This window comes from Pseudoxanthomonas sp., from assembly GCF_035999195.1.
Taxonomy (GTDB): Bacteria; Pseudomonadota; Gammaproteobacteria; order Xanthomonadales; family Xanthomonadaceae; genus Pseudoxanthomonas_A.
In genome coordinates this window covers 111,385-167,699 of sequence record NZ_DASYGY010000007.1, presented here as the reverse complement: position 1 = coordinate 167,699, position 56,315 = coordinate 111,385, and the positions used below count along the sequence as shown (strand labels likewise).

50 protein-coding genes, 8 tRNA genes and 1 other RNA gene (2 of these 59 only partly in view) are annotated in these 56,315 nt (G+C 65.1%); 38 read left to right on the top strand and 21 right to left on the bottom strand.

Annotated features, from left to right (window positions below; translation table 11 throughout):
* The 6 genes from VGN58_RS05515 to VGN58_RS05490 form a co-directional block, all read right to left on the bottom strand.
* Positions 1-332, bottom strand: the 5' end (the start) of a protein-coding gene (locus VGN58_RS05515) for a sensor domain-containing phosphodiesterase (protein ID WP_327482305.1). Its footprint begins 925 nt before the window's first position; only the first 332 of its 1,257 coding nucleotides appear in the window; its start codon is at positions 330-332; the stop codon falls past the left edge of the window.
* A gap of 168 nt (positions 333-500) precedes the next feature.
* Positions 501-2,030: an exopolyphosphatase gene (gene ppx, locus VGN58_RS05510; RefSeq protein WP_327482304.1), complete on the bottom strand. Its 1,530-nt coding sequence runs from the start codon at positions 2,028-2,030 to the stop codon at positions 501-503.
* Between the two features lie 63 nt (positions 2,031-2,093).
* A complete protein-coding gene (gene ppk1, locus VGN58_RS05505) occupies positions 2,094-4,178 on the bottom strand; it encodes a polyphosphate kinase 1 (protein ID WP_327482303.1) in 2,085 nt (694 codons plus the stop codon).
* Entirely contained in the window at positions 4,175-5,515 is a 1,341-nt protein-coding gene (phoR, locus tag VGN58_RS05500; protein ID WP_327482302.1) for a phosphate regulon sensor histidine kinase PhoR, read from the bottom strand. Before phoR ends, ppk1 begins: the two co-directional genes overlap by 4 nt.
* 241 nt (positions 5,516-5,756) lie before the next feature.
* On the bottom strand, positions 5,757-6,446 hold the full coding sequence (gene phoB, locus VGN58_RS05495) for a phosphate regulon transcriptional regulator PhoB (protein WP_055941959.1): 690 nt from the start codon (positions 6,444-6,446) through the stop codon (positions 5,757-5,759).
* Between the two features lie 101 nt (positions 6,447-6,547).
* Positions 6,548-8,188, bottom strand: a complete 1,641-nt coding sequence (locus VGN58_RS05490; RefSeq protein WP_327482301.1) for a M48 family metalloprotease — start codon at positions 8,186-8,188, stop codon at positions 6,548-6,550.
* 187 nt (positions 8,189-8,375) lie between these two features.
* Here VGN58_RS05490 and grxC point away from each other — a divergent pair, with 187 nt between their 5' ends.
* From grxC to VGN58_RS05465, 5 genes are all read left to right on the top strand, one after another.
* The gene (gene grxC, locus VGN58_RS05485) at positions 8,376-8,666 is read left to right on the top strand and encodes a glutaredoxin 3 (protein WP_327482300.1); all 291 of its coding nucleotides are present in this window, start codon (positions 8,376-8,378) and stop codon (positions 8,664-8,666) included.
* On the top strand, positions 8,663-9,058 hold the full coding sequence (locus VGN58_RS05480) for a carboxymuconolactone decarboxylase family protein (protein ID WP_327482299.1): 396 nt from the start codon (positions 8,663-8,665) through the stop codon (positions 9,056-9,058). The genes grxC and VGN58_RS05480 overlap by 4 nt, the downstream gene beginning before the upstream one ends.
* A gap of 238 nt (positions 9,059-9,296) precedes the next feature.
* Complete coding sequence (locus VGN58_RS05475) at positions 9,297-10,304, top strand: isocitrate dehydrogenase (protein ID WP_327482298.1); 1,008 nt, start codon at positions 9,297-9,299, stop codon at positions 10,302-10,304.
* A gap of 96 nt (positions 10,305-10,400) precedes the next feature.
* Positions 10,401-12,239, top strand: coding sequence for a sodium:solute symporter family protein (locus VGN58_RS05470; RefSeq protein ID WP_327482297.1), 1,839 nt, complete (start codon positions 10,401-10,403; stop codon positions 12,237-12,239).
* A 112-nt stretch (positions 12,240-12,351) separates the two neighbouring features.
* Positions 12,352-13,665: a Na+/H+ antiporter NhaC family protein gene (locus VGN58_RS05465; RefSeq protein WP_327482296.1), complete on the top strand. Its 1,314-nt coding sequence runs from the start codon at positions 12,352-12,354 to the stop codon at positions 13,663-13,665.
* 51 nt (positions 13,666-13,716) lie between these two features.
* On the opposite strand, the gene VGN58_RS05460 is transcribed toward VGN58_RS05465, so the two are convergent.
* Positions 13,717-14,478 carry a Bax inhibitor-1/YccA family protein gene (locus VGN58_RS05460; protein WP_422662749.1) on the bottom strand — a complete coding sequence of 254 codons (762 nt, stop codon included), beginning with the start codon at positions 14,476-14,478 and terminating at the stop codon, positions 13,717-13,719.
* A 151-nt stretch (positions 14,479-14,629) separates the two neighbouring features.
* On the opposite strand from VGN58_RS05460, the gene VGN58_RS05455 reads away from it, so the two are divergent.
* The 13 genes from VGN58_RS05455 to VGN58_RS05395 all read left to right on the top strand — a co-directional run bounded on the left by VGN58_RS05455 (position 14,630) and on the right by VGN58_RS05395 (position 24,477).
* Positions 14,630-14,706: transfer RNA gene (locus tag VGN58_RS05455), tRNA-Pro, on the top strand.
* Positions 14,707-14,765: 59 nt separating this feature from the next.
* Positions 14,766-14,842: transfer RNA gene (locus VGN58_RS05450), tRNA-Arg, on the top strand.
* A gap of 35 nt (positions 14,843-14,877) precedes the next feature.
* A tRNA-His gene (locus tag VGN58_RS05445) sits at positions 14,878-14,954 on the top strand.
* 75 nt (positions 14,955-15,029) lie between these two features.
* Positions 15,030-15,105, top strand: a tRNA-Lys gene (locus VGN58_RS05440).
* An 80-nt stretch (positions 15,106-15,185) separates the two neighbouring features.
* Positions 15,186-15,271 (top strand) — tRNA-Leu (locus VGN58_RS05435).
* 276 nt (positions 15,272-15,547) lie between these two features.
* Positions 15,548-16,840 carry a trigger factor gene (gene tig / locus VGN58_RS05430; protein WP_327482294.1) on the top strand — a complete coding sequence of 431 codons (1,293 nt, stop codon included), beginning with the start codon at positions 15,548-15,550 and terminating at the stop codon, positions 16,838-16,840.
* A gap of 75 nt (positions 16,841-16,915) precedes the next feature.
* On the top strand, positions 16,916-17,542 hold the full coding sequence (gene clpP, locus VGN58_RS05425) for an ATP-dependent Clp endopeptidase proteolytic subunit ClpP (protein ID WP_327482293.1): 627 nt from the start codon (positions 16,916-16,918) through the stop codon (positions 17,540-17,542).
* A 126-nt stretch (positions 17,543-17,668) separates the two neighbouring features.
* The gene (gene clpX / locus VGN58_RS05420) at positions 17,669-18,952 is read left to right on the top strand and encodes an ATP-dependent Clp protease ATP-binding subunit ClpX (protein ID WP_327482292.1); all 1,284 of its coding nucleotides are present in this window, start codon (positions 17,669-17,671) and stop codon (positions 18,950-18,952) included.
* Between the two features lie 182 nt (positions 18,953-19,134).
* Entirely contained in the window at positions 19,135-21,585 is a 2,451-nt protein-coding gene (gene lon / locus VGN58_RS05415; protein ID WP_327482291.1) for an endopeptidase La, read from the top strand.
* 184 nt (positions 21,586-21,769) lie between these two features.
* Entirely contained in the window at positions 21,770-22,075 is a 306-nt protein-coding gene (locus VGN58_RS05410) for an HU family DNA-binding protein (protein ID WP_268793387.1), read from the top strand.
* Positions 22,076-22,109: 34 nt separating this feature from the next.
* A tRNA-Val gene (locus VGN58_RS05405) sits at positions 22,110-22,184 on the top strand.
* A gap of 84 nt (positions 22,185-22,268) precedes the next feature.
* Positions 22,269-22,345: transfer RNA gene (locus VGN58_RS05400), tRNA-Asp, on the top strand.
* A gap of 155 nt (positions 22,346-22,500) precedes the next feature.
* Positions 22,501-24,477, top strand: a complete 1,977-nt coding sequence (locus VGN58_RS05395; RefSeq protein ID WP_327482290.1) for a SurA N-terminal domain-containing protein — start codon at positions 22,501-22,503, stop codon at positions 24,475-24,477.
* Between the two features lie 65 nt (positions 24,478-24,542).
* On the opposite strand, the gene VGN58_RS05390 is transcribed toward VGN58_RS05395, so the two are convergent.
* Positions 24,543-25,727, bottom strand: coding sequence for a lytic transglycosylase domain-containing protein (locus tag VGN58_RS05390; protein WP_327482289.1), 1,185 nt, complete (start codon positions 25,725-25,727; stop codon positions 24,543-24,545).
* Positions 25,724-26,503, bottom strand: coding sequence for a hydroxyacylglutathione hydrolase (gene gloB, locus VGN58_RS05385; RefSeq protein WP_327482288.1), 780 nt, complete (start codon positions 26,501-26,503; stop codon positions 25,724-25,726). The genes VGN58_RS05390 and gloB overlap by 4 nt, the downstream gene beginning before the upstream one ends.
* Positions 26,504-26,564: 61 nt before the next feature.
* Here gloB and VGN58_RS05380 point away from each other — a divergent pair, with 61 nt between their 5' ends.
* From VGN58_RS05380 to dnaQ, 4 genes are read left to right on the top strand one after another with little or no spacing between them, the layout of a single operon-like run.
* Positions 26,565-27,224: a class I SAM-dependent methyltransferase gene (locus VGN58_RS05380; protein ID WP_327482287.1), complete on the top strand. Its 660-nt coding sequence runs from the start codon at positions 26,565-26,567 to the stop codon at positions 27,222-27,224.
* A gap of 18 nt (positions 27,225-27,242) precedes the next feature.
* Entirely contained in the window at positions 27,243-27,692 is a 450-nt protein-coding gene (gene rnhA / locus VGN58_RS05375) for a ribonuclease HI (RefSeq protein ID WP_327482286.1), read from the top strand.
* Positions 27,689-28,249, top strand: coding sequence for a GNAT family N-acetyltransferase (locus tag VGN58_RS05370; protein ID WP_327482285.1), 561 nt, complete (start codon positions 27,689-27,691; stop codon positions 28,247-28,249). Before rnhA ends, VGN58_RS05370 begins: the two co-directional genes overlap by 4 nt.
* A complete protein-coding gene (dnaQ, locus tag VGN58_RS05365) occupies positions 28,249-28,977 on the top strand; it encodes a DNA polymerase III subunit epsilon (protein WP_327482284.1) in 729 nt (242 codons plus the stop codon). Before VGN58_RS05370 ends, dnaQ begins: the two co-directional genes overlap by 1 nt.
* A gap of 217 nt (positions 28,978-29,194) precedes the next feature.
* Here the strand turns inward: dnaQ and VGN58_RS05360 are convergent, their stop codons facing one another.
* Positions 29,195-29,899, bottom strand: a complete 705-nt coding sequence (locus tag VGN58_RS05360; protein ID WP_327482283.1) for a PP2C family serine/threonine-protein phosphatase — start codon at positions 29,897-29,899, stop codon at positions 29,195-29,197.
* Positions 29,900-30,115: 216 nt separating this feature from the next.
* On the opposite strand from VGN58_RS05360, the gene VGN58_RS05355 reads away from it, so the two are divergent.
* Together VGN58_RS05355 and VGN58_RS05350 are read left to right on the top strand one after the other, a co-directional pair.
* A tRNA-Ser gene (locus VGN58_RS05355) sits at positions 30,116-30,206 on the top strand.
* Positions 30,207-30,315: 109 nt separating this feature from the next.
* Positions 30,316-30,723, top strand: a complete 408-nt coding sequence (locus VGN58_RS05350) for a DUF6165 family protein (protein WP_327482282.1) — start codon at positions 30,316-30,318, stop codon at positions 30,721-30,723.
* Here VGN58_RS05350 and VGN58_RS05345 read toward each other — a convergent pair.
* Together VGN58_RS05345 and VGN58_RS05340 are read right to left on the bottom strand one after the other, a co-directional pair.
* Positions 30,699-33,701 carry a spermine synthase gene (locus VGN58_RS05345; RefSeq protein WP_327482281.1) on the bottom strand — a complete coding sequence of 1,001 codons (3,003 nt, stop codon included), beginning with the start codon at positions 33,699-33,701 and terminating at the stop codon, positions 30,699-30,701. The two genes, VGN58_RS05350 and VGN58_RS05345, sit on opposite strands and share 25 nt — an antisense overlap.
* Complete coding sequence (locus VGN58_RS05340; RefSeq protein WP_327482280.1) at positions 33,698-34,744, bottom strand: glycosyltransferase family 9 protein; 1,047 nt, start codon at positions 34,742-34,744, stop codon at positions 33,698-33,700. The genes VGN58_RS05345 and VGN58_RS05340 overlap by 4 nt, the downstream gene beginning before the upstream one ends.
* Positions 34,745-34,763: 19 nt before the next feature.
* Here VGN58_RS05340 and VGN58_RS05335 point away from each other — a divergent pair, with 19 nt between their 5' ends.
* Genes VGN58_RS05335 through VGN58_RS05305 form a run of 7 tightly spaced genes read left to right on the top strand, consistent with a single transcriptional unit; the run spans position 34,764 to position 39,468 of the window.
* A complete protein-coding gene (locus VGN58_RS05335; RefSeq protein WP_327482279.1) occupies positions 34,764-35,513 on the top strand; it encodes a 3-deoxy-D-manno-octulosonic acid kinase in 750 nt (249 codons plus the stop codon).
* 1 nt (position 35,514) lies between these two features.
* Positions 35,515-36,267, top strand: coding sequence for an MBL fold metallo-hydrolase (locus VGN58_RS05330; protein ID WP_327482278.1), 753 nt, complete (start codon positions 35,515-35,517; stop codon positions 36,265-36,267).
* The gene (moaA, locus tag VGN58_RS05325) at positions 36,264-37,277 is read left to right on the top strand and encodes a GTP 3',8-cyclase MoaA (protein WP_327482277.1); all 1,014 of its coding nucleotides are present in this window, start codon (positions 36,264-36,266) and stop codon (positions 37,275-37,277) included. The genes VGN58_RS05330 and moaA overlap by 4 nt, the downstream gene beginning before the upstream one ends.
* A gap of 16 nt (positions 37,278-37,293) precedes the next feature.
* Positions 37,294-37,779, top strand: coding sequence for a cyclic pyranopterin monophosphate synthase MoaC (gene moaC, locus VGN58_RS05320; RefSeq protein ID WP_327482276.1), 486 nt, complete (start codon positions 37,294-37,296; stop codon positions 37,777-37,779).
* A complete protein-coding gene (locus tag VGN58_RS05315; protein WP_327482275.1) occupies positions 37,776-38,018 on the top strand; it encodes a MoaD/ThiS family protein in 243 nt (80 codons plus the stop codon). The genes moaC and VGN58_RS05315 overlap by 4 nt, the downstream gene beginning before the upstream one ends.
* A 2-nt stretch (positions 38,019-38,020) precedes the next feature.
* A complete protein-coding gene (locus VGN58_RS05310) occupies positions 38,021-38,455 on the top strand; it encodes a molybdenum cofactor biosynthesis protein MoaE (RefSeq protein WP_327482274.1) in 435 nt (144 codons plus the stop codon).
* Positions 38,452-39,468, top strand: coding sequence for a beta-propeller fold lactonase family protein (locus tag VGN58_RS05305; protein WP_327482273.1), 1,017 nt, complete (start codon positions 38,452-38,454; stop codon positions 39,466-39,468). The genes VGN58_RS05310 and VGN58_RS05305 overlap by 4 nt, the downstream gene beginning before the upstream one ends.
* A gap of 273 nt (positions 39,469-39,741) precedes the next feature.
* Here VGN58_RS05305 and ffs read toward each other — a convergent pair.
* An RNA gene (ffs, locus tag VGN58_RS05300) (signal recognition particle sRNA small type) lies at positions 39,742-39,838 on the bottom strand.
* Positions 39,839-40,118: 280 nt separating this feature from the next.
* Positions 40,119-41,072 carry a hypothetical protein gene (locus VGN58_RS05295; protein WP_327482272.1) on the bottom strand — a complete coding sequence of 318 codons (954 nt, stop codon included), beginning with the start codon at positions 41,070-41,072 and terminating at the stop codon, positions 40,119-40,121.
* 613 nt (positions 41,073-41,685) lie between these two features.
* On the opposite strand from VGN58_RS05295, the gene VGN58_RS05290 reads away from it, so the two are divergent.
* Complete coding sequence (locus tag VGN58_RS05290) at positions 41,686-42,081, top strand: H-NS histone family protein (protein ID WP_327482271.1); 396 nt, start codon at positions 41,686-41,688, stop codon at positions 42,079-42,081.
* Between the two features lie 74 nt (positions 42,082-42,155).
* Here the strand turns inward: VGN58_RS05290 and VGN58_RS05285 are convergent, their stop codons facing one another.
* From VGN58_RS05285 to VGN58_RS05275, 3 genes are read right to left on the bottom strand one after another with little or no spacing between them, the layout of a single operon-like run.
* A complete protein-coding gene (locus tag VGN58_RS05285; protein WP_327482270.1) occupies positions 42,156-42,476 on the bottom strand; it encodes a hypothetical protein in 321 nt (106 codons plus the stop codon).
* Between the two features lie 7 nt (positions 42,477-42,483).
* Positions 42,484-42,846: a hypothetical protein gene (locus VGN58_RS05280; RefSeq protein WP_327482269.1), complete on the bottom strand. Its 363-nt coding sequence runs from the start codon at positions 42,844-42,846 to the stop codon at positions 42,484-42,486.
* Positions 42,843-43,598: a hypothetical protein gene (locus VGN58_RS05275; RefSeq protein WP_414710752.1), complete on the bottom strand. Its 756-nt coding sequence runs from the start codon at positions 43,596-43,598 to the stop codon at positions 42,843-42,845. Before VGN58_RS05275 ends, VGN58_RS05280 begins: the two co-directional genes overlap by 4 nt.
* 130 nt (positions 43,599-43,728) lie before the next feature.
* Between VGN58_RS05275 and VGN58_RS05270 the strand changes: the two genes are divergently transcribed.
* The 5 genes from VGN58_RS05270 to VGN58_RS05250 all read left to right on the top strand — a co-directional run bounded on the left by VGN58_RS05270 (position 43,729) and on the right by VGN58_RS05250 (position 49,090).
* On the top strand, positions 43,729-44,025 hold the full coding sequence (locus VGN58_RS05270; RefSeq protein WP_327482614.1) for a transcriptional regulator: 297 nt from the start codon (positions 43,729-43,731) through the stop codon (positions 44,023-44,025).
* 70 nt (positions 44,026-44,095) lie between these two features.
* Positions 44,096-45,253 (top strand): DNA phosphorothioation system sulfurtransferase DndC, encoded by a 1,158-nt coding sequence (dndC, locus tag VGN58_RS05265; RefSeq protein WP_327482267.1) that lies wholly within the window; start codon positions 44,096-44,098, stop codon positions 45,251-45,253.
* 19 nt (positions 45,254-45,272) lie between these two features.
* Positions 45,273-45,488: a DNA modification system-associated small protein gene (locus VGN58_RS05260; protein WP_327482266.1), complete on the top strand. Its 216-nt coding sequence runs from the start codon at positions 45,273-45,275 to the stop codon at positions 45,486-45,488.
* Positions 45,478-47,556 (top strand): DNA sulfur modification protein DndD, encoded by a 2,079-nt coding sequence (gene dndD / locus VGN58_RS05255; protein WP_327482265.1) that lies wholly within the window; start codon positions 45,478-45,480, stop codon positions 47,554-47,556. The genes VGN58_RS05260 and dndD overlap by 11 nt, the downstream gene beginning before the upstream one ends.
* A 1-nt stretch (position 47,557) precedes the next feature.
* Positions 47,558-49,090: a DndE family protein gene (locus VGN58_RS05250; RefSeq protein WP_327482264.1), complete on the top strand. Its 1,533-nt coding sequence runs from the start codon at positions 47,558-47,560 to the stop codon at positions 49,088-49,090.
* Positions 49,091-49,111: 21 nt separating this feature from the next.
* Here the strand turns inward: VGN58_RS05250 and VGN58_RS05245 are convergent, their stop codons facing one another.
* The 3 genes from VGN58_RS05245 to VGN58_RS05235 all read right to left on the bottom strand — a co-directional run bounded on the left by VGN58_RS05245 (position 49,112) and on the right by VGN58_RS05235 (position 52,609).
* A complete protein-coding gene (locus tag VGN58_RS05245; protein ID WP_327482263.1) occupies positions 49,112-50,503 on the bottom strand; it encodes a site-specific integrase in 1,392 nt (463 codons plus the stop codon).
* A gap of 312 nt (positions 50,504-50,815) precedes the next feature.
* Positions 50,816-52,039 carry a DNA phosphorothioation-associated DGQHR protein 1 gene (locus tag VGN58_RS05240; protein WP_327482262.1) on the bottom strand — a complete coding sequence of 408 codons (1,224 nt, stop codon included), beginning with the start codon at positions 52,037-52,039 and terminating at the stop codon, positions 50,816-50,818.
* Entirely contained in the window at positions 52,040-52,609 is a 570-nt protein-coding gene (locus VGN58_RS05235; protein WP_327482261.1) for a hypothetical protein, read from the bottom strand.
* Positions 52,610-53,519: 910 nt separating this feature from the next.
* Here VGN58_RS05235 and VGN58_RS05225 point away from each other — a divergent pair.
* Positions 53,520-55,088: a MobA/MobL family protein gene (locus VGN58_RS05225; RefSeq protein ID WP_327482260.1), complete on the top strand. Its 1,569-nt coding sequence runs from the start codon at positions 53,520-53,522 to the stop codon at positions 55,086-55,088.
* Positions 55,089-55,572: 484 nt separating this feature from the next.
* Here the strand turns inward: VGN58_RS05225 and VGN58_RS05220 are convergent, their stop codons facing one another.
* Positions 55,573-56,315: the end of a site-specific integrase gene (locus VGN58_RS05220; protein ID WP_327482259.1), read on the bottom strand. The gene runs 766 nt beyond the window's last position; only the last 743 of its 1,509 coding nucleotides appear in the window; its start codon lies beyond the right edge, outside the window; it ends in the stop codon at positions 55,573-55,575.

Sequence of the window (56,315 nt, the reverse complement as noted above, 5' to 3'; positions counted from 1 at the left end):
GCCTGGGTCTCCGCGATGCGCTCCAGCACGGGAATGGCGGCGGTATCGGGAATCAGCTGCGGAATGCTGCCCTCGACCACGCGCATGCAATAGCCCTCGTCGAGCGGGCTGGAATCGCCGGGGCGGATCGGGGCGCGGTCGAGACGGGTGGCGACGTGCCGGAAGACGCGATGGCTGCCGTGGAATTCGCTGACGAAGGCCACGTCCATGTCGAGGTGGCGGCGCACGGCCTCGAGCAGACGGTCCACGTTGCGCGCGATGGCCGTGGCACCGGGGCCACCCTCCAGCCAGGCCTCGGTCAATGCATCGGCGGGATGCCTACTGTCGATCACGGGCTTCCTCCTGAAGGCAGGTACGCGACGAATAGTCAGCCGTCGGGTTCTGCCCCCACCGCAGGCACGGAGGGGAGGTGGCATGGGGCGAAGGGGGTGACCACGCCGCAGAGCCGGGGCGGCTGCGAGTGTAACCTCAAGTCACAATTGACGGGCGGAGTCGACGTGCTAGGCCACGAACGGCTTGAACGCGACGCCCAGTCCCTGCATGTCCTCGGGTTCGCCGACCAGGTCGGAGCGGAGCAGGGGGCGCGAGTCGATCCACTTCTTGCTGACCACCAGGTCCAGGCGGTCGCCGCTGGCGGTCGCATCCAGGCGCGGAATGGCCTCGGCGTCGTGGGAGCGATGCAGCAGCACGGCCAGCCGCAGCAGCGCGGCCTTGCGCTTGGCGCTCAGCAGCAGGCGGTCGGGCAGGGCATCGAACGCGGTTTTCGGCACGCCGCGCCGGTGCGTGCGCACCAGCGCCGAGAGCACCTGCTGTTCCTGCCGCGAGAAGCCTTCGATGTCCGAATGCTCCAGCAGGTAGGCGCCGTGCACGTGATACTGGCTGTGCGCGATGGCCAGGCCGATCTCGTGCAGGCGCGCAGCCCAGCCGAGCATGCGGGCGTCGTCGTCGTTGAGGCCCCAGGCGCCCTCGACCTGCTCGAACAGGCGCATGACCGTGGCTTCCACGCGTGCGGCCTGGAATTCGTCGATACCGTAGCGCTGCATCAGCGCAGCGGTGGACAGGTCGCGCGGATCGTTGTCGCTGCCGCGGCCCAGCATGTCGAACAGGATGCCTTCCCGCATGGCCGCCTTGCTGACCATCAGACGCTGCAGGCCTAGCGCCTCGAAGGCGGCTTCCAGCACCAGCACGCCGCCGGCGATGATCGGGCGCCGGTCGCCGGACAGGCCGGGCAGGTCGATGTCCTCGATGCGGTCGGCCTGCAGCAGCTTCTCGCGCACCTGCGGCAGTGCCTCGGCGGTCACCGCGCCCTTGGTCAACTTCATCGCCGCGCAGATCTCGCCGATGGCCTTGTTGGTGCCGGACGAGCCGATCGCTTCCTGCCAGCCCAGGTTGCGGTACAGGCCGGCGAACTGCTGGAACTCGGCGCCGATCTCGGTGAGCGCTTCCTTCCAGCGCTTGCGCGACAGCTTGCCGCCGGGAAAGAACCGGCGCGTGCTGGCGATGCAGCCCGCCTGCAGGCTTTCGCGTTCCAGGGTCTCGAAGCCGCGGCCGATGATGAATTCGGTCGAGCCGCCGCCGATGTCGATGACCAGCCGCCGCTGCCCGGTCTTGGGCGGTTGCGCATGCGCCACGCCCAGGTAGATCAGGCGCGCTTCCTCGCGGCCGGAGACCACTTCGATGGGCTTGCCGAGCGCGGCTTCGGCGGCGACCAGGAACTCCTGGGGGTCGCGCAGCTGGCGCACGGTGTTGGTGGCCAGCGCACGGACGCGCGTGGCGGGAATGTCGCGGATGCGCTGGCCGAACCGCGACAGGCAGTCGAGCGCGCGCTGGCGGGCGGCGGAGGACAGGCCGCCCTTGTTGTCCAGGCCGTCGGCCATGCGCACGGTTTCGCGCAGGCGGTCGACCACGCGCAGCTGCCCGAGCAGCGAGCGCGCGACCACCATGTGGAAGCTGTTGGAGCCCAGGTCGATCGCGGCCAGCAGGTCCCCGTCCTTGAGCGGCGGGGAGGTGGGGGAGGTCATGGGCGCCATGCGGTCAGTTTAGCCAATGGCGACACGCATTGCTGCCATGCGACGACGCGAGGCGTCGTCGCATCACACCTTGGCCAGCAGCAGGCCCTGCGCCGAATGCGGCGCCTCGTCGCCGGGCGCCAGCTTCACGTAACTGCCGTCGGCCTGCAGTTCCCAGGCGTTGCAGTTGTCGTCCAGATAGTTCTGCAGCCCTTCCTTGAACACACGCGCCGCCAGGTCCTTGTCGAGGATCGGAAAACAGGTCTCCACGCGGTGCAGCAGGTTGCGTTCCAGCCAGTCGGCGCTGGCGCAGTACAGTTCCGGCGCGCCGTCGTTGCCGAACCAGTAGAGACGGCTGTGTTCGAGGAAGCGCCCGACGATGGAGCGCACCCGGATGTTGTCGGAAATGCCCGGTACGCTGGGACGCAGCGCACAGGCGCCGCGGACGATCAGGTCGATCCGCACGCCCGCCTGCGAGGCCGCATACAGTGCGCGGATGATGCGCGGCTCGTTGATGGCGTTGATCTTGGCGATGATGCGCGCCGGCTTGCCCGCCCGCGCCAGTCTGGCCTCGCGTTCGATCTTCTTGATCAGTCCCGGATGCAGCGTGAAGGGCGACTGCAGCAGCCGCTTCAGCTTGGTCGTGGGCGCCAGCCCCGAGAGCTGCTGGAACAGCAGGTGGACGTCGCTGCCGATGTCGGGGTCGGCGGTGAGCAGGCCGATGTCGGTGTACGCGCGCGCGGTGCCGCTGTGGTAGTTGCCGGTACCCAGGTGCACGTAACGCCGCAGCTTGCGGCCTTCGCGGCGCACGATCAGCAGCATCTTGGCGTGGGTCTTGTAGCCCACCACGCCGTAGACGACCTGGGCGCCGGCTTCCTGCAGCTTGTCGGCCACGCCCAGGTTGGCGTCCTCGTCGAAGCGCGCGCGCAGCTCCACCACCACGGTGACGTCCTTGCCGTTGCGCGCGGCCTGTACCAGCGCGTCGACGATGGCCGAGTCCTTGCCCGTGCGGTAGAGCGTCTGCTTGATGGCCAGCACATCAGGGTCCACCGCGGCCTGCTTGATCAGGTCCAGCACGGCGCCGAACGAATCGAACGGGTGGTGCAGCAGCACGTCGTCGTCGGCGATCTTCTCGAAGATCGCTTCGCTGTCGCGCAGCGGGCGCGGGGTGAACGCCGGGTACTTGAGTTCCGGCCGCTGCACCAGGTCGTACACCTGGATCACGCGGTTGAGGTTGACCGGGCCGTGGATCGGATACACGGCGTTGTCCGGCAGCGCGAAGTTCTGCAGCAACTGCCGCACGATGGGCTTGGGGCAGTCGTGCGCGATCTCCAGCCGCACGGCAGGGCGATAGCCGCGGCCGACCAGTTCGTCGCGCAATGCCAGCGCCAGGTTCTCAACTTCCTCTTCGTCCACGACCACTTCGGAGTTGCGGGTCACGCGGAACTGGTAGGAGCCCTTCACTTCCATGCCGGGGAACAGCTCGTCCACGAACACCGACAGCACGGACGACAGCAGGACGAAATCGTTCTCGCCGCCCGACACGCGCTGCGGCAGGTGGATGATGCGCGGCAGCGAGCGTGGCGCGCGCACGATGGCGAGATGGCCGGCGCGGCCGAACGCATCCTTGCCCTTCAGCACCACCACGATGTTGAGCGACTTGTTGAGGATCTTCGGGAACGGATGCGCTGGGTCCAGGCCGAGCGGCGACAGCACCGGCATGATCTCGTTGCGGAAGTACGCGCGCAGCCAGCGCGTCTGCCGCGCATTCCAGCTGTCGCGTCCGAACACGCGCACGCCGGCCTCGGCCAGGCCGGGGCGCAGCACCTCGTTCCAGCACTTGTACTGCGCATCGACCAGCTCGGCGGCGCGGTCGTGGATCTTGTTGAGTACCGTGGCCGGGCTCATGCCGTCGGCGCCCGGCGGCAGGCCGAAGTCGAGCGCATGCCGCACGGTGGCGGCGCGGATCTCGAAGAACTCGTCCAGGTTGGTGCACGAGATGCAGAGGAAGCGCAGGCGCTCCAGCAGCGGCACCGACGGATCCTGCGCCTGCGCCAGCACGCGGAAGTTGAAATCCAGTTGCGAGAGTTCACGGTTCAGGTAGAGCGCCGGGTCCCGCAGCGCGTCTTCGCCGGCGGGAAGGGGCGTGGTGTCCAGGGCGGCGTTCATGCGGTCTGGCGGTCCGTGGTGAGGGGGCTGAAGGCGTCGAGGCGGGGCTCCACGCGATCGGCGCCGAAGTGGATGGAGAACACGCTGCCCTGGCCGACTTCGCTCTCGATCTCGAGCCGGGCCTGGTGCAGGTTCAGCACGTGCTTGACGATCGACAGGCCCAGGCCGGTGCCGCCGCTTTCGCGCGAGCGGCTGGTGGAGACGCGGTAGAAGCGCTCGGTGATGCGCGGCAGGTGCGAGGCCGGGATGCCGTAGCCGGTATCGCGCACGCTGAGCACGGCGCCGTCGCCCTCGCGCGCGAAGCGCACGGTGATGGTGCCGCCGACCGGCGTGTAGCGCACGGCATTGCTGACCAGGTTGGAGAAGGCGCTGTGCAGTTCCTTGTTGGAGCCGGACAGGTCCAGGTTGGCCTCGTCCTGGATCACGATGGTGTGGCGGCGCTGGCTCAGCGCTTCGGCCTCGCGGCGCAGCGTGGCCAGCATCGGCGCCATGGCCACGTTCTCATCGGGCAGGCTGTCCTGCGCTTCCAGCCGCGACAGGGTCAGCAGGTCTTCCACCAGCTGGGTCATGCGCTGGGACTGCTTCTGCATCTCGCCGAGCATCGGTGCCCAGTCCGGGTGTTCGGCCGGTTCCAGCATGTCCAGGTAACCATGCACGACGGTCAGTGGCGTGCGCAGTTCGTGCGACACGTTGGCGACGAAGTCGCGGCGCATCTGTTCGAGCCGCAGCATCTTGCTGACGTCGCGCGCCACCAGCAGCCAGTACTCGTCGGAGTAGGGGATCAGGCGGAGGTTGAGGCGCAGGTCCGGATCGACCGGCGAGGCGGCGTCGAGCATCGGTTCGGCATTGCGGCCGGCGGCCAGCCAGTGCGACATCGGCAAGGGCTGCAGGCGGTCGCCGACGGGCGCGCCGATGTCGGTGGGGTACTGCAGGCCCAGCAGGCTGGTCGCGGCCTTGTTGAACCACTGCACGCGCTGGCTGTTGCGCTCGACCACCACCACCGCATCGGGCAGCGCGGCGGCGGCCGCGCGGTAGGCGCGCAGCATGTCGAGCAGGCGACGCTTGCGGGTGCGCATCTCGGCCTGGCCGCGGAACAGCAGGCGGTCCAGTTCGTTCCAGACGCCCTTGCCCTGTGCCGGCGCCAGCCGCTGCCGCGCGGTCAGGCGCAGCAGCACCTTGCGCAGCCGCCAGTAGTGCCAGGCCACCACGCCGAGGGCGGCGAGGGTGACCACCGGCCAGACCTGGCCGAGCAGCAGGCCGACCACGACCGCGAGCGCCAGGACCAGTACCAGCTGGCCGAGCGTCTTGAACCACGCGGAACGGATGTCGTGGGGCATGGACCGATTGTAGGCAGATGTGTATGACAGCAGGGGATGGGGCAGGGGGCGCGACTGCGTTTCCGTCATCCCGCTGCGTGCCGGGAGCCCTGTCGGGCGGTATTGGCCGTCGCGTCGGCGCCAGGCGGGCAACGGCAGATCAAGGTGGATCCCGGCGTGCGCCGGGATGACGGGCAAGGGCGGTACGCTCTTTCACTGATTCCCGATTCCCGATTCCCGATTCCCGATTCCCGCGACAACCTCACATCGCGGCCGAGAACCGGTAGCCGGACCCGCGCACGGTCTGCACCATGTTTTCCAGCCCGTGCGGCTCCAGAGTCTTGCGCAGGCGGCGGATGTGCACGTCGACGGTGCGTTCTTCCACGTAGACGCTGCCGCCCCACACGTGGTCGAGCAGCTGCGTGCGCGAGTAGACGCGCTCGGGGTGGGTCATGAAGAAGTGCAGCAGGCGGTACTCGGTGGGGCCGATGGCGACCGGCGTGTCGCCGGCGAACACGCGGTGGGCGGCGCCGTCGATGCGCAGGTTGCCGACCGCCACGCTGCCGTCCTCGTCGTCGTCGCGCGAGCGGCGCATCACGGCGCGGATGCGGGCCAGCAGCTCGCGCGCGGAGAACGGCTTGACCACGTAATCGTCCACGCCGGCTTCCAGCCCGCCGACGCGGTCGTTCTCCTCGCCGCGGGCGGTGAGCATGATGATGGGTACGTCGCGGGTCATGGCGTCCTTGCGCCAGCGGCGGGCCAGCTCCAGGCCGCTGGTGCCGGGCAGCATCCAGTCCAGCAGGATCAGGTCGGGCACGCGGTCGGCGATGGCGTTCTGGGCCTCGCGGGCGTCGCCGGCGTGGATCGGCTCGTATTCGCCCTTGCGGAGGGCGAACGCCACCATGTCGCGGATGGCGGGTTCGTCGTCGACGATCAGGATGTGCTTCTGCACGCAGGATCCGGGTGCGAGGGGGTACGGGAGCAGTAGACGACAATTTTGTGACGGTTACATGACATGCCGCCGGAGTGTCATGCTGCCGTGCCGCCCGTGCTTCAGCGGCGTTCCACGTCCGGGTCGCGGATTCCCTGGCGGCGCAGTTCCAGCACTTCCGGGGTGATGGCGGCGATGCGGGCATCGACCCGGGCGCGGGCGTAGAAGTCCAGGTCGCTCCGGGCCTTGAGATTCTGCAGCTGGATGAGGGCCTGCTCGGGTCGCCCGTTCAGGTAGGCGGCCTCGGCATAGGCCTCGCCGGCGCGGGCGGTGTCGCCGGCCAGTTCGTTGGCCCGGGCGAAGTGCTGCTGGAACACCGGATCGTCGCCGGCACGGGCCATCATGGGGCGCAGGATGGCCTGCGCGCGCTGCCCGGCCTCGCGGCCTCCCTGTTCGTTCAGCACCTTGGCGTAGGTCAGGGCCACCGGGCGGTTCTGCGGGTAGCGCTGCATCAGCGCGTCGAAGCGGCGGTTGGCCGCCGCGGCATTGCCGGTACGCGACTCGGCTTCGCCCAGCGTCAGGGACAGCCACAGGTTGTCGGGGTGCTCGTCGGCCAGCCGCTGCAGTTCGGCCAGCGCGGTGCGGGTATCGCCGCCCTGCAGATGCGCCACGGCCAGGCCGTAGCGCTCCGGTCCGCTCAAGGGCTTGCCGGCCTGCCGACGCAGGGTCTCGTACTCGCGGACGGCGGCCGACGGGGTGCTCGCGCTGAGCGCCCGCAGGCGTTCGCGGGCCCAGTCGAACTGGCCGCTGTCGCCCTGGCGGAAGGTCTGCGAGGGCAGGGTCACGGGGATCGGCAGCAGCGGGTTGTCGCTGCGGGTTTCCGGCAGGGTTACCGCATTGCGGTCGAAACGCTCGACCCGCTCTCCGCCGGGCACGCTGGTGACGGCCGTGACCTGGCTGCCGCGCAGCTGGTCGGCGCGCTGTCGCGCCTCGCTGATGCGGGTGGTGGTGACCGGGTGGGTCTGCAGGTAGTCCGGCACCTGTTCGCGACCGCTGCCGCGCGCCACCCGGGTCGCCTGCTGCAACTTGGCGAAGAAACCGGCCATCGCGTCGATGTCGTAGCCGGCGCGGGACAGGGTGCGGATACCGACCCGGTCGGCTTCGGATTCGTTGGAGCGGGTGTAGTCGATCTGGCGCTGCTGCATCAGGCCCATCGCGCTGGCGATGGCCGCCTGCGAGGCGTCGCCGCTGGAACTGCCGCCCGCCGCCTGCGCCAGCACGATGGCGCCCAGCATGCCGAGCAGGATCGGTACCTGGTCGCGCTGGGCGCGCTCCACTCCGCGCAGGACGTGTTGCTGGGTGACGTGGGCGATTTCGTGCGAGAGCACCGCGGCTACTTCGTCCTCGCGGTCGGCCGTCAGCACCAGGCCGGCGTTCATGCCGATGTAGCCGCCCAGCGTGGCGAAGGCGTTGATCTGCCGGTCGCGCATCATGAAGAAGGTGTAGGACTGCTGCGGGTTGTCGCTGTCCGCGCCGAGCCGGCCGCCGACGCCCTGCAGCCAGTCGGTGACCAGCGGGTCCTCGAGCAGGTAGCCGTAGTTGCGCAGTTCGCGCAGCATCATCCCGCCGTACTGGGCCTGCCGCGCCGGCGTCAGTAGCTCGCCCGCGGAGGAGCCGATGTCGGGCAGGCGGCTCTCCTGAGACGCCGCCAGCGGCGCCGCGAGGGCCAGGGTCAGGACGGTGGCGAGCAGCAAGGGACGCAAACGGAGCTCCGTGGCGGATAATGGGCGTCTTCATCAGGATGACCGGTCGTCGATCCGGGCGAGTGAATACGTGGTTAACCGGTCCGGTTCCGGTTCGCACTGTTCCACTTCGTTCACTGGAAGACGGCGCGGCCTGCCCGATATTGGCTGGGACCGCCTCTCGTCCCTTTCGTTCCGGAGACCTCCCTTGAGCGACACCCCACAGGGCGCCACCGCGCCGCAGATCACCCTCTACAGCACCGCCATCTGCCCGTACTGCGTGGCGGCCAAGAACTTCCTGAAGAGCAAGGGCCAGACCTGGACCGAGGTACGGATCGACCTGGACCCGGCCGAGCGCGAGAAGATGATCGCCACCGCCAAGCGCACCAGCGTGCCGCAGATCTTCGTGGGCGACGTGCACGTGGGCGGCTACGACGACATGATCGCGCTGCACCGCGCCGGCAAGCTGGATGCCCTGCTGTCGGGAGAGGCCGCATGAGCGCCGCCGACGACAGCCAGGACCGGGTGAAGGCGTTCACCGAATTCCGCCAGCGGATGAACAAGCGCATCCTGGACGAGCCGAACCAAGTGGTGCGCCGCTTTTTCGCGCTGGACACCCAGACCTACCAGGCCGGCGCGCTGGACGTGAAGACCAAGGAGCTGCTGGGGCTGGTCGCGTCGATGGTGCTGCGTTGCGACGACTGCATCAGTTACCACGTCGCCCAGTGCAAGGAGGCGGGGGTGACGCGCGAGGAGTTCTTCGAGACCTTCTCGGTGGGCCTGGTGGTGGGCGGCTCCATCGTCATCCCGCACCTGCGCCGCGCAGTGGACCTCCTCGATCAGCTGGAAGGCGGACAGGCAGACGCGCCGGCCGCGCACGACCACGGTTGAGGCTTCTTCCTCCCCCTTAGAGGGGAAGGCCGGGAACGGGAGGCGGCTGCACCCGGCTCCGCCATCGCCCGATACGTGCCGCACCACCCCCGCCGAACCCCTCTTGAAGGGGAGGGTTCAGACCATGGTCGATTTGGGTCCGCATGGGCCCGTCGGGCATAATTGGTGGACACCTCCTCCCTTTCTGCACGCGTCGCGGCCCCGTCCGGCGCGCGCCCCTGTTCGGAAACCCCACTCAATGACCCAGACGATTACGGTGATCCGCGGCGACGGTATCGGCCCGGAGATCATGGACGCCACCCTGTATGTGCTGGATGCACTCAAGGTCGGCCTGGCCTACGAAGAGGCCGATGCCGGCCTGGTCGCGCTGGAGAAGCACGGCGACCTGCTGCCGCAGGCCACGCTGGATTCGATCCGCAAGAACGGCGTCGCCTTGAAGAGCCCGCTGACCACGCCCGTAGGCGAGGGCTTCAGTTCGATCAACGTGGCGCTGCGCCGCCACTTCGACCTGTACGCCAACGTGCGTCCGGCCAAGTCGTTCCCGAACACCAAGTCGCGCTTCCCGGACGGCGTGGACCTGATCACCGTGCGCGAGAACACCGAGGGCGCTTACATCGGTGAAGGCCAGTCGATCTCGGAAGACGGCGAAACCGCGCTGCTGACGCAGAAGATCACCCGCAAGGGATCCGAGCGCATCGTGCGCTACGCCTACGAGCTGGCCCGCAAGACCGGCCGCAAGAAGGTCACCATCGTCCACAAGGCGAACATCCTGAAGACGACCTCGGGCCTGTTCCTGAAGGTCGCGCGCGAAGTCGCCGCGCAGTACCCCGAGATCCAGACCAACGAGATGATCGTGGACAACACCTGCATGCAGCTGGTGATGCGTCCGGAGCAGTTCGACATCATCGTCACCACCAACCTGTTCGGCGACATCATCTCCGACCTGTGCGCCGGCCTGGTGGGTGGCCTGGGCCTGGCCCCGGGCGCCAACATCGGTGCCGACGCGGCGATCTTCGAAGCCGTCCACGGCTCGGCGCCGGACATCGCCGGCAAGGGCGTGGCCAATCCCTGCGCGCTGCTGCTGGGCGCGGCGCAGATGCTCGACCACCTGGGCCAGCCCGAGAAGGCCGAGCGCCTGCGCGCGGCGATCATCGCCACGCTCGAGGCCAAGGATTCGCTGACCCCGGACCTGGGCGGCGAGGGCACCACCATGTCCTTCGCCAAGGCGATCGCCAGCCGCGTCTGAGCATGGCGCGCGCATCTCCGCGCGTCGCGGCGCGGAGATGCGGTTTGGCCCCCCGCATCGCGTGGGGTATGCTCGATCCAATGTTCCTCATGACGCATGCCGTCGCGCCCGATGGGATCGCTGGCGGTCATTGACTGGACCATCGTCGCGGCCTACCTGGTGGCCGCGCTCCTCGTAGGCGCCTGGGTGTCCCGCACGGCGGGGCGTTCCGTGGAGTCGTACTTCGTCGCGGACCGGTCGCTGCCGTGGTGGTGGCTGGGCACCTCGATGGCCGCCACCACGTTCGCGGCCGATACGCCGCTGGTGGTGGCGGGGCTGGTCGCCAGGCATGGCGTCGCCGGCAACTGGCTGTGGTGGTCCTGGGCGATCTCGCACGTGTCGGTGGCGGTGGTGTTCGCCGCGCTGTGGCGCCGCTCGCGCATCCTCACCGACGCCGAACTGATCGAACTGCGTTACGCCGGGCGATCCGGCGCCTGGTTGCGCGGTTTCAAGGCGGCCTTCTTCGCCATTTTCATCAACGCCATCATCCTGGGCTGGGTGGTCCGGGCGATGGTGAAGATCGCGGCGCCCTTCGTGGACTGGCCCGCCTGGCTGGGCCCGGAAGCCGTGGCAGGATTCGCCGCGCTGTGGCCCGAAACACTGCTGGTCGGCACGCCCGGCGACACGATCACCGTGCTGGTGCTGTTCGGCGTGATCGGCGTCTACTCGAGTCTGGGCGGCATCCGAGGCGTCATCCTGACCGATCTGGTGCAGTTCGCGATGGCGCTGGTGGGCGGCACCCTGTTCGCGTGGTTCGCCATCGATCATGTCGGCGGGCTGCAGGGGCTGCGGGACGGGCTGGCGCGGCATTACGACGTGAACGCGCTGCTCGCGTTCGTGCCTGCGCAGGACGCCGCCTGGCTGCCGCTGCACGTCTTCCTCATCTACGTGGCCGTGCAATGGTGGGCGCAGTACTACAGCGACGGCAGCGGTTATCTGGCACAGCGCCTGTTCACGGCGCGCGATGAGCGTCATGCGGTCGGTGGCGCCCTGTGGTTCGTGGTGCTGAACTACGCCGTGCGCACCTGGCCCTGGGTGCTGGTCGCGCTGGTGGCGTTGCTGGTGTTTCCGCTGGGTGCACCGGGCGAAGGGGCCGCCGGCGTGGTCGCGAACGATCGCGAAATGGCGTATCCGGTCCTGATGGCGCAACTGCTGCCGGCCGGCGTGCTGGGCCTGCTGTTCGCCTCGCTGCTGGCGGCGTTCATGAGTACGGTGGACACCCACCTCAACTGGGGGGCGAGTTACCTCACCCACGACCTCTATCGGCGCTTCGTCGATCCTGACGCCAGCCAGTCGCGCCTGGTCTGGATAAGCCGCCTGGCGGTGCTGCTGCTCGCCGCGATGGGCGTGGTGGTGGCCTCGCGGATCGACAGCATCGAGCAGGCGTGGCGGTTCTTCATCGCGCTGGGCGCGGGCCTGGGGTTGCCGTCGATGCTGCGGTGGTTCTGGTGGCGCGCCAACGCATGGACCGAAATCGTCGGCATCGTGGCGGCGGTGATGTCCGCTATGGTGCTTTATCCGCTCTTCCCCGATGCGCGCGCCGAACACCTGCTGGTCGCCATCGTCGGCATCGCGACGACCTGCGCGCTGGTGGCCACCTGCCTGACGCCGCCGGTGCCGCGTGAGCATCTGGCGGCTTTCGTCCACCGCGTACGTCCACCGGGATGCTGGCATGGCCTGCCGGGGGCTGCGCCGAAGGAGGCGATGCTCTGGTTGGGTGCGGCGTGGCTGGCCGGCAACGCCGGCGTCTTCGCGCTGATGTTCGGCATCGGCCATCTGCTGCTTGGCCCACGTGCGCTGGGCGCTTCGCTGGCGCTGGGCGGGCTGCTCCTGCTGTGGGCGACGCTGTCGGCCAGCGCGCGCTATCGCCTGGCCAGCGGATTGCAGGACGGCTGACGCGACAACCGATCCGCGGCGTCCCGTTTTTGTTTGCGTATGTCCCATCCATGAGGTTGGATGCGAGGCGAAGGGCACGCACAATCCGCGGCCCACGCAGAAGGTCCCGTTCATGTCCGTCCGTCCGAGCGCGCTGGCGCTGACTCCGCTGCTGCTGTTCCTGGCGCTGTTCTTCGGCGCGGGCCTGTATTACACGGCGCAGGGAGAGGCCATGGGCTTCTACCAGTTGCGCGCGCCGGTGGCGATCCTGCCGGCGCTCGCGCTGGGGGTGTGGCTCGCGCGCCGGCGTGGTCTGCCGGCGCAACAGACGTTGCTGCAGGGGATGGGCGACAGCAACGTCATGCTGATGTGCCTGATCTTCCTGCTGGCGGGCGCGTTCGCCACCGTGTCGAAAGCCATCGGCGCCGTCGATGCGGTCGTCGCATTGGGGCTGGGCGCGCTGCCGGCCAACCTGATCCTGCCGGGATTGTTCCTGGTGGCGGCCTTCGTCTCGCTGTCCATCGGCACGTCGATGGGCACGGTCGCGGCGGTGGTGCCCATCGCGTTGGGCGTGGCCGACGCGGCGGGACTCGACCGCGTGCTCGTCGTCGGCGCGGTGCTGGGCGGGGCGATGTTCGGCGACAACCTGTCGATCATCTCCGACACGACCATTGCCGCCACCCGCAGCCAGGGCGCGGAGATGCGCGACAAGTTCCGTGAAAACTTCAGGATCGCGCTGCCGGCGGCCATCGCGACCCTGGTCCTGCTCGGCGTGCTGGGCGACGCGGCACCGGTCGAAGCGCCGGGCGACGCATCGCCGTGGCTGGTGCTGCCCTACCTGATGGTGCTGGGACTGGCGCTGGCCGGGCTGGACGTGGTGCTGGTCCTGGCCATCGGGCTGGTCGCCTCCGGCCTGTTCGGCTTCGCGATGGCGCAGGACTACGATGCCGTCTCGTTCGCCGGCGACATCTACGTGGGATTCGAGGGCATGGTGGAGATCACCCTGCTGTCCATCCTCATCGGCGGACTGGCCGCGCTGATCAAGGCGACGGGCGGCCTAGCCTGGCTTGCCCAGGTCATCGCCACGTTCGCCCGCGGCCATACCGGTCGGCGCTCGGGCGAGTTGAGCATCGCCGCGCTCGCGGCCGGTTCGGACGCGCTGACGGCCAACAACACCGTCGCCATCCTGGTGACCGGCAGCCTGGCCAAGGACATCGCCCAGCGCCACGGCATCAGTCCGAGACGCGCGGCCAGCGTGCTCGATATCTTCGCCTGCATCGTGCAGGGCGTGTTGCCGTACGGTGCGCAGATCCTGCTGGCGGCGTCGCTGGCGGCCGTCTCGCCGCTCGCACTGGCCGGCAGCGTGCAGTACTGCTGGCAGCTTGCCGTGTCCGCGCTGGTCTTCATGCTGTGGCCGTCGCGTCGTCCGGTGCAGGCGACGGAATGAAAACGGGGCGCCTGTGCGCCCCGTTCCCTGCATCGTCTCGAGTGTGGAAACTCAGTCGCGCGACTGCAGCTTCGACAGAAGACGCAGCAGCTCCAGATACAGCCAGACCAGCGTGACCATCAGGCCGAACGCGCCATACCACTCCATGTACTTCGGTGCGCCCTGTTCCACGCCGCTTTCGATGAAGTCGAAATCCAGCACCAGGTTAAGCGAGGCGATGACCACCACGAACAGGCTGAAGCCGATGCCGACCAGTCCGGATTCGTGAATCATCGGGATCCTGATGCCGAAAAAGCCCAGCGCGATGCTGGCCAGATAGACCAGCGCGATGCCGCCGGTCGCCGCCACCACGCCCAGCTTGAAGTTCTCGGTCGCCTTGATCAGGCCGCTGCGGTAGGCGAACAGCAACGCGAACAGGATGCCGAAGGTCAGCATGACCGCCTGCATCACGATGCCGTCGAACTTCGCGTTGTAGACCGCCGAGATCGCGCCCAGGAAGAATCCTTCCACCAGCGCGTACAGCGGCGCGGTGACGGGCGACCAGGTCTTCTTGAAGATGGTGATCAGCGCCAGGATGAAGCCGCCGATCGCGCCACCCCACATGTACAGCGCGAATCCCGGCGCGGGCAGGCCGTCCGTTCCGAGCGCCTGGTTCCAGGAGAACGCCGCCGTCAGCACGGTCAGCAACAGCAGGATGCCGGTCTTGTTGACCGTCCCGTTGAGCGTCATCGCCTCGCCGTCGCGCGAGACGACCGCCCCGCTGCCGAGGTCGAGGAACGTGGATTCCTTCAATGCCGGATTGCCGCTGCGTATCATGGTTCCCTCACGTGGTTGCCGGACGTCTGTCCCCAGCGCATGAGCATATCGCAGGCCGTGGTCGATCACGTTCCGTTTGACAGCCGGGCCATGGATTCCGACAATACGCGAACTCGTTGGCGTCCAGACGCCACGCCGGGACCCTCGTCGGGGTATAGCGCAGTCTGGTAGCGCATCTGCTTTGGGAGCAGAGGGTCGGGGGTTCGAATCCCTCTACCCCGACCAGTCTGAATGTACCGCCAGAGTGTGTTCCGGCAGGGCGGGGATGCGACAATCCGGACCGGGCGCCCGTAGCTCAACCGGATAGAGCACCGGCCTTCTAAGCCGGCGGTTACAGGTTCGAGTCCTGTCGGGCGCGCCACTCCGGTGCGATCCGGGAGGATGCAGGTTTCAGTGGTGGCTGTAGCTCAGCTGGTTAGAGTACTGGATTGTGATTCCAGATGTCGGGGGTTCGAGTCCCCTCAGCCACCCCACTGATTCAAGGACACCCGCGGTGCGGGGGTTCACAGAAAAAAGCGATGCGGTTACACTACGCGTCTGATGTTTCGGGGCCGTTAGCTCAGTTGGTAGAGCAGTTGACTCTTAATCAATAGGTCCAAGGTTCGAATCCTTGACGGCCCACCAAACCCGAGACGCCCGGCCGAAAGCCGGGCGTTTTTTATTGTCGGTCGCGCCACATCGGCCGCTACAATGCGACGCCCACTGCGAAAGTGGCGGAATTGGTAGACGCACTGGATTTAGGTTCCAGCGGGTAACCCCCGTGAGGGTTCGAGTCCCTCCTTTCGCACCACGGCCTGTCGCATGGCCCGGGCGCCAGCGCGCCGCAGCGCGCCTGAGGGACCGCCGCCCCACGGGCGCACGGTCCGGCTGGCGGCGTTCCCGCCTTCGGCCTGTACATGACGGCAATGGGCAGGGAACGCCGGCGTTCCTGCGCCGACCGCTGGCAGGCCGCTCCGGAATCGGCGAAACTAGCAAGTTCCGCCGGGCAGGCCTTCCGCCTTGTCCCAGGCGTCCCGGATTCATCAACATCGCCCCGGCCCCGCCGTGGCCGCAGGAGTCAGTGAGTATGCAAGTTTCGGTCGAATCGGTCGGCAACCTCGAGCGCCGCATGAGCTTCAGCCTGCCGGCGGAGCGTCTGGACACCCATATCGGCGGCCGCCTGCGCGAGCTGTCGCGCACCGCGCGCATCAAGGGCTTCCGCCCCGGCAAGGTGCCGGCCAAGGTCATCGAGCAGCGTTTCGGCGACCAGGTGCGTGCCGAGGCCCTCGACGGCCTGCTGCGCGAGACCTTCAACAACGCCGTGCGCGAGCAGGAACTGCAGCTGGCCGGCAGCCCGCGGATCGAGAAGCAGGGCGAGGGCGAGCTGGATTTCGTCGCCACGTTCGAAGTAGTGCCGGAGTTCGGCGACATCGACGTCGCCAAGCTGAGCGTGGTGCGCAATACCGCCGAAGTGACCGACGCCGACATCGACCAGATGATCGACAACCTGCGCATGCAGCGTCGTACGTTCCAGGTGGTCGAGCGCGGCGCGAAGGACGGCGACCGCGTGGCGCTGGAAACCTGGTCGCAGGCCGGCGATGAGCGCATGCCCGCCGAGGGTTTCGAAAAGGGCGCCACGCTGATCGGCTCGGGCGTGATGTTCGGTGAAATCGAGCAGGCGCTGGTGGGTCTTGCGAAGGGCGACGAGAAGACGGTGTCGGTGACGTTCCCGGCCGACTGGCGCGTGCCGCAGCTGGCGGGCCGGCAGGTCAAGGTGCACGTCAAGGTCACCGAGGTGGCCGAGTCGGTGCTGCCCGAGGTCGACCGCGAGTTCATCCGCAGCTTCGGCGTGAAGAGCGGCGACGCCGAGCAGTTCCGTGCCGACATCCGCAGCAACCTGGAGCGCGAGCTCAAGGGCGCGCTGATGACCCGTCTGCGCCGTGAAGTCGGCGAGCAGCTCATCGCCGCCTACGCCCACGTCGAGATGCCGCCGCGCCTGGTCGAGAACGAGGCCCGCGTGATGGTCCAGCAGGCCGCCGAACAGGCACGCCGCCAGGGCCAGAACGTGCAGATCCCGGACAATGCCCATGAAGGCTTCCTCGACGCGGCCCGCAAGCGCGTGCTGGTCGGCCTGCTGGTGGGCGAGGTGGCGCGCCGCAACCAGCTGCGCTTGGACCCGAAGCGCCTGAACGAGACGCTGCGCCTGATCGCCTCGACCTACGAAGAGCCCGAGCAGGTCATTGAGTTGTACCGCAACGACCCCCAACTGATGAACAGTCTGCAGGGCCGTGTGATGGAGGAGCAGGTGATCGACTGGATCGCCGAGCGCGCCCAGCACACCGAGCAGGCGCTTTCCTTCCAGGAAGCCATCCGCAACTGATCCGGGCGCCCGCCCGGGCAGAAGGTCCGGCTATCCTAGGCCGGACCTTCCCACGAACGACAGGCGCGAGAACCGATGAGCATTCAAACCCAAGCCCTCAACCTGGTGCCGATGGTGGTCGAACAGACCAGCCGCGGCGAGCGCGCCTACGACATCTATTCCCGCCTGCTGAAAGAACGCGTGATCTTCCTGGTCGGCGGCGTGGACGACCACGTGGCGAACGTGATCGTGGCGCAGATGCTCTTCCTCGAAGCCGAAAATCCCGAGAAGGACATCAGCCTGTACATCAACTCGCCCGGTGGCGTGGTGACGGCCGGCATGGCGATCTACGACACCATGCAGTACATCAAGCCCGACGTCAGCACGATCTGCGTGGGCCAGGCGGCCAGCATGGGCGCGCTGCTGCTGGCGGCGGGCGCGAAGGGCAAGCGGTACGCGCTGCCGAATTCGCGCGTGATGATCCACCAGCCGCTGGGCGGCTTCCAGGGACAGGCGACGGACATCGACATCCATGCCCGCGAGATCCTGACGCTGCGCGCCAAGCTGAACGCCATCCTGTCCCACCACACCGGGCAGTCGCTGGAAACCATCGAGCGCGACACCGAGCGCGACAACTTCAAGAGCGCGGCGGATTCGCAGGCTTACGGCCTGGTCGACCAAGTGCTCGAGCGCCGTCCGGAAGACACCATCCAGTCGGCCTGATCCCCGGATTGCCGGTTTTCAGGCACAAATCCCCCTGTTCACCGTCCCGGCCGACAAGCCGGGACCGTGTGCTATTCTCCGACCGAAAGCCCTTCCGGGCGGGTTGAGCGACCGAGTAATACCAGCATGAGCGAAGATCGTCAGGGCCGTTCCGGCGACAGCACCAAAATCCTGTACTGCTCGTTCTGCGGGAAGAGCCAGCATGAGGTGCGCAAGCTGATCGCGGGCCCCAGCGTGTTCATCTGCGATGAATGCGTGGAGCTGTGCAACGACATCATCCGTGAGGAGCTGGAAGAGAAGGCGCAGTCCGCCCGCAGCCACCTGCCCAAGCCGCGCGAGATCCTCGAGGTCCTGGACCAGTACGTGATCGGCCAGAACCGGGCCAAGCGCACGCTGGCCGTCGCGGTCTACAACCACTACAAGCGCATCGAGAGCCGCAGCAAGAACGACGAGGTCGAACTGGCCAAGTCGAACATCCTGCTGGCCGGCCCGACCGGTTCGGGCAAGACGCTGCTGGCCGAAACGCTGGCGCGCCTGCTCAACGTGCCGTTCACCATCGCCGACGCCACCACCCTGACCGAAGCCGGTTACGTGGGCGAGGACGTCGAGAACATCATCCAGAAGCTGCTGCAGAAGTGCGATTACGATGTCGACAAGGCGCAGCAGGGCATCGTCTACATCGACGAGATCGACAAGATCTCGCGCAAGAGCGAGAACCCCTCGATCACCCGCGACGTGTCGGGCGAAGGCGTGCAGCAGGCGCTGCTCAAGCTGATCGAAGGCACGGTCGCCAGCGTGCCGCCGCAGGGTGGCCGCAAGCATCCGCAGCAGGAATTCCTGCAGGTCGACACCAAGAACATCCTGTTCATCTGCGGCGGCGCGTTCGCCGGCCTGGACAAGATCATCCAGCAGCGCAGCACCGAAGCCGGGGGCATCGGCTTCGGCGCCAAGGTGAAGAGCTCCGAGAAGAAGTCGGAGGTCGGCAAGGTGCTGTCGGAAGTCGAGCCGGAGGACCTGATCAAGTTCGGCCTGATTCCCGAGTTCGTCGGCCGCCTGCCGGTCGTCGCCACGCTCGAAGAGCTGGACGAGACCGCGCTTGTCAAGATCCTGACCGAGCCCAAGAACGCCATCACCAAGCAGTTCAAGAAGCTGTTCGAGATGGAGGGCGTGGAGCTGGAGTTCCGGCCCGATGCGCTGTCGGCGATCGCGCGCAAGGCGCTGAAGCGCAAGACCGGCGCGCGCGGCCTGCGCACCATCGTCGAATCGGTGCTGCTGGACACCATGTACGAGCTGCCCTCGCTGGAGAACGTCAGCAAGGTGGTGGTGGACGAGTCGGTGATCGAGCACAAGTCCGAGCCGTACCTGATCTATCAGAATCCGCCGACCCAGAAGGTCGCCTCGGCCGAGTGATCCGGCCAGATGCTGGTCCTCTGACAGGCGCCCTCGTGGCGCCTGTTCAGTTTGGCCGCGCAATCGCACGTCGCCGGTCCCCCTAGGGTTTTGGCGACGCTCTTGCATCCCATGGGCGATGGCCCCATAACGGGCCCATTGGTGCCCGCGCACCCCTGCATTCCGCACCTGCTGGAGCCCCCATGCCCCGCCGTCCCCAGACTGAAATCCTCGACCTGCCGGTCCTGCCGCTCCGCGACGTGGTGGTGTTCCCGCACATGGTCATCCCGCTGTTCGTCGGCCGCGACAAGTCCATGCGTGCGCTCGAACAGGCGATGGAAGCCGACAAGCGCATCATCCTGCTGGCACAGAAGTCCGCCGAGACGGACGATCCCGCCGCCGCCGATCTGTACACCGTCGGCACGTTGGCGCAGGTACTGCAGTTGCTGAAGCTGCCCGATGGCACGATCAAGGTGCTGGTCGAGGGCACCGCGCGCGTCAGCGTCTCGAACGTGGTCGAGCGCGATGGCTCGCTGTACGGGCAGGGCGAGGAGATCGATTCCACTGACGCCCGCGAACCGCGCGAGATCGAGGCCGTCGCGCGCTCGCTGATGGGCCTGTTCGAGCAGTACGTCAAGACCAACCGCAAGCTGCCGCCCGAACTGCTGCAGACCCTGGCCGGCATCGACGAGCCCAGCCGCCTGGCCGACACCATCGCCGCGCACCTCGGCGTGCGCCTGAGCGACAAGCAGCGCCTGCTGGAGACGGTCGAAGTCGGTGAGCGGCTGGAGCTGCTGGTCGGCTTCGTCGACGGCGAGATCGACGTGCAGCAGCTGGAGAAGCGCATCCGCGGTCGCGTGAAATCGCAGATGGAGAAGAGCCAGCGCGAGTACTACCTCAACGAGCAGATGAAGGCCATCCAGAAGGAACTGGGCGAGCTGGACGAGGCACCCAACGAACTGGAAGAGCTCGCACGCAAGATCGCCGCCGCCGGCATGCCCAAGCCCGTCGAGACCAAGGCGCGCAACGAGCTCAACAAGCTCAAGCAGATGTCGCCCATGTCGGCCGAGGCGGCTGTCGTCCGCAACTACCTGGACTGGCTGCTCGGCGTGCCGTGGAACAAGCGCACCAAGGTCCGCAAGGATCTCAAGGTCGCGCAGGACACGCTGGATGCCGACCACTACGGTCTGGAGAAGGTGAAGGAGCGCATCCTCGAATACCTGGCCGTGCAGTCGCGGGTGAAGAAGCTGCGTGGCCCGATCCTGTGCCTGGTCGGTCCGCCGGGCGTCGGCAAGACCTCGCTCGGCCAGAGCATCGCCAAGGCCACCAACCGCAAGTTCGTGCGCATGTCGCTGGGCGGCGTGCGCGACGAGGCGGAAATCCGCGGGCATCGCCGCACCTACGTCGGCTCCATGCCGGGCCGCATCGTGCAGAACCTCAACAAGACCGGCAGCAAGAATCCGCTGTTCGTGCTGGACGAGATCGACAAGATGTCGATGGACTTCCGCGGCGATCCTTCGTCCGCGCTGCTCGAGGTGCTGGACCCGGAGCAGAACAACGCGTTCAACGACCACTATCTCGAAGTCGATCTCGACCTGTCGGAAGTGATGTTCGTCGCCACCTCCAATTCGCTCAACATTCCCGGTCCGCTGCTCGACCGCATGGAAGTCATCCGCATCCCCGGTTATACCGAGGATGAGAAGGTCAACATCGCCCAGCGCTACCTGGTGCCGAAGCAGTTGAAGGCGAACGGTCTGAAGGCGGACGAGTTGAAGATCGCCGAAGGCGCCATCCGCGACCTGGTGCGCTACTACACGCGCGAATCCGGCGTGCGCAACCTCGAGCGCGAAGTCGCCAAGATCTGCCGCAAGGTGGTGAAGGAGATCGCGCTTGCCGGGCCCAGGCCGGCCAAGAAGAAAGCGGCCGCCATGCAGGTCGGCTCGAAGAATCTGGAGAAGTACGCCGGCGTGCGCCGTTACGACTTCGGTCGCGCCGAAGAGCAGAACGAGATCGGTCTGGTCACCGGCCTGGCTTGGACGGAAGTCGGCGGCGACCTGCTGCAGATCGAGGTCGCGCTGGTACCGGGCAAGGGCGGCATGCTGCTGACCGGCCAGCTCGGCGACGTGATGAAGGAGTCCGGCTCCGCCGCGATGTCCGTGGTGCGTGGTCGCGCCGTGAGCCTGGGTGTGGATGCGGAGTTCCTGCAGAAGCACGACGTGCACCTGCACGTGCCCGATGGCGCGACGCCGAAGGACGGTCCGAGTGCGGGCATCGCGATGGTGACCGCATTGGTGTCCGCGCTGACCAGGAATCCCGTGCGCGCGGACGTGGCGATGACCGGCGAGATCACGCTGCGCGGCCGCGTCACCGCGATCGGCGGGCTCAAGGAGAAACTGTTGGCGGCGCTGCGTGGCGGCATCACCACCGTCATCATCCCCGACGAGAACAAGAAGGACCTGGCCGACATTCCCGCCAACGTCACCGACGGCCTCAAGATCGTGCCGGTGAAGTGGATCGACGAAGTGTTGGACCTGGCCCTCGAGCGGCCGCTCGCACCCGTTCCCGCTGCTGGCGGCGACGGTGGCGGACGCGTGGTGCCCGCCACCAAGAAAGAGCGCGGCAAGGGGTCGCATCAGCCCGGCGTCAAGCACTGAGGAAGATGCTCGGCGATGCCTGTCATCGCCCTGAAACCCGCGTCATTACTGGGTTTTCGGCTTGCGTGGCATTTTTTGCGCTGGTATAACGGCGTCACCCGCATGCACGAGGCAGTGCCTCGATGCGCGTGGACTTCACGACCGGTTCCGATCAGGCGAGCGAAGCCAGAGGTGCCGGTCACTCATTCCGCGGTTGTGCCGCACAGGGAGTTACTCAATGAACAAAACCGAATTGATCGATGCCGTCGCCGACGAAGCCGAAGTGTCCAAGGCCGAAGCCGGCCGTGCCGTCGACGCCGTCATCTCCAGCATCACCAAGGCCCTGAAGAAGGGCGACAGCGTGACGCTGGTCGGCTTCGGTACCTTCCAGGTCCGCAAGCGTGCCGCTCGCACGGGTCGCAACCCGAAGACCGGCGACACCATCAAGATCAAGGCGTCCAAGAACCCGGCGTTCAAGGCTGGCAAAGCCCTGAAGGATGCCGTAAACTAATCGACTCGCTGCCGATGGCAGGGTGCGATCACCCGGGTGCTTAGCTCAGCGGTAGAGCGTCTCCCTTACACGGAGAGGGTCGGGGGTTCGAAACCCTCAGCACCCACCACATCGGGGCGATGCAGGATCAAAAAAATTGTCGGATGGTCTAGCGGAAACCGCGGAAATCGTCTTACAATGTTCGTCTCAGCGCGGAGTGGTAGTTCAGTCGGTTAGAATGCTGGCCTGTCACGCCGGAGGTCGCGGGTTCGAGTCCCGTCCACTCCGCCATTTCACCCAGAAAGCCCGCGAAAGCGGGCTTTTTGCTGTCTGCGCCTCGCCGGCATCCCGCGACCTGCCGAACCGGAACATCCGCCGGATGGCGAGACGCCGTTGCGCGGGCACGCTAAACTGCACGGCTGAACGAATTCGGGTCCCGTGCGCACATGCTGCAGAAACTCCGCGACAAAACCTCCGGCTGGATCGCCAGCCTGATCCTGGGTCTGCTGATCATTCCGTTCGCCTTCGTCGGCGTGAACGAATACGTGACCGGCGGCACCGCCGGCGACGTCGCGCTGGTCGAGGCGCCGCCGACATGGTGGGAGTCCGCGCCGCAGTGGTGGCCCGTGTCGACGTTGTGGCAGCGCGAAGAGATCACGCAGGAGGATTTCCGCACGGCCTTCGAGCAGGCTCGCCAGCAACAGCGCCAGGCGATGGGCGAGGCGTTCGATCCCCGCGAGTTCGAGAGCGCCGACAACAAGCGCAAGGTGCTGGAGCAGCTGATCGACCAGAAGGTGCTGGCGCTCGGTGCCCGGCGCGCAGGCGTGGTGGTGGGCGACGCGGCGGTGCAGAAGATGATCGCCAGCGAGCCGGCTTTCCAGATCGACGGCAAGTTCAGTCCGCAGCAGTACCAGTTGCTGCTGTCGTCGCAGGTGCCTGCGATTTCGCCGCTGCAGTTCGAGGAACAGCAGCGCGAGCGGCTGCGCATGATGCTGGTGCCGCAGGCGATCGGCGAGTCCGACTTCGTCACCGAGGGCGAGCAGGCGCGCATGTGGAAGCTGCTGGGCGAAACGCGCGATATCGGCATCGCGCTGTTGCCGCCGGTCGCCGCAGACACGGCTCCCGTCACCGATGCGCAGATCAAGGCCTGGTACGACAGCCACAAGAGCGACTTCAAGCAACCCGAGCAGGTCTCGCTTGAATATCTCGAGATCAACGGCGCGACGCTGCCGGTCGCGACGGCCGCCGACGAGGCCGCGCTGCGCAAGCGCTACGAGGCGGAAAAGTCGCGCTTCATGTCGCCCGAGCAGCGCGTGGTGGCGCACATCCTGATCGCGGCCGACGCGGGCGCCGATGCCGCCACGCAGAAGAAGGCCGAGGACAAGGCCGCCGCGCTGGCCAAGCAGGCGCGCGAAGGCGCCGATTTCGCCGCGCTGGCGCGTGCCAACTCGGAGGATCCGGGTTCGAAGGACGCCGGCGGCGAACTGCCGCCGTTCGCGAAGGACGGTTCGATGGTCAAGCCGTTCGAGGATGCGGCATTCGCCATGCAGGTCGGCGAGATCCGCGGCCCGGTCAAGAGCGACTTCGGTTACCACGTGCTGCAGTTGAGGCAGGTCAATCCGGGCACCGGCCGCAGCTTCGAGGAAGTACGCGGCGAACTGGCGGCGGAAGAAGCCGCGAGCGAGCGCGACCGCGCCTACAACGATCTGGCCGGCAAGGTGGTCAACGAGACCCTCAAGAACCCGACCGCGCTGGCGCCGGCGGCCGCGGCCACCGGTCTGCCGCTGCAGAAGGTGGGCCCGTTCTCTCGTGACCAGCCGCAGGGCATCGCGACGGTGCCGGCGGTGTTGCGCGCGGCGTTTTCCGACACGCTGGTGCAGGACGGCACCATCAGCGATCCCATCGAGATCGCGCCCAGCCACAGCGTGGTGATCCGCGTCGCCCAGCACACGCCCGAACAGGCATTGCCGCTGGACAAGGCGCGCGACGCCGTGGTGCTGGCCATCCGTGCGGACCGCCAGGCGAAGGCAGCCCAGGCCGCCGCCGACGCACTGGTGGCCCGGGTGCAGAAGGGCGAGTCGCTGGCGGCGGTCGCCGCAGCCGACGGTCTGCAGTTCAACGAGCTGCCCGGCCTGCGTCGCGGCATGCCGATGCCGACGGAAGAGGCGAATGAGGCCATCTTCGCGGCGGGTCGTCCCGCCCAGGGCAAGGTCATCGCCGGCAAGGTGGCCTTGGACGGCGGCGCCTATGCCATCTTCACCGTCAACAAGGTGACCGACGGCGCCATCGCGGACATGCCGCCGGAAGAGCGCGCGAACATGCAGCAGCAGCTGATCCAGCTCAATGGCGGCATCGCCACGCAGGCCTACGTGGATGCGCTGCGCAAGCGCTTCAAGGTCAAGGTCTTCGAAGATCGGCTCTGAGCCCGCACGTCCGGTCGCAAGCGAATCCCGCCGTCAGGCGGGATTCTTTTTTACCGCATGGTGCGTCAGTCGGTAGCGTCGTCCAGCTTCAGCACCATGCCGGGATGCAGCACGGCGTCGACCTCCAGGCCGTTCATCCGCAGCAGGTGCGCGGGCGTGATGCCGTAGCGACGCGCGATGGTCCAGGCGGAGTCGCCGCGCCGGACGGTGTACGTGCGTGGGGCGCCGGCGTTGTCGGCCGGGGCGGGGGCCACCGCAGCGACGGCCGTCGGGGGTACCGGTGCGATCGCGGTCGTCGCGGCCTCGTCCGTTCCTGTGTCCGACGGCGCCAGCAGGCGTATCGGCTTGGTGCCCCGGCTGAAGCGGCCTGCCAGGGCGGGGTTGAGGCGCTTGAGCAAGGCCGCCGGTTGCTGATGCTGCGCGGCCCAGCCTTCGAGCGTGGCATCGCCCGGCAGGACGTGAGCCGTCAGGCGGGGTACCGGACGATCCATTTGCCTGAGCCAGGCATCGCGATCGTCGGCCTGCTGGAAGATGCACGCCAGCGCGTGCAGCTTCTCGACATAAGCGTAGGTGATGCCGGACAGTCCGGGCAGTTCCGCCGGACGCGCATTGCGCGCGTTCATGCCGGCGCGGCGCATCGATTGCAGCACGCGGTACTCGCCGGCGTTGTAGGCCATCACCGCCAACCGCCAGTCGCCGCCGAACATGCCATGCAGTGTCTTGAGATAACGGATCGCGGCCTGGGTGGAATCCACGGGCGACAGTCGGCCGTCGTAGCCCTCGCGCATCGGCACGCCCTGGTTGCGCGCCGTGATGCCGATGAACTGCCATAGCCCTGCCGGCCCCTGCGGATTGCGCGCTCCCGGCTTGTAGCCGCTTTCCACGAATGGAATCAGCGCGAATTCGGTGGGCAGGTGCGCCTCGCGCAGGGCGTCGACCACGTAGCCGAACAGGGGCAGCACGTCGTCCTCGGCGCGCGCGAGCTGGCCCGGGGCGTAGCCGAAGTGCTTCTTCCAGCGTCCGTTGGTGGCCTGACTGTCGCACTCGGGGTCGGCCAGTCCATCACGGAAGCGCTGGTAGATCTCGAGTCCGCTGCGCTGATGGCTGGCGGGCACGCCGGCCGGATCCGTTGGCAGCCCGGCCTGGACGACCTGCGCCTCCGCGGGCGGATCGGCGGCGGGGGCGGTGTGCGGCATCGAGGCGAGGCTTGCGACCAGGAGCGCAAGATGCAGGGGACGAGGTGGCTTCATGCGCGGAAATCGTTCTTCCATTGCCGCAGGGTCGCGAACGTCTCCACGCGGTCGGCGGGCGGCCGACCGAGGCGATGGGACACCGCCGCGCGGATGGCGTCGGCGTCCAGCCGCAGGAACGGATTGGTCGCGATCTCGCTGGCCAGTGTCACCGGCAGGGTGGGGCGCCCCGCCTGGCGCATGGCGTGGGCGTCCTGCACACGGTCGCGCAGCGCGGGATTGTGCGGATCCACGGCGCTGGCGAACGCGCCATTGGCCAGCGTGTACTCATGGCCGCAGCACACCAGCGACGTCGGCGGCAGCGCCGCCAGGCGCTCCAGCGAGGCCAGCATCTGTGGCGGCGTGCCTTCGAACAGGCGGCCGCAGCCCAGGCTGAACAAGGTATCGCCGCAGAACAGGTGTGGCGGGCCGTCGCTGCCTCCGCCGTGGAAAGCGATGTGGCTGCGCGTATGTCCGGGCACCGCCAGTACCGACAATCGCCAGTGCTTGACCCGGACCACGTCGCCATCGCCCACGCGCTCGGTGGCGTCGGGAATGCGGTCGTCATCGGGCGCGAACACGGGCAGGGTGGGCCAGCGGGCGCGCAGGGCGGCAATGCCGCCGGCATGGTCGGCGTGGTGGTGGGTCACCAGCACCGCCGCCGGCCACAGGCCGTTGCCGGTGGCGGCCAGCACCGGGGCGGCGTCACCGGGATCAATCACCAGTGCGTCGCCCTCGTCGTCGACCAGCGCCCAGATGTAGTTGTCCTCGAAAGCAGGCAGGGCAAGCAGACGCATCGGGGGAGGGACTCCGGGCGGGTGACGGACGCCCGGGGGCGGCGTCCTCTACAATCCGAACATGCCTGCGTTCGCGTTTACCCGTCAACCCGATCCCCTCGCATGGTTCGGGACGGGCCACGGCGGGTCGATCCTGACGTCCGAGCACGCGCGGCTCAGCCAGGCGCTCACCAGCCGGTCCCCCCAGCCCTGGTTGTGGGTGGCGCCCCCGGGCAGCGATCCGGCCCAGGGCGCCGCGCCGGCCACGCGCGGCGTCCGCCTGCAGGCGGACGCCACCTCCCGCCGCCTGACCGGACACGTGCAATGCGGATTGCCGTTGCCGCTGCCCACCGAGGCCGTGGGCGCCATCGTGCTGCAACACGTGCTGGATGCCGGCGACCCGCAGCCGCTGTTGCAGGAGTGCGCACGGGTGCTCGAACCGGGCGGTCGCCTGTGGCTGTTCGTGCTGAATCCCTGGAGCCCCTATCGCCTGCGCTGGCGCGGTGCCGGCCTGGTGCCGCGGACGCTGGGCCAGTGGCATCTGCAGCTGGCGGCGGCCGGACTGGCCGCCTCGCCGCATGTCCTGCACTACGGCCCCGTCTGGCGGGCCGTGCCCGATGCGCCCGGCCACGGCCCGGCTCCCTTCCGCGCCGCGCGCCTGCTGGAGGCGGAGAAGCGCGTGGCCGGCCTCATTCCCCCGGCGCCGGTGGCGCGCGCCTGGCGCGCCGCGCCGGCCGCCTGATTCCGACCACGAGGACACATGAAGCACGTCAGCATCCACACCGATGGTTCCTGCCTGGGCAATCCCGGCCCGGGGGGCTGGGCCGCGCTCCTGCGCTATGGCGAGAAGGAGCGCGAAGTCGTCGGCGGCGAGGCGCAGACCACCAACAACCGGATGGAGCTGATGGCCGCCATCGCTGCGCTGGAAGTGCTGACCGAGGGCTGCGAGGTCACGCTCCACATCGACTCCCAGTACGTGCGGCAGGGCATCACCGAATGGCTGCCGGGCTGGGTCCGGCGAGGCTGGAAGACCGCCGGCGGCGATCCGGTCAAGAACCGCGATCTCTGGGAGCGCCTGCATGCCGCCACCGGTCGCCACAGGATCGAATGGAAGTGGGTGAAGGGTCACAACGGCGACCCCGACAACGAACGCGTCGACGTGCTGGCGCGCAACGCGGCCGTGCGCTTCCGCAATGGTGCGGTGGCGTGACGGTGCCGGTCCTGCCCGGCGAGGTGATCGCGGAAACACCGCGCCTGCAGCTGCGTGCGATGTCCGATCGCGACGATGCCGATGCCGCCCTGATGCTCGCCTTGCTCAACGATCCCGCCTTCATCCGCCATATCGCCGACCGCGGCGTGCGGACGCTGGCGCAGGCGCGCGACTACCTGCGGGACGGCGCGGTGCGCAGCTATGCGGAGCACGGATTCGGCATGTATTCCATCCGGCGTACGGACACCGGTGCCCTGATCGGCAACTGCGGCCTGGTCCGGCGCGAGGGACTGGACGGCCCCGACCTGGGGTACGCGCTGTTGCCCGCCCACGCCGGGCAGGGCTTTGCGCACGAGGCGGCGCAAGCGGTCATCGCCGATGCCGGCCGGCGGCTCCGCCTCCCTTGCCTGCGCGCCATCGTCAATCCCGACAACGTGGCCTCGATCGGCCTGTTGCAGAAACTGGGATTCGAGTTCGACAGAATGATCGTATTGCCGCACGTCGCGCACCCGCTCGACCTGTTCCGCCTGCCCCTGCCCATGGAAGCCGCCGCCTGATGCGCCAGATCGTCCTCGACACCGAAACCACCGGCCTGGAGTGGAAGAAGGGCAATCGCGTCGTCGAAATAGGGTGCGTCGAACTGCTGGAACGACGGCCCACCGGGCGGACCTACCACCAGTACATCAACCCGCAGCGCGAGTTCGAGCAGGGCGCGGCGGAAGTGACCGGCCTCAGCCTGGAGTTCCTGTCCGACAAGCCGCTGTTCGAGGCGATCGCCGACGAGTTCCTGGCCTTCATCGACGGTGCGGAACTGATCATCCACAACGCGGCGTTCGACGTCGGCTTCCTCGATTACGAACTGTCGCGCCTGGGCGAGCATTACGGCCGCCTGGCCGACCGCGTCACCGTGGAGGATTCATTGCTGCTGGCGCGGCAGCGCTTTCCCGGCCAGCGCAATTCGCTGGATGCGCTCTGCAAGCGCCTGGGTGTGGACAACACGCACCGTCAACTCCATGGCGCGTTGCTGGACGCCCAATTGCTGTGCGAGGTCTATCTCCACCTGACCGCCGGCCAGCGCGAGATCGGTTTCGGCGGCGCCGAGGACGCGGCGCCGGGCACGACGGTGGCGGCGACCCTGTCCTTCGATCCGGCGCTCGCCGGCGCCCGCCCGCGGGTCGCGGTGTCCGCCGACGAGCTGGCAGCGCACGAAGCGCGCCTGGCGACGTTGCGGAAGAAATCCGGCGGTCGCTGCCTGTGGGACCCGCCGGTGCTGGAAGCTTCCTGATCCCGGCGGATGCGATGAAAAGCGGTCGCGACACCGACCAAGGCGGATCAGCGGAGCAGCGTGGAAAAGCGTTTACGACACGGATCAAAGCGGATCAAGGCAGATAAAACGGGGCATTCGCGATTCTGCTTCGCCTGATTGGATTTGATCCGCTTTGATCCGTGTCTTCATTCCGTCCCACCGTGCGACGGGCGGAATGCCGCGCCGCTGAGGCGGATCAGTGGCAACGCACCAGGATGGCGGTGACGTTGTCCGAGCCGCCGCCGTCCAGCGCTGCGGCGATCAACGTGTCCACGCATTCCTGCGCGCTGCAGTCGTCGTGCTTCAGCGTGGCGGCGATGCTGGGATCGTCCACTTCCTCGGTCAGGCCGTCGCTGCACAGCAGCAGCTGCATGCCGGGACGCAGTTCCCCAGTCATCGTTTCCACGTTGAGGTGGTTCGGATCGGTGACGCCCAGCGCCTGGGTCACGACATTGCGGTGCGGATGGGTGCGCGCCTGTTCGCTGGTCAGGGTGCCCTGGGCGATCAGTTCCTGCACGTAGCTGTGGTCCTGGCTCAGCTGGGCCAGTTGCCCCTCGCGCCAGAGATAGGCACGGCTGTCGCCGACCCACGCCACCTCGAAGCGGTTGCCCTGGATACGCGCCGCGACCACGGTGGTGCCCATCGGCAGGGTGTCGTTGCGGCGGCGCGAAGTGCGGATGATCTCCTCGTCGGCGATGCGGATGGCCTGCGCCAGCGGCGTGCCGTCGCGGATCTCGCGGACGATGGTCTCGCGCGCCAGCGCACTGGCCACTTCGCCGCAGGCGTGGCCGCCCATGCCGTCGGCCACCAGCCACAGGCCCAGCTCGCTGTCGCCATAGTAGGTGTCTTCGTTCAGCTCGCGCCTGAGGCCGACGTGGGAGATGTGGCCGAATTCGATCATGGTGCCCTGTCTGTGCGGACGGTTTTTTCCTATCCGGTCATACGCAATGATCCGGTCGGACAGGACATCGGGCAAGGCAAAGGTCGCGGGAAGGGCCTGTCGGGGTTCATCGAGGTGCAGGCGACGTGATGCCGGACGGCCCGCACGGATCGCCGCGCTTGTCCGGATGCGGCCCGCCACGTATCATTCACGCCCTCGGGGAAGCCCGGGGCCACCGGAGAGGTGGCAGAGTGGTTGAATGTACCTGACTCGAAATCAGGCATACGTTAATAGCGTATCGAGGGTTCGAATCCCTCCCTCTCCGCCAGTTTCATGAAAGCCCCCGACAGGGGGCTTTTGCGTTTTCGGTCGTCCGCAGTGAACAGGGCCGCGATCGCCCCGGCGCTAGAATGGCGCCCTTTCGCCGGAGTCCCCCCATGTCCGAGATCCTCGTACCCGTGTCCTTCGGTGAGCTGCTGGACAAGATCGCCATCCTGCAGATCAAGTCCGAGCGGATGACCGATCCGGCCAAACTCGCGCACGTGCGCGACGAATTGTCCGCGCTGGAGAAGACCTGGATGGCGCATCCGGTGGCCGGCCACGACATCGTCGCGCTGCGGGCCCAGCTGAAGGCCGTCAACGAGCGCCTGTGGGCCATCGAGGACGACGTACGGCTGAAGGAGAAGGCGCAGGCGTTCGACGAGGACTTCGTCCGCCTGGCCCGCAGCGTCTACATCGAGAACGACGAGCGCGCCCGCATCAAGAAGGCGATCAACCTGGCGTTGGGTTCGGCCTACGTGGAAGAGAAGTCCTACCAGGACTACCGGACCGCGGACGCCCCCTGAATGCGCAGCAGGTAGCGCACCATGCGATAGCGCTCGGCGCGCGCGACGCGGTCGCCATGGACCTGGTGCAGCGGCTCGACGGCGGCGCCATCGCCCTGCGCCAGCGCCGACAGCTGGGCGATCACCAGGGCCTGTTCGCGTATCCGCGCACTGACCGGATGCGGTGACGACAGCACCGTCTTCGCCGTGGCCGCCATGGCGGGCGGATCCCGGCGCGCGGTGTCGGCGTACATCGCCAGCACCTCGGCGATGGCGGGCACACCGTCCGCGTCCCTCGCCCAGGCGGGGTCGACCCACACCCCCTGCAGGTCGTCGGCCGGAAGCACGCCGAGCGTGGCTTCGGCCACGTCGGCGGCGGCGTCCATCCACAGCGCGGGGTCTTCGTGGGCGAAGGGCGACAGGCCGCGCAGGGTTTCGATGGACATGGCCAGGCCGCGTGGCAGTGTGGCGCGCTCCACGGGGTCGACCGTCGAACCGCGCATCAACGCGGCGGCCATCACCGCGTGACGGTGCCCGAGGGTGAAGCGGTGCTCGGGCAAGGCCTTGACCACGGCATCGGCCGCGACCGGCTGCCGTCCTGCCAGCAGGTCGAGCACCGGCAGACCGTTGTCGACCAGATGCTGCAGCGTCTGCGAATAGTCGCGGCGGTAACGCGTCGCCGGTGCGCGCAGCGCCACGTGCTGGGTGTAGTCGCTGTGCGCGGGAGCGCGCATTGCGCGCACGAACAGTCCTGCCACGCGCTCGTCGCCGATATGCCGCATCGCCAGCGAGGCGTCGTCCCCCAGGCCGGTGCGGGCGAGTTCCCGGTGCAGGGCGGGCGTGTCCCAGCGTGCGGCATCGGCGCGATGCCGCCGGCCGGCGTGGGCCACGACGATCAGGTCGACATCGTGCGAGAGGTACAGGTCCACCTGCGGGAACTCCGACAGCAGGGCGGCCAGCATGCTGGCGAGCAGCGCATCGTCGATCTCGTAGGTCTGCATCCACTGCACCAGCACGCCGTCGTCGGCCAGGCGTCCGCGCAGGAACGCGTAGAACTCCCGCGAGAACAGGTTGGCGACGCCGCTGACCCAGGGATTGGAGGGCTCGGACACGATGACGTCGTAGCGCTCGCCCTGGCGGGCGAAGAAGCGGCGCGCATCGTCGAAGTGCACGTGCGAGCGCGGATCGTCGTACGCGCGCGCCACGCGGGCGCCGAAGCGGCGTGCGCCTTCATGGATGGCCGGTTCGATCTCCACCGTGTCCACGCGCTCCACCGCCGGACTGCCGAGCAGCGTATGCGTCGAGAGACCCGAACCCCACCCGATCACGCCGATGCGGCGCGGGGCGGGATGCGCGGCCAGCGGCAATGCGCCCAGCGCCACCATGGTCAGTTCGTCGCCGGTGGGCGGCAGCGCGATGTCCAGCGCCATCGCGGCATCGGACTTGCCGTTGGTGGCGAGGGCGGCCGACCCGTGGTGGTCCGAGGCGACGACACTGACGGTGGCGGTCTTGCCGTCGCGGAGGAAGACCACCCGGCTGCCGTCGTCCAGCCGCGCGGCGCCGGTCCGGAATACGCCGCCGGCCTGTTCCCGCGGGTCCGGTGGTCCCACCGTGACGCACAACACCACCGCCAGCAGGGGCGCGGCGATCGCGGTGGCGACCCCGCGTGGCGATACCTCCCGCTCGCTGCGCGCCAGCAGCCAGAAGCCCAGGGTGATGTCGCCGGCGGCGGCGAGGATCATGCCGGCGCGTACGCCGAGCAGCGGGATCAAGGCGTGCAGCATGAGCGCCACGCCCAGGATCGCGCCGACGGTGTTGGCCGCGTACAGCCGGCCGATGCCGGCTTCGCCACCGCCTGCGCGCAGCCATGCCAGGGTGAACAGCGGCAGCGTCATGCCGGCGAAGAAAGTCGCGGGCAGCATGACCAGCAGGGCGATGCCGGCGCTGCCGAGCATGAACAGACCGTAGCCACCGTCGTTGCGGGCCAACGCGTCCATCAGCGCGCCCACCCAGCGGAACGACTGCGCGAAGGCCACCAGCGACAGCAGCGCCGCCACGCCCATGGCGATCTGCGCCATCGCCGCGATCCGCAGCGGATCGCCCAGGCGTGCGGCGCGCCGGTAGACCCAGGCACCACCGAAGGCCAGCCCCAGCAGGAACGCGGCGAGCATCAGCTCGAACGCATGCAGCGTCGTGCCCAGCGCCTGGTTCAACAGACGTATCCAGCCGATCTCGTAGACGAACGAGCAGGCGCCCGAGAGCAGGGCGATCGCGGTCAGCATCCCGGCCAGGGGGCGGCGCGGCGGTGCCGGACGGGCTGAAGCGGGGGCGGACTCGGAGGGTGGTGTGGGAGCGGCCGCACGCGCCGACGCGTCCAGCCGCCGCGACAGCCACCATGCGCCGGCTGCCACCAGCAGGTTGATCGTGCCGGCGAGCGTCAGCGTGCCGGGCAGGCCCCAGGCCGGCAGCAGCAGGAACGTCGCCGCCAGCGCGCCCAGCGCAGCGCCCAGGCTGTTGCTGAAATACAGTCCGCCCAGCGCGCGGGCCGGCGGTCCGGGAATCGTGCGCAGATAACCCGCGCTGAGCAGCGGGAAGGTCGCGCCGAGCATCACGCAGGCCGGCATCAGCATCAGTGCGGCCGTGACCCAGGGATAGGCCTGCGCGGCGGCACGGGCGCCCAGCCACGGCAGCACCATCGCCTGCGATACGTGCAGGTAGCCGTCGAACAGCGGATGGAAGGCCAGGCCGTAGACGCCGATGAGCGCTTCCGCCACCGCATACAGGCGAAGCAGCCGGCTCCAGCGCGGCATGGCGCGTCCTGCCGCCCACGCGCCCAGCGCCATGCCGCCCATGAAGATCGCCAGCACCAGGCTCTGTGCGTAGGCCGCGTGGCCCACCACCAGGCCCAGGTAATGCGACCACAGCGACTGGTAGAGCAGGCCGGCGAAGCCCGATGCCAGGAACAGCCACAGCATCAGGGTGCCGGCGCGCGGCCTCATGCGCCGGGATGGTCCTGCCGGAACCGTTCGAAGGCGGCGATGCCATCGTCGACGGTGATCAGGTCCATCACGCCGTCGTGTTCGATCTTGGTGCCCCATTTCAGCTCGGCTGCGGGCCTGCCTTTGTAACGGCGCGCGGCATCGTCGTAGCGGTCCACGCAATAGCGGATGCTCGAATACGGGCCGCTGCGGCGCGGGTTGCTGGCCGCATGCAGGCCAAGCACGGCGGTGCCCATGGCATTGGCGATGTGCATGGGGCCGGAGTCGGGCGTCATCACCAGATCCGCGCGCGCCAGCAGGGCCGGCAGCTGTTTCAGCGTGTCCTTGCCCACCAGGTCCAGCGCCGGCGACTGCATGGCGGCGAGGATGGCATCGGCCGTCTGCCGCTCCAGTTCGCTGCGGCCGCCGCACAGCACCACCCGCCAGCCCTGGGCGGCAGCGTGGTCGGCGACGGCGGCGTAGCGGTCGGCGAACCAGTTGCGGCGCACGTGGCTGGAACACGGGGAGATCACCAGGGTCCGCGTCCCGTCGGCAGGCCATTGCGCGGCGGCCCAGGCATGCGCCTCCGTGGGCACCGGCAGGTTCCACACCACCTCGGTCTGCTTCAGCCCCAGCGGTTCGCAGAAGCTGCCGATCGCGTCCAGCACATGGATACCGGGACGATCGGGAATGCGCTCGTTGACGACCAGCCCGTGCAGGTCCTTCGAGCGGCTGCGGTCGTAACCGATCCGGCGGCGGGCGGGGATGAACGCCGACAGCAGGTTGGCGCGCAGGGCCACCTGCATCTGCAGCAGCGCATCGAAACGTCCGGGCAGTTCGCGGCGCAGCGCCCGCATGCCGGCCAAGCCGGTCTGCTTGTCGTAGGTGTGGAAGGTCACGCCTTCCAGCCCGTCGAGCAGCCTGAAGCCGCCCTTGTCGATCACCCAGTGCAGCGGCAGCTGCGGCCAGTGCCGCTGCAGGGTGCGCACCAGCGGCACGACATGGGTCACGTCGCCGAGGGCGGACAGGCGCAGCAGGCACAGTGAGTGGGGAATCGAGGACAAGTGTTGTTAGACTCGCTGGATGGTCGGTTTTGACGCTTCGGAATCCCTGACGCCGTTCCGCGAAGGCCGCGGATACGGTGCGATTCTGTTCGACCGCAAACACCTGCGGCAAGCGGACCCGGACTGGTTCGTGCCGGAAAAGTGGGGCGATCGCGCGCGGCCGGTCGACAGCGGCGGGCGTGGCAGTGCCTGGTTCATCGACGCGCCGTCCAGCCAGTGCGTGTTGCGCCACTACCGGCGCGGCGGCCTGGCGGCGCGTTTCAGCCAGGACCGCTACCTGTGGCACGGGCCGGACCGCACACGCAGCTTCGCCGAATTCCGGTTGACGCGTGCATTGCTGGCGCGCGGCCTGCCGGTGCCGCGCCCGGTGGCGGCCAGCTACGTGCGCGACGGCATGTTCTACCGTGCGGCCATCCTGCTGGAGCGGCTGACGGAGGTGCGGACGCTGGCCGACATCGCCCGCCACGCGGAGGCGCGGGCGCCGTGGGAAAGCACCGGGCGACTGGTGGCGCGCTTCCACCGTGCCGGGCTGGACCATGCCGACCTCAACGCGCAGAACATCCTGTTCGACGCCAGCGGTCACGGCTGGCTGATCGACTTCGACCGGGGCCGGCTGCGCATTCCCGCCACCGCCTGGCGCGAGCAGAACCTCGCGCGGCTGCGGCGCTCCCTGCTCAAGTTGCGCGGCAAGCGCAGCGTGGAAGCGGTCGGCCACGACTTCGCCCATCTGCGGCGCGCTTACGACCACGCCTGGTCGCGGGGCTACTGACGTGGGCTGGACGCTGCGCTTCCTGGGCGTGGGCAATGCCGGCGCCGTCGAACTGGGCTCGGCAATGGCGACGATGGAGCGCGACGGCGCGCCCTGGCTGACCATCGACTGCGGCGGAGAAGGACTCACCGCCTACCAGGCCCGCTACGGCGGCATGCCCGATGCGCTCTTCATCACCCACGTGCACCTGGACCATGTGGCCGGCATGGAACGGCTGTTCGTGGCCAGCTATTTCGACGCGGTGCGACGCGGCCAGGTGCGCCTGTACGTGCCGGCGCCGCTGGTGCCGGTGCTGCACCAGCGCATCGCCAGCTATCCGAACGTGCTGGCCGAAGGCGGCGCGAATTTCTGGGATGCGTTCCAGCTGATTCCGGTCGACGATGCGTTCTGGCATGACGGGCAGCGGCTGGAGGTGTTTCCGGTGCGGCACCATTGGCCCGATACGGCCTTCGGCCTGCGCCTGCGCGGCAGCGTGGTGTGGACCGGAGACACCCGGCCGATTCCCGAAATGCTCGCGCGCCATGCCGATGCCGGCGAGGTGATCGCGCACGACTGCGCGCTGCACGGCAATCCGTCGCACAGCGGCATCGACGACCTGGAGCGCGAATATCCGGCGGCCCTGCTCGCGCGCTGCGTGCTGTACCACTACGCCAGCGTGGACGATGCCGAAGCGCTGCGCGCGCGCGGGTATCGCGTCGCCGCGGCAGGCGATGGCCTGGCGCTGGCGGACCCGCTGCCGACGACGCTGCCGTGAACGACGCCGCCTTGCCACGCGACCGGCTGGGACGCCCACTGCACGACCTTCGCCTGTCGGTGATCGATGCCTGCAACTTCCGTTGCGGGTACTGCATGCCGGCCGACCGCGTGCCGGAGGACTACGGCACCGACGCGTCGCAGCGACTGTCGTTCGACGAGATCGATACGCTGGTCCGTGCGTTTGTACGGCTGGGCACGCGCAAGCTGCGCCTGACCGGCGGCGAACCCCTGCTGCGCAAGCGGTTGCCCGACCTGGTCCGTCGCCTGTCGGCGATTGCCGGGCTGGAGGACATCGCCCTGACCACCAACGGCATGCTGCTCGCGCCGCAGGCGCAGGCGCTGCACAAGGCCGGCCTGCGACGCATCACGGTGAGCCTGGATGCGCTGGATCCCACGGTGTTCGCCGCGATGTCGGGCGGACGCGGCCGGGTGGAGGACGTGCTGGCCGGCATCGACGCCGCCGTGGCGGCCGGCTTCGCGCACGTGAAGATCAATGCCGTCGTGCAGCGCGGCGTCAACGAGGATCAGGTGCTGCCGCTGGTCGAACGTTTCCGCGGCACCGGCCATGTGGTGCGTTTCATCGAGTTCATGGACGTGGGCGGCAGCAACGACTGGCGCCACGACCGGATGGTGCCGTCCTCGGTGCTGCGCGACCGCATTGGCGCGCGCTGGCCGCTGCATCCGCGGCAGGCCGAGTACCGGGGCGAGGTGGCGGAGAGGTACGGGTTCGACGATGGCGGCGGCGAAGTCGGCTTCGTCAGCTCGGTGAGCACGCCGTTCTGCGGCGACTGCCATCGCGCGCGCGTTTCCGCGGACGGGCGTCTGTTCACCTGCCTGTTCGCGGCGGACGGCAGCGATCTGCGCGCGGTGGTCGCGCAGGGCGAAGAAGCGCTGGCCGCGCACGTGGCGGACCTGTGGCGCGCGCGCGGCGACCGCTACAGCGAACTGCGCGGCAGCCCGGAAGTACGGGACCGGCGGCGTGTCGAGATGTATCTTATCGGCGGTTGAACCGCGCAGGATCCGCATGCCCCGCAAGACCCTGACCCATCTCGACGCCGCCGGCCGTCCCGCCATGGTGGATGTGTCCGGCAAGCCGTCGGCGGCACGCGAGGCGCTGGCCACCTGCCGCGTGCGCTTTCCCGCCGACGTGGCGCGCGAACTGCGGCGCAGCGGCCTGCGCAGCGCCAAGGGTGGCATCGTCGACACGGCGATCATCGCCGGCACGATGGCGGTGAAGCGCACGCACGAACTGATTCCGTTCTGCCATCCGCTGCCGATCGACGGCTGCCGCCTGGCCGTGGACTGGGACGGCGACGCCACGCTGCGCATCGACTGCCAAGTACGTACCGTCCATCGCACCGGCGTCGAAATGGAAGCGCTGACCGGCGCCACCGTGGCCGCGCTCACGGTCTACGACATGTGCAAGGCGCTGTCGCACGGGATCGTGCTGGGGCCGGCGAAACTCGTGGCCAAGCGCGGCGGCAAGCGCGACGTGGGGACGATGCTATGACCACGGTGACGCTGCTCTACTTCGCCAGCCTTCGCGAGCGTGCCGGTATCCCCAGCGAAACGATCTCGACGAATGCCGGGGATCTCGCCGGCCTGTACGACGACGTGCAGGCGCGCCATGGTTTCACGTGGCCGCGCGAACATCTGCGCGTCGCGGTGGACGGGGAATTCGCGCGCTGGAGCGACACGCCCACGGCGGACAGCGAGATCGCCTTCATTCCGCCCGTGAGCGGAGGCTGAGCATGGCGGATTTCCTGTTGTCGGAGGCGCCGCTGGATATCGCCCGGTTGCGTGCGCAGGTACTGGATCCGCGCGCCGGCGGCTATGCCAGTTTCGAAGGCTGGGTCCGTGACCATCACGCCGGACGCGCGGTGGACGGCCTCGACTACGAGGCCTACGCCACGCTGGCCGAGCGCGAAGGCGAACGCATCCTCGCCGAGGCGAAGGCACGGTTCGACGTGATCGAGGCCGGCTGCGTGCATCGCGTCGGCACGCTGGCGATCGGCGACCTGGCGGTGTGGGTGGGCGTGAGCGCGGCGCACCGCGGGGCCGCCTTTGATGCCTGCCGCTACATCATCGACGAGGTGAAGCGGCGCGTGCCGATCTGGAAGCGCGAGCACTATCGCGAAGGCGACGCCGACTGGCTGCATCCGATGGCCGAGGACGCGGGAACATGATCCGCGTATTGCCCTCCGTTCTGATGTTGGCGACGCTGGTCTGCATGCTGCCGTCGACCGCAGACGCCGCCGAGTTGCTGGTCGGCAACAAGTCCGCCGATACGGTCTGGCGCCTGTCGCTGCGCGATGGACGCCGGACCGGCGAGTTCCGCACCGGCGAGGCGCCGCATGAGATCGCGGTCGCGCCGGATGGCCGCTCGGCGGTGGTGACGAACTATGGCGACGCGAAGTCCGGCAGTACGCTGTCGGTGCTGGACCTGGTCGGCGGCACGCCGACGCGTTCCATCGACCTGGGCCAGCACGGGGCGCCGCACGGCTTGCGCTTCCTGCCCGATGGCCGCCGCGTGCTGGTGACGACGGAGGCATCGGCCAGCGTGTTGATCGTGGATGTCGACACGGGGGAGATCGAACGCGAAATCGACGTCGGCGCCGGTACCGGCCACATGATCGCGCTGTCGCCGGATGGCCAGGTCGCGTACCTCACCAAGATCCGGTCCGGCACGCTCAGCCGGATCGACCTGCAGGCCGGCTCAAAGACCGTCGAGCGGCCGGCCGGCAAGGGCGCCGAAGGCGTGGCGGTCCGTCCCGATGGCGCCGAAGTGTGGGTGACGAATCGCGAGGACGGCACGCTGACCGTGCACGATCCGCGCACGCTGGCGGTCAAGCGCCGCATGAGCAGCAAGGGCTTCCCGATCCGCGTGGTGTTCTCGGCCGACGGCACGCTGGCCTTCGTCACCAATGCCCGTGCGGCGACGCTGGCCGTGTTCGACGCCCGCACCAAGGTGCCGGTCGCGACCGTACCGCTGTCGCGCGATGACGTGACCTACCAGTCCACGATGCTGGGCAACGCGGCGTTGCCGATCGGCGTGGTGGTCGCAGCCGACCGACCGCGCGCCTACGTGGCCATCAGTGGCGGCGACCGCATCGCGGTGATCGACACGCAGCGCTGGCAGGTGATCGACTACTGGGTCACCGGCCGCGAGCCTGACGCGCTGGGCATCGTCGCGGAGTAGGGCGCCCCGCGGTACGTCCGCGACTATGGCGCTGATGCCGTCGCAACGGCAGCGGAGAGTGAATCGCCAATGCCCGAAAAGGCGGTAGCCCCGCCGGCTGACCGCGCCCCAAGATGTGTCCGCCGCGATGGCAATGATGCCGTCGCAACGCCGATGCCCCAGAAGGTGGTAGCACCGCCGGCTGACCGCGCCCCGCGATGTTCCCGCCGCGATCGCAGTGATGCCGTCGTAACGGCATGAGTCAGTGAATAGCCAATCCCCGAAAAGGCGGTAGCCCCGCCGGCTGACCTCGGCGCCCGCATCAGTCGATACCGTTGCTGCCTTCCGGCCCTGGCGGGATTTTCGACCTAGCGTCGCGAGGGGCCGACGGGGCCACCATAGACACGAAACCGCGCCGGAGCGCGGTTCGCCGTCGTTCCGCCGAAGCAGAACGCGATGAAACTGGCGGAGAGAGGGGGATCGAGTCAACCCGACCCTAAGTCCTTGATTCTCCTGCAGGACGCAAACCAGGAATGTGTCCTGCCTTGTGTCCTGCCATTGTAGCGGTTCGTCCTCTCAAACCGCCAGTCCACCAAGATCGGCAGTTGTCCGGGAATTAGCTTCCCTCCCTGAGAGAACCGGCGGCCGCTGGTGGCCGTTCCTGAGAATTGCTACGCGCGAGGTCCTTGACGCGATCCTGGCTTGGGCGATGTCTTCGGTTTCAACCCGTGGCGTGCCCGCTTAACCAGCAGACCTCTCGGAAGCGGATCGCGCTCATTGGATAGGACTGCCTTCAGGGAAAGTTCGGGGCAGGCACTGGCTTCATAGACCGTAAAACGCTTACGAGCTTCTGCCACGGTGCGCTTAGTTGTCGAAAGATTGTTCAACGTCAACCAGCCAGGGGCTTCGGCACTAGCGATATCAGCACCTTGGTTCAGCATTTGCGCAAAGCCGAAGTGCTCTCGATTGGCTAGCCTTACTGTCGCAAGTGGTGAACTTGAGCATATTGCCTGGTCTACATCTATTAGAGATGAGAGTGGACAGCAATGAAATCCACCATGCCCGTAGATCAGGTAGTGTGACCATTGGAGCGATTTAATGCCCGACGGTGGAGATTCCACGGGACCCGAGAGTTCCCTTCTGCGAGTGCTCTCTTCAAGTATGGAGATGCTGAAATCCTTCAATCGTGTGAACTGCTTCTCGACTTTAGGGCGACTTGATGTTTCTGGAGAGTTTGAAGATACGTCAAAGCTTCCGGCAATAGACCCACTCTTCTTAGCTTGGAAGATAGCTAGCCGGGATCTTTTCGTGTCAAGCCTTATCAGCAACGCAAAGTCAGCGCCGGTGTCTTTCTCCGCCATTCCATTAGTTGAGTTTTTGCTATACCTCACCCATGAAGAAGATATTCCATAGGGAACAGACAACGCAGAAGCGCATATTGGTGTCGTAACCGAAAACGCTCCCAAGAGTGCGGCAGTTATAGATTCCTCGTCTAAAGAGCTGTGCAAATTTGAGGCGGAGAGCTCAACGACCGCTAGTTGAAATGCGGCCCCTAGGAAGTTTGAGTAAGCTTTGATGCCAAATTCACCGAGGTGATCGACGATCAATTGGTCGGGTGACGACATTGCCATGCTCGCTGGCTCGGATGGCCTTCAATAGTAGCTCCCTGGCGTGTCGGTCTCTAAGGATTTCATCGCGGTAGATTGACTTGGTCCAATCGTTAGAAATTGGGCCATGTCTTTCAGAGAGCTTTTCTACGGCAGACATCCAGTCTTTTATTGGCTCTGCGTCGGGGGCCAGACAGTGGAGACGTGAGAGTCCGCGAGGGTAATTCTTCGCGCCACCGAACAGCCACTTTGCTACAGCCCGAATTTCGCTTTCACTTAGCTGGTCCATGAGTCCAACCAGTGTGGTTACTCTTTGACGAGCGGCTGCCCTCTCAAATGACTTGTTCTTCCAATATACTAGAAGCTCCCTCTTTGAACTGAAGGAGATGACCTTCTCAGGGCAGTCGATATGTGATGATGTCCAGCCGGGATCAGGGCCTCCACGTCTCTTGATCGCTATTCCAAGCTTCGACAAGTGAGCAATAAGTTCGGCGTTCTTCACGGGTGGGGTGGGGTTGGGATTTCACGGAAGCTAAAACGTAATCTCAAATAGTCAAGCGGTATTCGCTAACATTTAAGCACTCGCCATCTCGTTGCATTCAATGAGAGCCGGATAGAAAGGAAAGAACTGATGAGCAAGCCAACCCTGGACTCCATCGCCACCGCCAAGGCCAAACTGGAAGAAGAGCTTCGCAGGCTTGAAGAGCAGGAGAGCCAGCTCCGCCAGCAGCAAGCGGCCGATGCCTTCGCCGAGGTCATGAACTTGCTTGGCCAATACGGGCAGCATTTCAGCGCTAAGCAGAAAGCGGAGCTCGTGGCGGCCGTGGGTGCAAGTAGCCCAGCAAAGGCGAAGAAGGAAGCCGGGACCAAAGAGGTCGCGCCGAAATACTGGCTACCCCACACGCAGGAGACCTGGAGTGGCCGGGGGCGTCCACCGAGGTCCTTTACGGCTTGGGAAGGAACTGCGGCCTACAAGGAGTGGAAGGCGCGGCACCCTGGGGAGAAGTTCCCGAAGTTTCCGGGATAAGCACCGCAACCATGTTGAGCAAGAGGCCCCAGATGGGGCCTCTTCTCATTTCACGATCGGGGACCGTGTTCGTCTCAGGATGCTGAGCCGAAAATTCCAAGGAGCACGAAAAAGATCGTAGGTAGCATGACAAGCGCTCCGATCAGCCCCATAAGGCCGCACGCAGTGATGGCCCAGATCTGGCCGACGTTGAAGTGGCCTGCACTACGTTGTTGGGCTTGAGCCGCAGCTAAGGGATGGAGGCGCTCCGCGCGCCTCCGAAGAAGGCGTGAGAGCACCGGCCCGATGACGAGGCCAAACGGCCCCGTCAGCAGGACGGCGACGCAGAAGCACAGCGTGAACCGTGCCTGCGGGGTCATCATCGAAACGGTAGGTGTGGGGGCGTAGTAGGTCATGGGCGTATCAGGGCCTGTGCGCCGTCCAAGTGCCCGACGCCTTCGAGAACCGGACCGGCTCCGTGAACGGCCGAACCTGGGACGTTCCGGCAATATCCAGCACGATGGAACCGCCCACGTCGCAGACGACTCCGTCCGCCGTCTCCGATTGTCGGCAGCCACTCAAGGCGAAGTCGCGGTATTCCGTGACCTGGACGGCGCTGCCCATGGCCCCTTCGAACTTTGCGGTGATGGCTTTCTTGGCATCGCTTTCAGAGGGCTCATTGCTGCTGCAGGCGGTCAAGATCAGGGCTGCGGAGAGGGCGAGGGCGGCGTTTCGAAAGATGGTCATGGTCTCTTCCTTGTTGAGTAATAGGGGCAGAGCGGTCATTTGTCGCGATTGCCGGCCGGGTCAAACCCACCGATCCACATGCGGACGTCTCGAAAAGGCGTGAGGATTCCTGAGGGGCCCGGGTAGAGGTCTTCTGCTCGCAGGTAGCCCGAGACCCACGCCGCGCTGAGTGCGACCTTCCGGGCCTGCTCGGCCACCCCATCCCGTGACGTGGTGACGTTGAAGGGCTCGCGGGGTGGGTTAGGGCCGCTGGTGCGCTGGTCGCCGGTGTTCGGCTTCCCAGGGCGAACCCGCAGGCCCACCATGAGATCAGCCGTCGCCTTGGTCCGGGCGTTGTCGTTGAGCTCCGCTTCTTCGCCCAGATCGTCCCGGATGGCGAGCGGGGCATCGGCGCAAGCCTGGAAGGTCTCGGTGGTAGATGCGGTTGCGCTGGTCCAGATCCGGGCTTCCACGGTCCAGCAAGGCAGGGACGCTCCCCATTCCTTGAAGCTGAGCGCCACCCGGGGCCAGTCCAGGCGGCCGAGTTGGGCCTGCTGGTGGTCTTCGTTCTTGTAAAGACCATTGATGCGGCCGGCGCCGCTGATGGGGGTGTAGAGCGGGCCTGCGTGGGCTCGGGTGCCGGAGCGGGGCTTGGCCCCCACCATTCGCTCCCCAGCGTCTTTCAGGCTGTCGCCCAGTTGCCGGAAGAAGCCGGGCTTCTGGGTGGACAGGTCCTGGGCCAAGGCCAGCAAAGGGGCCAGAAGCAACGCAGCGGCCATGCTGGCCGCCATCCTTTTCAAGCTCTTCATCATGAAATCCCCTGTAGTCTGTCTGGAGGGTGCTACATTTCATGAAGAGTCTGCCATGCATTGAGGGACCGCGTCATGCTGTTGAATCGACTTTTCAATTGCCGTTCACGTGCCAGAAGCCTCCCCCCGATCATTGTTTGCCGCTCGGCTAAAGCAGGCGCGAGAGCTCCGTGGCATCGCCAGTCAGCGTGCTTTGGGGGTCCTTATGGGGCTCGATAAGAAGCTGGCAAGCAGCAGGGTCAATCGCTACGAGACGGAGGTCAGCGGTATCGATTTGGATGGCCTGGGGAGGCTGGCACAGACACTGGGGGTGCCGACGGCGTTCTTGGTAGCAGAAGATGAGGTGACCGCGACAATCATCCTGGAGCTGTCACGCCTCTCGCCAAAAGAGAAGGCGAACTTGGCCAAGAAGTTACGAGGCGAGACCTAGCTTCGTGGCGGAAGCCTCTGAGCGGCCCTTGAGCCACGTTGGAAGTCCCACCCTATGCGACAATCCTGCCATGAGCATTGCACGCCCCCGTCCGAAGATGGATCCCGCGCTTGGGGAAAAAATCAAGCTAATTCAACAAGATATCCGTGATGAATACCTGGCGGATCATCAACATCCCTGGATAATCGGCTTCTCGGGTGGTAAAGACAGCACCTTGGTCGCGCACCTAGTTTTCGACGTCCTGATGTCTCTCGCCCCGCACGAGCGGACCCGAGAGGTTCACATCGTGTCCAACGATACGTTGGTCGAGAGTCCGTTGGTCATCACGCATATCGCGGCCGTCCAATCTGAAATCGACCACGCCGCGAGTGCGTGGCGGATGCCGATACGAGTGGTTACCACTCGCCCTGACGCAGACGCGACGTTCTGGGTCAACATGGTAGGCCGTGGCTATCCACCGCCCAACCGGTCTTTCCGGTGGTGCACGGATCGCATGAAGATTCAGCCCACGAGCCGCTACATTCGCGAGCAGGCAGCTGCTGCTGGCGAGGTAATTCTCCTGTTGGGCGTCAGGCGCTCCGAGAGTTCAACCCGGGCCGCAACTGTTGCTCGCTACGACAATGGCGAGCGCCTGAATCGGCACAACGACCTTTTGAATTGCATGGTCTTCCGACCCATCGTGGAGTTGTCCACAGATGAGGTGTGGGAGTTCTTGGCATTTAATCCGCCGCCATGGGGTGGAACGCACGGCGCTCTTATCAAGCTTTACATGGACGCAGGGGCTGCAGAGTGCCCTACAGTCCTATCCCAGGACGATGCACCTGCTTGCGGGACCTCATCCTCTCGGTTCGGTTGCTGGACCTGCACGGTGGTGGAGAAGGACAAGAGTCTGATGGGGTTTGTGGAGGCGGGATATGGGGAGTTCACTCCACTGGTTGAATTCCGTGATTGGCTGGCATCAATACGAGATGATCCGCAACGCAGAATGGCGCGGCGCCGGAATGGCCGTTTGACCGTAACCAATGACGGAGTCTTTATTCCCGGCCCGTTTACGCTAGAAACCCGCCAAGAGATTTTAGATCGAGTGCTTGATTTGGAGCACCAAATGAAGTGCAAGCTCATAGAGGAAGGCGAAGTGACGCGAATTCGAGAAATTTGGGCAGAAGACGCAAGCATGTTCGCTACTTGGTCAGTCGATGGCGATCGCGCTATTGCCGGCTTGAAGTAAGGATACTTGGGGGATTTCAATGCCACGTGATGTCGTAACACTCTTCGCGCAGGACGCGGGGAAGAAGCTGATTCGTAAGCACTGCCGCCAGATTGGCTTGCCGATCGAAAGCCTCCGCCGCCTCGTCGAAGAGGTGGTTGATAAGAGCACGATGCAGCGTCGTCATGGCCTATGGGAAGCCTTTGATGAAGTATTAGGCGAAAAGGATGACGAGGAGGTCGACAGTGCATCTTGAGTCGATTTCACTGCGGGATTGGAAGGCTTTTGAATCAGCCACATTTGAGTTTCCTGCGCCAGGAAAAACTAAGAATGTTGTAGTCATCGGCGGTAGGAATGGATTCGGCAAGACGTCATTGTTCGAGGCATTGGCGCTCGGTCTTTTTGGGCGTGATGGTCTCCGTTTGGTCCTGCGCGCCGGAATGGCCAGTGACGACCAAGGGCGTGCGCAATCCTTTAAGGACTTCATGGAGAGAGCGCTGTTTGGAAACGCTCTTGCCAATGGGCGAAACTCTTGCCGCATTGGTCTGAAGTTCATTGATGATGCCGATGAGCCCATCTGGATCGAGCGGACCTGGTATTTCAACGATCATGGAAAGCTGAAGTCGGGCGATTCTGCTGAACAGCTGACTATTTTCCAAGGCGTGGGTCGCCGTGTTGTCGGGCCTGGCCGAACTGAGCACGACATAGATGGCTGGTATAGAGACTGGCTGTCGAAGACATTCATCCCGACTTCGTTGGCCGGCTTCTTTCTTTTCGATGGTGAGTCTGCCGCCGTCTACGCAGAGCGCGACATGGGCTCGCAAGTTCGAGAGGGCATCGAGGGGCTGCTCGGTCTGAATTGGCTGAAGCAATTGCAGAAGGATCTGCGCGTTTATGCCACCACGAAACGAAGTCAAGTTCCGAAAGGCGTTAGCAACGAAGCGATTGCCGACCTCGATGCGGCTGTTTCAGCGATGGAGGAGGAGCTCGCGCGTTGCGATGAGCGGCTCCAAGCCATCGAGACTGACCTTAAAGACAATGAAACGCTCCGTGACGCCCTCACACGTGAGCTGGGCTACGGTGCTGGGACGAGAGCTCAGCTTGAAGAGCTTACGCGAGAACAAGCCGATCACGAGAAACGATATTCGGCTGCGCAAGACAAGCTCGCTGTCGCGGCACAAGCAGATCTGCCACTAGCCCTGGCTGGCGGCGTGCTCTTGTCGCGAGTGGAGGCCAGGCTCGATCAAGAGTCTCGTCTCGATCAGTGGGAGGCTGCTCTTTCGCAGCGCGACAGTCGGACCGCGAGCGTATTAGAGTTTTTGGACGAGCTACTGCCGACCGTCGACCCCATGCTGCTTGAAAGACAGATTGGAGGCGTGCGTGTCGCTGTAGAAAAGGCGTTGGAGCGACTCTGGTTCCCGCCGCCAGGGGATGTAGCAGATTCATTCCGGCATCCTCATGCGCGCGGTCCCATGCTTCAACGGGTGCTTGATCGCTTGAAGGAGGCTAAGGCGATCTCCTCCTCTAGCATCGTCGAGTTGCTGGAGACGATGGAGAAGAGTTCGGCGAAGCTGCGAGAGATATCGGTAGCTATCCGCTCTACGGAAGGTGCAACTCCCCAGATTGAGGAGAAGCGAGACCAGCTGAATGAGGTCAACACCAAAGTAGGTTTGTTGAGAGAGGAGCGCGGGACGCTGACCAATGTTGTCAAGTCGCGCGGCGCCGATCTAGAGCAGAAGCGTAGGGAGTTGGGCCGACTTACCGGACATCTAGATCAGTCAGAGCGCCCCGCTCAGTTGGCTGCTCGCGCGGAGCAGGTTGCTGAGATGCTGGGTAACCTAGTGGATGAAGCTTGGCCGCTTCAGTCAGAAGCGGTTGCTGAGGCCATGACGCGTGGCATCCGGGCAATGGCTCATCGCAATGACTATCTGCGCGATGTGACTATCAATGAAGAGGGCGACGTTGAGCTTGCCTCCCCAGACGGTCGCGATCTACGCCAATACGATCTGTCCGCGGGCGAGAAGCAAATCTTCACTCAAGCGCTGTTTTCCGCTATCGCTGAGGTTTCTGAGCGAGCCTTCCCCCTGGTGATAGATACTCCGCTGGGACGGCTCGATGAAAATCATCGCTTGAACGTGCTCAAGCACGTCACGGGTCGGAGAGGTCAGGTCATTCTGATCTCAACAGACACCGAAGTCGTCGGAGCATTCTTGGCTGCAATCCGAAATAAGGTCGCGAAGTTCTACATCATTAGGAATAAGGTTGAAGGTGGCGTTGCTCGAAGCTGGTGTGAAGAGGGTTACTTCGACGGACAGGAAGTTTGAGATGAGCACTGAAAGTATGAGCGACCTGACGTTGGAGGTAGTGGCGGGGGCGGCTTTTCGCTCCACCGCCGAAACCGATGAGCTTTCTCAACGAGTGAAGGATCGACTTGGGTTTGGCTCTTTCAACATTCCGGCGCGCCTTGCTATTGCAAGGTCACTCGCCATTCCAGACATGCCCCCCAAGGCGGAGGGAGAGACAGGTCGGACCATCAAGGGTGATGTCCTTTTTGGATCTGGCGCGGACTTGGCTGCTTGGGTGTCCCTCCTTATCGAGCACGCAGGGAACGCGTTAACCATAAAGGAGTTGCAAGGGTGCGTGCAGCGCCATTGGGCAAGAGGCATGAAACTTCTGGCCGAAGAGCTGAATGCGTCGAATGGAGATATAGCAGAGTTCTGGCGTCGCTTGGCTGAGAGTGCTTTGCCCGAAGTCGCATCGGGACAGGGCCGGCGTGATGCGATCGGCCCTACCTCAGTCATTAGCAAGGGGCCGCTCCCTGTGCGCCTTGGAGAGGTTGGAAAGGACGTGGCGTCCGATGAGGAAGTGATTTGGACTCTCAACGCTCCAGGCGGTAGTCCGCATAGTGCATTCATGGGTGGGGTCGGCAGTGGCAAGACTAGAACGGCTGCGTTTGTCCTGCGGTCGATTGCTGAACAAACAGGCGTTCCATTGCTAGCCTTCGATTTCAAAGGCGACATGGCGGACCGGCACAATGCACTGGATAGAGCTTTCGGGGCAGAAGTGCTTTCTCCGCCCAGTATTCCTATTCCGCTCGATGTTTTTGCCCTAACCGATAAAAGCAAACATGGTGTGGTCACGACCGCTCAGCGCTTGCGCGATAGTCTAAGCAACCTTAAGCAAACCAAGTTCGGAGATCAGCAGCGTAGACGTCTGAATGATGCGCTGGAGGAGGCGTTGCGGACTCGCCATCCCTGCACGCTGGAGGACGTTAAAGAGTGTCTGGAGAACGCTTATGCTGCGGCCGGAGCAAAGGAAGACGGCGCGATTTCGACCCTGGTCGATCTTTGCCGGTTGCCACTCTTTGAGCCAGTTATGAAGCCCGAAGAGTTCTTCTCTAGGTCGTGGATCATCTCGCTACCTGCAAATGTGCCCGAACTCGTGCGTGTCACGGTAGTTGCGCTGTTGACTGATGCGCTTGAGCGTTACATCAACTCACAGCAGGACTCGGAAACTGACGCGCAGGGAAATCGCTCTTTGCGAGTGTTGTGCGTGATCGATGAGGCGCACCGAGCTCTGGAAGCGCGACTACCTGGCCTCTCGAATCTCATTCGCCTCGGTAGGTCGAAGGGCGGGGCGGTGATGCTCATCTCCCAAAAGCCGGACGATTTCGAAGGAGAGGACGATGATTTCCTGTCGGAGATGGGGCTCTTGGTTTGCTTCGGAACTAATGCGCGAGAGTCATCAGTAAAGAGGATTCTGGGCCCAGGCGCATCTCTAACTTCTCTGAAGAAGGGGGAGGCCTATGTCCGTGCTCGTGGTGATGCTAAATCGCGTAAGGTCCTTGCATGGAAGTAATTTGTTCCTCGAATCTTTAATTCAAGGATAGAACTTGCTCGGATCGCTTAGTTCATTGGCGAACTGTCCACGTCGATAGGCCGGCAGGTCTATCGGCGGTCGATAGGCGGCCAGGACTTTGATCTGCTTTGTTCGCGCCAATGCAGGCTTTTTGTGGAAATAGGCCTCGTGCAAGACGGGCACCCTTTTGCTGAGCGAATGGCCTGTGACCAGGGCGATGTCTTCGTCGGACACGCCCTGATGGTGCAACTCAGTGGCAATGGTGTGGCGGAAAGCATGGAAGCCAACGCCTTTCGGAAATCCTAATGCTTTCATGTAAGCGCTGAATTGGTTCAGCGCAGCCTGGCTGTATCGGGCGTTGGTTTCGCCAGTCTTCTTGTTGATGCCGGCCGAGAGGTGGGGGAAGAGGCGCGGGTGGCCGCACTGGCGTATGTCTGCCAAGAAGTCGAGAAAGCCGGCATCCAGCAGGGGTTGAGGGATGGGCAGCGTTCGGATGGCCGCCTTTCCTTTCACGCTTTGTCGGCTGCGCCCCCGGTTCCTGTGGGCCAAGTCCGGATCAACGGTCTTCTGGATACGAATACACCAGACGCCACTTTCCTGGATAACGTCCGTCAGCTTCAGTTGCGCGGCTTCGTTGATTCGGACGCCGGTATAGAGCCCGATCATCGGCAACCACCAACGGTGTGGATACTTCTTCGCCCATGGAATGTAAGTTTCAGGCGCAAAAATGCGTTGGAGATCGGCCTCGTCGAACAAGCGCTCAGGCTTGTTGGGGTCAGTCACCAGGTCCTTCTTGATCTCATCAAATGCATCCATGGGGGACGCCGGAATGGCTTTCGTCTTGGCCAGCCTCTTGAAGAAGGTGGACAAGAAGCGCCGGTGCTTCTCGAACGTGGCAGGGGCGGGCGGCTCCACGCACAGTTCCTTGCCTCGAGCCACTGCTTGCTCAAAAGTGAAGTTGCGATACAGCGGGTCTGACAGCAACAAGGGTGGAGACCACCGCATCAAGTCCCACAGGCGATAGATGTGGGCGTGGTCGATCCGGGAGACGGGGATGTCTCCGCATGCCATCCGCAGCAGGGAGAGTGAGCGAGCCGTGGCTTCCACAGTGTCCTGTGCCAAGCCGCGGTTTTGACGGTCCTGCAGGTAGTCGGAAACCTCGATGGAGAGCAAGCGGGCAGGAGTTCCGACCGGGAGGGGTTCGGGATAGCGGGTGCCGTTCTTGGTCACTCGCGAGCGTCGGGCTCTTTCGTGGGCAGCGTTGAGGATCTCCTGGGCGTGGATGGCAGCTTCTCGTCCAGTGATGACCAGCTCCTCGACACGAAAGCTTCCGATGCGGACGTTGAGCATCCGCAATGTGTCGCCTGGCTGGGTGAGGTAGTGCTCGAGAGCCTTCGAAGTGGGGTCTGCCATCGCTGCTGCTTCCATTGTTCCAATGGAAGTAGTCATAAAACGCCAGCCGGATTCGTCAATGAAAAACCGCGACTTCGTTAATGACCTTAGGCGTTGCCAATCTGTCGGAAGTTATGCGATTGAGGTGGCGAAAAATTCCGTGGTTTAGTCAGAGTTGGATCTGTTGCGATTCAATACGTTAAGGTGAAAGGCGCATGCCGGTCCGTGGAGTCATTTGTGTACTGTTTAATCGCTCGTAGCTAACAAACAACCCACCACAACTCAGTCAAATGTTAACAATAGCTTAACAGAAGCTGAATGCCACAACTGCTACTAGGCTGCAATTGCGTCCTCTATCGCGTTGCGGATAGCAGTCCTGCCAGAACCCGAAGCATTGTGAAAATCTTGAGCGGAAAAATCGATGGTTGATGCCGGTCGAAGGAAGTTAGCGAAACGCTCGGTGCGAATATCCTTGTTGGCGATGATCTCCCCTATATGGTTTCGTAGAACATCAAAAAGTGCTTGAACTCCAACCGTTCGTGTTATGAATGAAGAAGAAGGAGCCTTTGACCAGAATATTTCTTCACAGGCAACAAGATAGTTCTTCACGATCTCGTATATGACGGCATCGTTTCCTTCAATGTATAGCTCTCGGAGCGGTGTTCTATCCTTTCGTGCAGCACGAAGAGAGGTTCTCTGGTGGCCGTCAGTCGTCATCAGATAATTCGAATCTTTCTTAGGATTGCTGGTGAATAGTCTCATTATTCCTTCGACAATTACGGCTGTGGACACTTTCCATTTCTTATTGTCGACGATCGATTCGAGCATTTTATCGCGCCTAGGGGCGATGATGATCCGGCCCCGCAACGGAGATTCTTGCTCTGTCGCCAACTTTCTAGCTAGGAAAACAGAAAGCTTGTCGGGGCTCCAGCGGTCACTTGTCTCCTCGGATATGTTGTATCCAAAAAGTTCGAAGGTGAGGCTCTTGTCAACTGGCTTTTGAGTGGAGTTTATGGTGGCAAAGAGTTGCGCTTGGTATGGCTTAGGCAGATCGAGGAAGACAGAACAAAGTAGGTTCATGCCACGTCGATCAGCAAGCGCCTTAGTGAACGCAAAAAGTCGATGCTGTCCATCAATAATGGCTGCCAACTTCTCGGGCGTCGGAATGGTTAGATACAGAATCTCGCCCTGGCCGCTTGGGTCCGCCTGCGAATCAATCGTCCAGCGCCGATCGGCGCCGCGATCGGAGTCGCCTCCCTCCGGACCTTCCTCTAAAAGACCGTCTTCATTTCGATAATTAGCGGCCAATATTATTGAGTTAGGAAAAGCCGAGTCTGCTCTATTAATAAAATCAGCTATGGGCTCAAGTCTTTTAGGTTGAGGTAGCCTTTGAGTTCCGTCCAAAGTGTAGGTCCCTGAGGCTTCATCGAAGCTCGCACTAAGGGCGTCGCTGAAAGACACATCCAATAGCAGTTCGGCGGGAAGGCTTGCTGCATAAAATGAGCCCATCGGTTGCTCTATTAGCAATGCGGGCGTCCTGTATGGATATTTAATCATCTAGGTGTTCCAACCCGTTGTGTCGCCGTTGAGTCGTGCGCGAGGGTTGCCCCCGCCTACCGGCGCATCAAGATCAATTTTATCCAGCAAGTCTTCTTGCTTTGCGTTAGCGATCCACCACACCCAAAGTGAAAGCAGAGACATCAAAACGCCCAAACTTATCGCGCAAGTATTTGAGACGCGAGAGGGAAATATGAGTAGTGCCGTTACTAGAAAGCAAAACAACAAAAGAGCTGCGACGGAACGAAAGTGTTTCGAGCTTTCTGCCCATATCAGCTGCATCGCCGAGGTCCCCGCAACTGCTGGGAAGAATGTTATGAACGCCGTTCTGAGAGTGTTGGTTGAAAGCTCTTCAAGTGCGCCTTTGGCGTCCTCGGCATGGTTCACTGGAACAAGCGCACTATAGAGCTCGAGCCAAATACCTAAGCCTCCAAGTCCAACAACAGCTAACGAGAAGAAGATGACAAAGCTGGGATGTCGGAGTGGTATTTTTGTCCTCTTAACCATTTCCTCGCCGATATCGAAGAATAGTTTCCATTCCGATGGCGTTGCTGTGGTTTCCTGGCTCACGACAGTTCCAGAGGTTGTTGTAGAGTGGGCTTGGTGGTGCGTTCGGCGAAGTGTGATGCGCCGAGGCGCATTCTTCAAGTTCTCGAGAACGGCACGGAATTTCGGGGCTAAGGGGGCGCTACTAAGTGCGCTCTTCTTCATCACGATAAAGCGCTCCTAGGTCCCCAAATCGAGGTGTAATTTTGTGCGCCATACAAACTACATAGTGGCTAGCTATAGCGAACTGCCAGCACAAGCGCCTGCCGCCTTTGGTGGCCGCTCCCTAGGCGGGTGACTGTGGTGTTGATGTTGTTGACTGCGTGGAACCAGATCGATTCAGCTGTGAAAACTGATGCTGATCGCCTTGCATGATCCTGGTTCGTATGTGTGCGATACCGGCGTCTTTCGCACTTCGGATCTGGCCGGGATCCTTACGCCTTTCCTGATGAAGTAGAAGTGCTCCTAGGAGTTCGGTGTCTTCAAGTGCTTCCGTGCCCGAGAGGAACACGAGCTCCGCTACGCGCGCTCGTCGGCGAATTTCATCTCGCTTCGCCTTGGCTTTTGCTTTCGAGTCGCGGCGTTGGCTCGCCAAGAGTTCCCGAACCTGGAGCTGAGCAAGCTGCCGGGTGGCTCGCTGGATTCGATCATGGTAGTGGTTGGGTGCTGTCATTCCGATCTCCAGTTCTAATCTAGTTTGAGTGAAACAGGCAGATTGGCTGTGTCAAGTTCTTAGAGGGCAGGAATTTTGCGGGACATTCAACCTTCTCTGTTTCTGAAGAAGCGGAGCCGGAACAGGTGGGGCAAGAGCGCACTTAGGCATTCCTACGGAATGCGTGCGCCAAGGGCTTCGCCCCTGGAACCCCAAGCCGTTCCCGGCTTGCGTAAATCAGAAGCCGAGGCATAAAGAGCGGAGCACGAACAGGAGCTCCCCATGGCGATCTACCACGCCCGCATTAAAACCTTCAGCCGCGCCAAAGGCCATTCGTCGGTCGCCGCAGCCGCTTACCGCGCCGGCCTGCTTCTCGTTGACGAGAAGACAGGCTCGCGGCACGACTACCGCCGGCGCGGTGGTGTCGTGGAGACCCGCTGCGTGGTCCCTGACGACGCGCCCGAGTGGTCCATGGTTCCGGCGCGGCTGTGGTCGGCTGCGGAACACGCAGAACGCCGAAAGGATGCGACAGTGGCAAGGGAGTTCGAGGTGGCGTTGCCGCACGAACTCAATGACGGCCAAAGGTCCGCCCTTGCCGCGGAGATCACCCGAGCACTGGTGCAACGCTACCGGTTCGCCGCCCAAGCGAGTATCCATTCCCCTGATGCCAGAGACGGTTTGAACTGGCATCTGCACATCCTCTCCACTACGCGCCGCCTGGATGCCGAAGGCTTGGCAGACAAGACCCGCGAATTGGATGGTGGCCCCTCCGGGAAGTCAGAGGTCGAATGGGTGCGGGAAATGGTGGCCAGGGTGACCAATGCCCACCTTTCTGCTGCGCAGGTAGGCGCCCAAGTGGATCACCGAAGCCTTGAGGCCCAAGCCGCAGCCGCGATGGCCCGAGGCGACGTAGTGTCCGCTGCGCTCTTGAGCCGCCGGCCCACGCAACACGTCGGAAAGAACGCATCGGCCTTGGCCCGGCGAGGCGAAGACGCCGAGCGCGCCGCACGCAATGCGGCAATCCAAGACGAGAACGATGAGGAGTTCGAGAAGCTCCTCAAGGCGTTTGAGCGTGAGGGCAGGGCAATGGAATCGACGGATGGGCACGGTCCGGAGCAGGCCCGCCAGGATCGCCAGAAAGCTAACCGCCAGGGTGTCTACCTGATGCTACCCGGCGGCGGGCAGATGCGCGGAGTCCACGGGATCGCGGGTCTGACCGTCGGACAGATCGCGGTGCCTCCTCGGTCGCCAGGTCCTTCGGCACGGGACCTATTCGGTGAGGCGATCCAACTCTGGCTCGATGACGCATTGGCGGTGGTCATCGATCTGCTAAAGAACACCCGTCGTTTTCTCGAGGACCACGCCAGCCGCCTTGCTGCCTTTGCCGATCATTCGCGCCTGCGCACCGACCTGCGCGAGCTGGTCAAGCGGCTCAAGACGCTTCGGCGTTGGGCTACGGAACGCGGGCGGCGGCAGCTCGCAGAGCGCCACGCGCTGAAGTTGCTCCACAGGGCCGAGCGCTCTCTGGAAGAGTTCGTCGAATCCAACCCGAAGCCTGCCGACGGGACGGAGAAGGACTGGGCAAAACGCCGTGGACGCAGATTGGCCGCCATTGAGCAGCGCTTGGCGTCGCTAAAGGCCGCCAGGGAGGCCCGGTCACCCGAGGCCGAAGCCGCGTGCGAACAGCGGCTGGTGAGCGCTGTAGAAGCAGTGGAGGAGTGGAGCGGGCAGATGCTGAAGAGCTATCCCATAGAGTCCGATGCCCTCGCGCCCGCCTTCGGACCCCTCGATGCGTCCAAGCTCAAGGCGAGCCAGAAGACGCATCCACCACGTTCGCCTCGGTTACATTGAATGACAACGCCCCGCTAGCGGGGCGTTCTTATGGGTAAGGGCGCAGCGAGGTCAGTGGATCGTGGGTCCTTTGCGCCCAGGCCTCTCAGCGGCCTCTAGCGCTCGCCCACGCCGATTGGCGAGGAGCGTGTCCAGGGGCGCAAGCGGCTCGCGTTCAATGAGGCGCTCTTTCGTTGCAGTGAGCTTGGGGCCGAGTTCGGACGTGGGCGGTGAGTTCTCGAAAGTCGGAACGCCGCGCCCGCGTTGCCGAAGAAGCTCCTCTGCGAGTTCCAGTGCGAGTCGAAGATCTTCCGTTCGCTCGTCAGCGCTAAGGCTTCTCACTCGATGGAGGCTTCCACTCAAGAGTTGAGCGGCGATACGGATTTGTGCGTCTGGCATGGGCAGTCCTGCTGCAGGGGAGGGACTCGTAGCCAAACAGCATTTGCGATTTGCGCAAGCGCGTGCTCCGGAACTTTTTCACACTTTTTCTGTTTAGTCGGCAGGTTCAACTATTTACCAAGCGCTTGCGTCCAGCGCGTGGTTTCGGTGCGGTGTCGAGTAACAGTTGTGCGAGCGCGGGAAGATTCAATCCAAAGTTCAGCGCATCGAGTCCTGGGGTCGTGGGGCCGGGGCCGTGAAGCTTTTCGCGCACGGTGAAATCGCGGCTATACGTCGAGTGGTGCTCGTCGTCGAGTTCGTGGCCCACCAGCTGGGCGCGCAGTTCCGACGGCACACCCGCGCCTTGGAGCGACTGGATGACCGTCTTTCTCAGCGAGTGGAAGCCACGTTTTGCGGTCGGCCAGTTCTTGCCAACTTGCGAAATGTGGCGCCCAAAGGCTTTCGTGATCCAGTTGCCTTGCCCGTTCTTCGCATCCGCCCTCGCGGCCGGAAACAGACGTTCAGCGCCGGCTGCCCGCAGCCCATCGACCCACTCCCGGAAGCCCAGTGCCAGCAAGTCCGGGTGCACGGGCACGGTTCGCAGGCTGACCTCCGTCTTCACCTTTTGGTGCTCGCCCTCGTCGGACACCCTGATACACAGCAGGCCGTCTTCCTCGATGACGTCGCCGGTCAGAAGTTGGCCCACCTCGGATGCTCTGGCGCCGGTATAGAGACCGATGACCGAAGCCCAGCGGGCCGACAGGGCCAAGCCCTCGAAGGCTGCCGGAGCGAACAGCGCCTGGACTTGGTGTGCGTCATAGGCCTTGAAGCCGAACTTCTTCCGGGCCCGCTTCTCCCGAATCGAATACG

What these genes read in the sequence shown, in the direction of transcription:
- ppx (WP_327482304.1), bottom strand. Translation starts at nt 2,030, where the DNA reads ATGGCGCCCATGACCTCCCCCACCTCCCCGCCGCTCAAGGACGGGGAC.
- ppk1 (WP_327482303.1), bottom strand. Translation starts at nt 4,178, where the DNA reads ATGAACGCCGCCCTGGACACCACGCCCCTTCCCGCCGGCGAAGACGCG.
- phoR (WP_327482302.1), bottom strand. Translation starts at nt 5,515, where the DNA reads ATGCCCCACGACATCCGTTCCGCGTGGTTCAAGACGCTCGGCCAGCTG.
- VGN58_RS05480 (WP_327482299.1), top strand. Translation starts at nt 8,663, where the DNA reads ATGAGCGCCGCCGACGACAGCCAGGACCGGGTGAAGGCGTTCACCGAA.
- VGN58_RS05475 (WP_327482298.1), top strand. Translation starts at nt 9,297, where the DNA reads ATGACCCAGACGATTACGGTGATCCGCGGCGACGGTATCGGCCCGGAG.
- VGN58_RS05470 (WP_327482297.1), top strand. Translation starts at nt 10,401, where the DNA reads ATGCCGTCGCGCCCGATGGGATCGCTGGCGGTCATTGACTGGACCATC.
- VGN58_RS05465 (WP_327482296.1), top strand. Translation starts at nt 12,352, where the DNA reads ATGTCCGTCCGTCCGAGCGCGCTGGCGCTGACTCCGCTGCTGCTGTTC.
- tig (WP_327482294.1), top strand. Translation starts at nt 15,548, where the DNA reads ATGCAAGTTTCGGTCGAATCGGTCGGCAACCTCGAGCGCCGCATGAGC.
- clpP (WP_327482293.1), top strand. Translation starts at nt 16,916, where the DNA reads ATGAGCATTCAAACCCAAGCCCTCAACCTGGTGCCGATGGTGGTCGAA.
- clpX (WP_327482292.1), top strand. Translation starts at nt 17,669, where the DNA reads ATGAGCGAAGATCGTCAGGGCCGTTCCGGCGACAGCACCAAAATCCTG.
- lon (WP_327482291.1), top strand. Translation starts at nt 19,135, where the DNA reads ATGCCCCGCCGTCCCCAGACTGAAATCCTCGACCTGCCGGTCCTGCCG.
- VGN58_RS05395 (WP_327482290.1), top strand. Translation starts at nt 22,501, where the DNA reads ATGCTGCAGAAACTCCGCGACAAAACCTCCGGCTGGATCGCCAGCCTG.
- VGN58_RS05390 (WP_327482289.1), bottom strand. Translation starts at nt 25,727, where the DNA reads ATGAAGCCACCTCGTCCCCTGCATCTTGCGCTCCTGGTCGCAAGCCTC.
- gloB (WP_327482288.1), bottom strand. Translation starts at nt 26,503, where the DNA reads ATGCGTCTGCTTGCCCTGCCTGCTTTCGAGGACAACTACATCTGGGCG.
- VGN58_RS05380 (WP_327482287.1), top strand. Translation starts at nt 26,565, where the DNA reads ATGCCTGCGTTCGCGTTTACCCGTCAACCCGATCCCCTCGCATGGTTC.
- rnhA (WP_327482286.1), top strand. Translation starts at nt 27,243, where the DNA reads ATGAAGCACGTCAGCATCCACACCGATGGTTCCTGCCTGGGCAATCCC.
- dnaQ (WP_327482284.1), top strand. Translation starts at nt 28,249, where the DNA reads ATGCGCCAGATCGTCCTCGACACCGAAACCACCGGCCTGGAGTGGAAG.
- VGN58_RS05360 (WP_327482283.1), bottom strand. Translation starts at nt 29,899, where the DNA reads ATGATCGAATTCGGCCACATCTCCCACGTCGGCCTCAGGCGCGAGCTG.
- VGN58_RS05350 (WP_327482282.1), top strand. Translation starts at nt 30,316, where the DNA reads ATGTCCGAGATCCTCGTACCCGTGTCCTTCGGTGAGCTGCTGGACAAG.
- VGN58_RS05345 (WP_327482281.1), bottom strand. Translation starts at nt 33,701, where the DNA reads ATGAGGCCGCGCGCCGGCACCCTGATGCTGTGGCTGTTCCTGGCATCG.
- VGN58_RS05335 (WP_327482279.1), top strand. Translation starts at nt 34,764, where the DNA reads ATGGTCGGTTTTGACGCTTCGGAATCCCTGACGCCGTTCCGCGAAGGC.
- moaC (WP_327482276.1), top strand. Translation starts at nt 37,294, where the DNA reads ATGCCCCGCAAGACCCTGACCCATCTCGACGCCGCCGGCCGTCCCGCC.
- VGN58_RS05315 (WP_327482275.1), top strand. Translation starts at nt 37,776, where the DNA reads ATGACCACGGTGACGCTGCTCTACTTCGCCAGCCTTCGCGAGCGTGCC.
- VGN58_RS05310 (WP_327482274.1), top strand. Translation starts at nt 38,021, where the DNA reads ATGGCGGATTTCCTGTTGTCGGAGGCGCCGCTGGATATCGCCCGGTTG.
- VGN58_RS05305 (WP_327482273.1), top strand. Translation starts at nt 38,452, where the DNA reads ATGATCCGCGTATTGCCCTCCGTTCTGATGTTGGCGACGCTGGTCTGC.
- VGN58_RS05295 (WP_327482272.1), bottom strand. Translation starts at nt 41,072, where the DNA reads ATGTCGTCACCCGACCAATTGATCGTCGATCACCTCGGTGAATTTGGC.
- VGN58_RS05290 (WP_327482271.1), top strand. Translation starts at nt 41,686, where the DNA reads ATGAGCAAGCCAACCCTGGACTCCATCGCCACCGCCAAGGCCAAACTG.
- VGN58_RS05285 (WP_327482270.1), bottom strand. Translation starts at nt 42,476, where the DNA reads ATGACCTACTACGCCCCCACACCTACCGTTTCGATGATGACCCCGCAG.
- VGN58_RS05280 (WP_327482269.1), bottom strand. Translation starts at nt 42,846, where the DNA reads ATGACCGCTCTGCCCCTATTACTCAACAAGGAAGAGACCATGACCATC.
- VGN58_RS05275 (WP_414710752.1), bottom strand. Translation starts at nt 43,598, where the DNA reads ATGATGAAGAGCTTGAAAAGGATGGCGGCCAGCATGGCCGCTGCGTTG.
- dndC (WP_327482267.1), top strand. Translation starts at nt 44,096, where the DNA reads ATGAGCATTGCACGCCCCCGTCCGAAGATGGATCCCGCGCTTGGGGAA.
- VGN58_RS05260 (WP_327482266.1), top strand. Translation starts at nt 45,273, where the DNA reads ATGCCACGTGATGTCGTAACACTCTTCGCGCAGGACGCGGGGAAGAAG.
- VGN58_RS05250 (WP_327482264.1), top strand. Translation starts at nt 47,558, where the DNA reads ATGAGCACTGAAAGTATGAGCGACCTGACGTTGGAGGTAGTGGCGGGG.
- VGN58_RS05245 (WP_327482263.1), bottom strand. Translation starts at nt 50,503, where the DNA reads ATGGCAGACCCCACTTCGAAGGCTCTCGAGCACTACCTCACCCAGCCA.
- VGN58_RS05240 (WP_327482262.1), bottom strand. Translation starts at nt 52,039, where the DNA reads ATGATTAAATATCCATACAGGACGCCCGCATTGCTAATAGAGCAACCG.
- VGN58_RS05225 (WP_327482260.1), top strand. Translation starts at nt 53,520, where the DNA reads ATGGCGATCTACCACGCCCGCATTAAAACCTTCAGCCGCGCCAAAGGC.